This window comes from Helicobacter sp. MIT 99-5507, assembly GCF_003364295.1.
In the GTDB taxonomy this organism is placed as follows: domain Bacteria; phylum Campylobacterota; class Campylobacteria; order Campylobacterales; family Helicobacteraceae; genus NHYM01.
This window is the reverse complement of the sequence record NZ_NXLO01000003.1, coordinates 288357-346027: the sequence shown is the minus strand read 5'-3', so window position 1 is coordinate 346027 and position 57671 is coordinate 288357. Positions and strand designations below refer to the sequence as shown.

At 29.4% G+C, this 57671-nt stretch carries 63 protein-coding genes (2 of these 63 cut by a window edge); 31 read left to right on the top strand and 32 right to left on the bottom strand.

The window, feature by feature from the left end:
- The 4 genes in view from CQA42_RS06575 to recA are tightly spaced (at most 3 nt apart) and all read right to left on the bottom strand, a layout consistent with a single transcriptional unit that may run on beyond the window.
- Nucleotides 1–180: the beginning of an AMIN domain-containing protein gene (locus tag CQA42_RS06575; protein ID WP_115583870.1), read on the bottom strand. 408 nt of this gene lie to the left of the window's left edge; 180 of the gene's 588 nt are visible here — the first part of the coding sequence; it begins with the start codon at nucleotides 178–180; the stop codon falls past the left edge of the window.
- A gap of 3 nt (nucleotides 181–183) precedes the next feature.
- On the bottom strand, nucleotides 184–432 hold the full coding sequence (locus tag CQA42_RS06570) for a hypothetical protein (RefSeq protein WP_115583869.1): 249 nt from the start codon (nucleotides 430–432) through the stop codon (nucleotides 184–186).
- A gap of 2 nt (nucleotides 433–434) precedes the next feature.
- On the bottom strand, nucleotides 435–1709 hold the full coding sequence (eno, locus tag CQA42_RS06565; RefSeq protein ID WP_115583868.1) for a phosphopyruvate hydratase: 1275 nt from the start codon (nucleotides 1707–1709) through the stop codon (nucleotides 435–437).
- On the bottom strand, nucleotides 1709–2755 hold the full coding sequence (gene recA / locus CQA42_RS06560) for a recombinase RecA (protein ID WP_115583867.1): 1047 nt from the start codon (nucleotides 2753–2755) through the stop codon (nucleotides 1709–1711). Before recA ends, eno begins: the two co-directional genes overlap by 1 nt.
- A gap of 95 nt (nucleotides 2756–2850) precedes the next feature.
- On the opposite strand from recA, the gene CQA42_RS06555 reads away from it, so the two are divergent.
- The gene (locus tag CQA42_RS06555; protein WP_115583866.1) at nucleotides 2851–3708 is read left to right on the top strand and encodes an MqnA/MqnD/SBP family protein; all 858 of its coding nucleotides are present in this window, start codon (nucleotides 2851–2853) and stop codon (nucleotides 3706–3708) included.
- On the opposite strand, the gene CQA42_RS06550 is transcribed toward CQA42_RS06555, so the two are convergent.
- The 3 genes from CQA42_RS06550 to coaBC all read right to left on the bottom strand — a co-directional run bounded on the left by CQA42_RS06550 (nucleotide 3705) and on the right by coaBC (nucleotide 6263).
- Nucleotides 3705–4208, bottom strand: a complete 504-nt coding sequence (locus CQA42_RS06550; protein ID WP_181881513.1) for a type II secretion system protein — start codon at nucleotides 4206–4208, stop codon at nucleotides 3705–3707. The two genes, CQA42_RS06555 and CQA42_RS06550, sit on opposite strands and share 4 nt — an antisense overlap.
- Before the next feature lie 107 nt (nucleotides 4209–4315).
- Nucleotides 4316–5050 carry a hypothetical protein gene (locus CQA42_RS06545; RefSeq protein ID WP_115583864.1) on the bottom strand — a complete coding sequence of 245 codons (735 nt, stop codon included), beginning with the start codon at nucleotides 5048–5050 and terminating at the stop codon, nucleotides 4316–4318.
- Nucleotides 5040–6263, bottom strand: a complete 1224-nt coding sequence (coaBC, locus tag CQA42_RS06540; RefSeq protein WP_258865587.1) for a bifunctional phosphopantothenoylcysteine decarboxylase/phosphopantothenate--cysteine ligase CoaBC — start codon at nucleotides 6261–6263, stop codon at nucleotides 5040–5042. The genes CQA42_RS06545 and coaBC overlap by 11 nt, the downstream gene beginning before the upstream one ends.
- Before the next feature lie 317 nt (nucleotides 6264–6580).
- Between coaBC and CQA42_RS06535 the strand changes: the two genes are divergently transcribed.
- Both CQA42_RS06535 and CQA42_RS06530 read left to right on the top strand, forming a co-directional pair.
- Nucleotides 6581–7996 (top strand): hypothetical protein, encoded by a 1416-nt coding sequence (locus tag CQA42_RS06535; RefSeq protein ID WP_115583863.1) that lies wholly within the window; start codon nucleotides 6581–6583, stop codon nucleotides 7994–7996.
- The gene (locus tag CQA42_RS06530; protein WP_258865586.1) at nucleotides 7996–8991 is read left to right on the top strand and encodes a glycosyltransferase family 2 protein; all 996 of its coding nucleotides are present in this window, start codon (nucleotides 7996–7998) and stop codon (nucleotides 8989–8991) included. Before CQA42_RS06535 ends, CQA42_RS06530 begins: the two co-directional genes overlap by 1 nt.
- A 70-nt stretch (nucleotides 8992–9061) precedes the next feature.
- On the opposite strand, the gene CQA42_RS06525 is transcribed toward CQA42_RS06530, so the two are convergent.
- Nucleotides 9062–9670 (bottom strand): hypothetical protein, encoded by a 609-nt coding sequence (locus tag CQA42_RS06525; protein ID WP_115583862.1) that lies wholly within the window; start codon nucleotides 9668–9670, stop codon nucleotides 9062–9064.
- A gap of 125 nt (nucleotides 9671–9795) precedes the next feature.
- On the opposite strand from CQA42_RS06525, the gene CQA42_RS06520 reads away from it, so the two are divergent.
- Nucleotides 9796–10500: a YebC/PmpR family DNA-binding transcriptional regulator gene (locus CQA42_RS06520; RefSeq protein WP_115583861.1), complete on the top strand. Its 705-nt coding sequence runs from the start codon at nucleotides 9796–9798 to the stop codon at nucleotides 10498–10500.
- Nucleotides 10501–10503: 3 nt separating this feature from the next.
- Here the strand turns inward: CQA42_RS06520 and ung are convergent, their stop codons facing one another.
- From ung to CQA42_RS06500, 4 genes are read right to left on the bottom strand one after another with little or no spacing between them, the layout of a single operon-like run.
- On the bottom strand, nucleotides 10504–11190 hold the full coding sequence (ung, locus tag CQA42_RS06515) for a uracil-DNA glycosylase (protein ID WP_115583860.1): 687 nt from the start codon (nucleotides 11188–11190) through the stop codon (nucleotides 10504–10506).
- A 12-nt stretch (nucleotides 11191–11202) separates the two neighbouring features.
- Entirely contained in the window at nucleotides 11203–11481 is a 279-nt protein-coding gene (gatC, locus tag CQA42_RS06510; protein ID WP_115583859.1) for an Asp-tRNA(Asn)/Glu-tRNA(Gln) amidotransferase subunit GatC, read from the bottom strand.
- Nucleotides 11482–11504: 23 nt separating this feature from the next.
- The gene (locus tag CQA42_RS06505) at nucleotides 11505–11834 is read right to left on the bottom strand and encodes a hypothetical protein (RefSeq protein WP_115583858.1); all 330 of its coding nucleotides are present in this window, start codon (nucleotides 11832–11834) and stop codon (nucleotides 11505–11507) included.
- Nucleotides 11835–11838: 4 nt separating this feature from the next.
- On the bottom strand, nucleotides 11839–12780 hold the full coding sequence (locus CQA42_RS06500; protein ID WP_115583857.1) for a D-2-hydroxyacid dehydrogenase: 942 nt from the start codon (nucleotides 12778–12780) through the stop codon (nucleotides 11839–11841).
- Between the two features lie 87 nt (nucleotides 12781–12867).
- On the opposite strand from CQA42_RS06500, the gene argB reads away from it, so the two are divergent.
- The 9 genes from argB (at nucleotide 12868) to CQA42_RS06455 (ending at nucleotide 19651) form a co-directional block, all read left to right on the top strand.
- Nucleotides 12868–13722, top strand: coding sequence for an acetylglutamate kinase (argB, locus tag CQA42_RS06495; RefSeq protein ID WP_115583856.1), 855 nt, complete (start codon nucleotides 12868–12870; stop codon nucleotides 13720–13722).
- A gap of 46 nt (nucleotides 13723–13768) precedes the next feature.
- The gene (locus CQA42_RS06490) at nucleotides 13769–14254 is read left to right on the top strand and encodes a hypothetical protein (protein ID WP_147289267.1); all 486 of its coding nucleotides are present in this window, start codon (nucleotides 13769–13771) and stop codon (nucleotides 14252–14254) included.
- Nucleotides 14255–14330: 76 nt separating this feature from the next.
- A complete protein-coding gene (gene rplM, locus CQA42_RS06485) occupies nucleotides 14331–14765 on the top strand; it encodes a 50S ribosomal protein L13 (protein WP_115583854.1) in 435 nt (144 codons plus the stop codon).
- Between the two features lie 6 nt (nucleotides 14766–14771).
- Nucleotides 14772–15161: a 30S ribosomal protein S9 gene (gene rpsI / locus CQA42_RS06480; RefSeq protein WP_115583853.1), complete on the top strand. Its 390-nt coding sequence runs from the start codon at nucleotides 14772–14774 to the stop codon at nucleotides 15159–15161.
- 46 nt (nucleotides 15162–15207) lie between these two features.
- Nucleotides 15208–15768, top strand: coding sequence for a metal-dependent hydrolase (locus CQA42_RS06475; RefSeq protein ID WP_115583852.1), 561 nt, complete (start codon nucleotides 15208–15210; stop codon nucleotides 15766–15768).
- 11 nt (nucleotides 15769–15779) lie between these two features.
- Nucleotides 15780–16580: a S1-like domain-containing RNA-binding protein gene (locus tag CQA42_RS06470; RefSeq protein ID WP_115583851.1), complete on the top strand. Its 801-nt coding sequence runs from the start codon at nucleotides 15780–15782 to the stop codon at nucleotides 16578–16580.
- A 25-nt stretch (nucleotides 16581–16605) separates the two neighbouring features.
- Complete coding sequence (locus tag CQA42_RS06465; RefSeq protein ID WP_115583850.1) at nucleotides 16606–17322, top strand: polyprenol monophosphomannose synthase; 717 nt, start codon at nucleotides 16606–16608, stop codon at nucleotides 17320–17322.
- On the top strand, nucleotides 17319–17699 hold the full coding sequence (locus tag CQA42_RS06460) for a GtrA family protein (RefSeq protein WP_115583849.1): 381 nt from the start codon (nucleotides 17319–17321) through the stop codon (nucleotides 17697–17699). The genes CQA42_RS06465 and CQA42_RS06460 overlap by 4 nt, the downstream gene beginning before the upstream one ends.
- Nucleotides 17699–19651, top strand: coding sequence for a glycosyltransferase family 39 protein (locus CQA42_RS06455; protein ID WP_115583848.1), 1953 nt, complete (start codon nucleotides 17699–17701; stop codon nucleotides 19649–19651). Before CQA42_RS06460 ends, CQA42_RS06455 begins: the two co-directional genes overlap by 1 nt.
- A gap of 28 nt (nucleotides 19652–19679) precedes the next feature.
- Here CQA42_RS06455 and CQA42_RS06450 read toward each other — a convergent pair whose 3' ends face one another.
- From CQA42_RS06450 to CQA42_RS06440, 3 genes are all read right to left on the bottom strand, one after another.
- Complete coding sequence (locus CQA42_RS06450) at nucleotides 19680–20324, bottom strand: hypothetical protein (RefSeq protein ID WP_147289266.1); 645 nt, start codon at nucleotides 20322–20324, stop codon at nucleotides 19680–19682.
- A complete protein-coding gene (locus CQA42_RS06445; protein ID WP_147289265.1) occupies nucleotides 20266–21345 on the bottom strand; it encodes a hypothetical protein in 1080 nt (359 codons plus the stop codon). Before CQA42_RS06445 ends, CQA42_RS06450 begins: the two co-directional genes overlap by 59 nt.
- A gap of 149 nt (nucleotides 21346–21494) precedes the next feature.
- Nucleotides 21495–22091: a peroxiredoxin gene (locus tag CQA42_RS06440; protein ID WP_115583845.1), complete on the bottom strand. Its 597-nt coding sequence runs from the start codon at nucleotides 22089–22091 to the stop codon at nucleotides 21495–21497.
- Between the two features lie 184 nt (nucleotides 22092–22275).
- On the opposite strand from CQA42_RS06440, the gene metK reads away from it, so the two are divergent.
- From metK to thrC, 12 genes are all read left to right on the top strand, one after another.
- Entirely contained in the window at nucleotides 22276–23436 is a 1161-nt protein-coding gene (metK, locus tag CQA42_RS06435; RefSeq protein WP_115583844.1) for a methionine adenosyltransferase, read from the top strand.
- An 87-nt stretch (nucleotides 23437–23523) separates the two neighbouring features.
- Complete coding sequence (locus CQA42_RS06430; RefSeq protein ID WP_115583843.1) at nucleotides 23524–23799, top strand: DUF362 domain-containing protein; 276 nt, start codon at nucleotides 23524–23526, stop codon at nucleotides 23797–23799.
- Nucleotides 23800–23950: 151 nt separating this feature from the next.
- The gene (ndk, locus tag CQA42_RS06425) at nucleotides 23951–24364 is read left to right on the top strand and encodes a nucleoside-diphosphate kinase (protein WP_115583842.1); all 414 of its coding nucleotides are present in this window, start codon (nucleotides 23951–23953) and stop codon (nucleotides 24362–24364) included.
- A gap of 13 nt (nucleotides 24365–24377) precedes the next feature.
- Nucleotides 24378–24734, top strand: a complete 357-nt coding sequence (locus CQA42_RS06420) for a hypothetical protein (RefSeq protein WP_147289264.1) — start codon at nucleotides 24378–24380, stop codon at nucleotides 24732–24734.
- A gap of 9 nt (nucleotides 24735–24743) precedes the next feature.
- The gene (gene rpmF, locus CQA42_RS06415; protein WP_115583840.1) at nucleotides 24744–24896 is read left to right on the top strand and encodes a 50S ribosomal protein L32; all 153 of its coding nucleotides are present in this window, start codon (nucleotides 24744–24746) and stop codon (nucleotides 24894–24896) included.
- Between the two features lie 11 nt (nucleotides 24897–24907).
- Entirely contained in the window at nucleotides 24908–25882 is a 975-nt protein-coding gene (gene plsX / locus CQA42_RS06410; RefSeq protein ID WP_115583839.1) for a phosphate acyltransferase PlsX, read from the top strand.
- Between the two features lie 38 nt (nucleotides 25883–25920).
- Complete coding sequence (locus tag CQA42_RS06405) at nucleotides 25921–26916, top strand: beta-ketoacyl-ACP synthase III (protein ID WP_115583928.1); 996 nt, start codon at nucleotides 25921–25923, stop codon at nucleotides 26914–26916.
- Nucleotides 26917–27999 (top strand): hypothetical protein, encoded by a 1083-nt coding sequence (locus CQA42_RS06400; RefSeq protein WP_115583838.1) that lies wholly within the window; start codon nucleotides 26917–26919, stop codon nucleotides 27997–27999.
- A 106-nt stretch (nucleotides 28000–28105) separates the two neighbouring features.
- On the top strand, nucleotides 28106–29446 hold the full coding sequence (locus CQA42_RS06395) for a sodium-dependent transporter (RefSeq protein ID WP_115583837.1): 1341 nt from the start codon (nucleotides 28106–28108) through the stop codon (nucleotides 29444–29446).
- Nucleotides 29447–29476: 30 nt separating this feature from the next.
- Nucleotides 29477–33070 (top strand): DNA polymerase III subunit alpha, encoded by a 3594-nt coding sequence (gene dnaE, locus CQA42_RS06390; protein WP_115583836.1) that lies wholly within the window; start codon nucleotides 29477–29479, stop codon nucleotides 33068–33070.
- Nucleotides 33070–33825 (top strand): pseudouridine synthase, encoded by a 756-nt coding sequence (locus tag CQA42_RS06385; RefSeq protein ID WP_115583835.1) that lies wholly within the window; start codon nucleotides 33070–33072, stop codon nucleotides 33823–33825. The genes dnaE and CQA42_RS06385 overlap by 1 nt, the downstream gene beginning before the upstream one ends.
- 10 nt (nucleotides 33826–33835) lie before the next feature.
- The gene (gene thrC / locus CQA42_RS06380) at nucleotides 33836–35290 is read left to right on the top strand and encodes a threonine synthase (RefSeq protein WP_115583834.1); all 1455 of its coding nucleotides are present in this window, start codon (nucleotides 33836–33838) and stop codon (nucleotides 35288–35290) included.
- On the opposite strand, the gene CQA42_RS06375 is transcribed toward thrC, so the two are convergent.
- Nucleotides 35280–36461, bottom strand: a complete 1182-nt coding sequence (locus CQA42_RS06375) for a hypothetical protein (RefSeq protein WP_115583833.1) — start codon at nucleotides 36459–36461, stop codon at nucleotides 35280–35282. The genes thrC and CQA42_RS06375 overlap by 11 nt on opposite strands.
- A 76-nt stretch (nucleotides 36462–36537) precedes the next feature.
- Here CQA42_RS06375 and CQA42_RS06370 point away from each other — a divergent pair, with 76 nt between their 5' ends.
- Both CQA42_RS06370 and fabI read left to right on the top strand, forming a co-directional pair.
- The gene (locus CQA42_RS06370; RefSeq protein ID WP_258865585.1) at nucleotides 36538–37224 is read left to right on the top strand and encodes a triose-phosphate isomerase; all 687 of its coding nucleotides are present in this window, start codon (nucleotides 36538–36540) and stop codon (nucleotides 37222–37224) included.
- A gap of 2 nt (nucleotides 37225–37226) precedes the next feature.
- Nucleotides 37227–38051 carry an enoyl-ACP reductase FabI gene (gene fabI, locus CQA42_RS06365; protein ID WP_115583831.1) on the top strand — a complete coding sequence of 275 codons (825 nt, stop codon included), beginning with the start codon at nucleotides 37227–37229 and terminating at the stop codon, nucleotides 38049–38051.
- Between the two features lie 36 nt (nucleotides 38052–38087).
- Here the strand turns inward: fabI and CQA42_RS06360 are convergent, their stop codons facing one another.
- From CQA42_RS06360 to CQA42_RS06330, 7 genes are all read right to left on the bottom strand, one after another.
- Complete coding sequence (locus CQA42_RS06360) at nucleotides 38088–39032, bottom strand: thiamine pyrophosphate-dependent enzyme (protein WP_115583830.1); 945 nt, start codon at nucleotides 39030–39032, stop codon at nucleotides 38088–38090.
- 12 nt (nucleotides 39033–39044) lie between these two features.
- On the bottom strand, nucleotides 39045–40268 hold the full coding sequence (locus tag CQA42_RS06355) for a 2-oxoacid:ferredoxin oxidoreductase subunit alpha (RefSeq protein ID WP_115583829.1): 1224 nt from the start codon (nucleotides 40266–40268) through the stop codon (nucleotides 39045–39047).
- A 10-nt stretch (nucleotides 40269–40278) separates the two neighbouring features.
- Nucleotides 40279–40671: a 4Fe-4S dicluster-binding protein gene (locus CQA42_RS06350; protein WP_115583828.1), complete on the bottom strand. Its 393-nt coding sequence runs from the start codon at nucleotides 40669–40671 to the stop codon at nucleotides 40279–40281.
- 10 nt (nucleotides 40672–40681) lie between these two features.
- The gene (locus CQA42_RS06345; RefSeq protein ID WP_115583827.1) at nucleotides 40682–41242 is read right to left on the bottom strand and encodes a pyruvate flavodoxin oxidoreductase subunit gamma; all 561 of its coding nucleotides are present in this window, start codon (nucleotides 41240–41242) and stop codon (nucleotides 40682–40684) included.
- A 170-nt stretch (nucleotides 41243–41412) separates the two neighbouring features.
- Complete coding sequence (locus CQA42_RS06340; RefSeq protein ID WP_115583826.1) at nucleotides 41413–42057, bottom strand: HAD family hydrolase; 645 nt, start codon at nucleotides 42055–42057, stop codon at nucleotides 41413–41415.
- Between the two features lies 1 nt (nucleotide 42058).
- Nucleotides 42059–43387, bottom strand: coding sequence for an MATE family efflux transporter (locus tag CQA42_RS06335; RefSeq protein WP_115583825.1), 1329 nt, complete (start codon nucleotides 43385–43387; stop codon nucleotides 42059–42061).
- 83 nt (nucleotides 43388–43470) lie between these two features.
- Nucleotides 43471–45126, bottom strand: coding sequence for a type IV pilus twitching motility protein PilT (locus CQA42_RS06330; protein ID WP_258865584.1), 1656 nt, complete (start codon nucleotides 45124–45126; stop codon nucleotides 43471–43473).
- A gap of 150 nt (nucleotides 45127–45276) precedes the next feature.
- On the opposite strand from CQA42_RS06330, the gene CQA42_RS06325 reads away from it, so the two are divergent.
- Entirely contained in the window at nucleotides 45277–45690 is a 414-nt protein-coding gene (locus tag CQA42_RS06325; RefSeq protein WP_115583824.1) for a prepilin-type N-terminal cleavage/methylation domain-containing protein, read from the top strand.
- Here CQA42_RS06325 and CQA42_RS06320 read toward each other — a convergent pair whose 3' ends face one another.
- From CQA42_RS06320 to CQA42_RS06280, 9 genes are all read right to left on the bottom strand, one after another.
- The gene (locus CQA42_RS06320) at nucleotides 45691–46602 is read right to left on the bottom strand and encodes a hypothetical protein (RefSeq protein WP_115583823.1); all 912 of its coding nucleotides are present in this window, start codon (nucleotides 46600–46602) and stop codon (nucleotides 45691–45693) included. It abuts the gene before it with no gap.
- A gap of 90 nt (nucleotides 46603–46692) precedes the next feature.
- Nucleotides 46693–48519 carry an ammonia-forming cytochrome c nitrite reductase subunit c552 gene (locus tag CQA42_RS06315; RefSeq protein ID WP_115583822.1) on the bottom strand — a complete coding sequence of 609 codons (1827 nt, stop codon included), beginning with the start codon at nucleotides 48517–48519 and terminating at the stop codon, nucleotides 46693–46695.
- A 28-nt stretch (nucleotides 48520–48547) separates the two neighbouring features.
- A complete protein-coding gene (nrfH, locus tag CQA42_RS06310) occupies nucleotides 48548–49039 on the bottom strand; it encodes a cytochrome c nitrite reductase small subunit (protein WP_258865583.1) in 492 nt (163 codons plus the stop codon).
- A 150-nt stretch (nucleotides 49040–49189) separates the two neighbouring features.
- Complete coding sequence (locus CQA42_RS06305) at nucleotides 49190–50059, bottom strand: YihY family inner membrane protein (protein WP_115583820.1); 870 nt, start codon at nucleotides 50057–50059, stop codon at nucleotides 49190–49192.
- Between the two features lie 254 nt (nucleotides 50060–50313).
- A complete protein-coding gene (locus CQA42_RS06300) occupies nucleotides 50314–50742 on the bottom strand; it encodes a hypothetical protein (RefSeq protein WP_115583819.1) in 429 nt (142 codons plus the stop codon).
- A 52-nt stretch (nucleotides 50743–50794) separates the two neighbouring features.
- Nucleotides 50795–51409 carry a GDSL-type esterase/lipase family protein gene (locus CQA42_RS06295; protein ID WP_115583818.1) on the bottom strand — a complete coding sequence of 205 codons (615 nt, stop codon included), beginning with the start codon at nucleotides 51407–51409 and terminating at the stop codon, nucleotides 50795–50797.
- Nucleotides 51410–51459: 50 nt separating this feature from the next.
- Nucleotides 51460–52590, bottom strand: coding sequence for a cell division protein FtsZ (ftsZ, locus tag CQA42_RS06290; protein ID WP_181881512.1), 1131 nt, complete (start codon nucleotides 52588–52590; stop codon nucleotides 51460–51462).
- A 14-nt stretch (nucleotides 52591–52604) separates the two neighbouring features.
- Nucleotides 52605–53957 carry a cell division protein FtsA gene (gene ftsA / locus CQA42_RS06285; protein ID WP_115583816.1) on the bottom strand — a complete coding sequence of 451 codons (1353 nt, stop codon included), beginning with the start codon at nucleotides 53955–53957 and terminating at the stop codon, nucleotides 52605–52607.
- Nucleotides 53954–55405 (bottom strand): peptidylprolyl isomerase, encoded by a 1452-nt coding sequence (locus CQA42_RS06280; RefSeq protein WP_115583815.1) that lies wholly within the window; start codon nucleotides 55403–55405, stop codon nucleotides 53954–53956. Before CQA42_RS06280 ends, ftsA begins: the two co-directional genes overlap by 4 nt.
- Before the next feature lie 311 nt (nucleotides 55406–55716).
- Between CQA42_RS06280 and pyrH the strand changes: the two genes are divergently transcribed.
- The 3 genes in view from pyrH to CQA42_RS06265 are tightly spaced (at most 17 nt apart) and all read left to right on the top strand, a layout consistent with a single transcriptional unit that may run on beyond the window.
- Nucleotides 55717–56439, top strand: coding sequence for a UMP kinase (gene pyrH / locus CQA42_RS06275; protein ID WP_115583926.1), 723 nt, complete (start codon nucleotides 55717–55719; stop codon nucleotides 56437–56439).
- Nucleotides 56440–56453: 14 nt separating this feature from the next.
- Nucleotides 56454–56672 (top strand): DNA-directed RNA polymerase subunit omega, encoded by a 219-nt coding sequence (locus CQA42_RS06270; RefSeq protein WP_115583814.1) that lies wholly within the window; start codon nucleotides 56454–56456, stop codon nucleotides 56670–56672.
- Nucleotides 56673–56689: 17 nt separating this feature from the next.
- Nucleotides 56690–57671, top strand: the 5' end (the start) of a protein-coding gene (locus CQA42_RS06265; protein WP_115583813.1) for a bifunctional (p)ppGpp synthetase/guanosine-3',5'-bis(diphosphate) 3'-pyrophosphohydrolase. The gene runs 1166 nt beyond the window's last position; only the first 982 of its 2148 coding nucleotides appear in the window; its start codon is at nucleotides 56690–56692; the stop codon falls past the right edge of the window.

The window sequence follows — 57671 nt, the reverse complement described above, 5'->3', positions numbered from 1 at the left end:
TTCTATTTTTTTTATCAATCTTGCACTGCTAGGCAAAGTAATTTCAGCTTTATCAAATACACTTGTCTCCCCATAATATGGACGCACAGAATCTTTTGGCACTACAATAGGATCAAATGGATTATCCCTGCATTGCAATATACTTACAATTAATCCAAAAAATAAAATACTTTTTTTCAAAGATTACTCTCCAGCAATTTCAAAAATCTCTTTTTGCAAATAAGCATTTTGCTTTTGATAGAATTGCACGCTTTTTTGTAATTCTTTTTGCTCTTCTTTTAACTCTAGTAGAACAAATAAAGATTTGTTTCCAAAAAGTAGAATAAATATATAAATAAAAATCCCTATCACAACTATAGCAGCAATGATATATGGCTTGTATAATCTTATCTTGTCAATTATGCTTATTTTTTCATTAATTATTTTTGGCATTATTATTTAAACAATCTCCAGCCTAAATACTCGCTATAATCAAGCTCATTTTCTATTTCTAATAATCTATTATATTTTGCAATTCTCTCACTTCTTGCTGTGCTACCAGTTTTTATTTCACCCATATTTAGCCCTACTGCAAAATCAGCTATAAAAGTATCTTCGCTCTCACCGCTTCTATGACTCATAATGCATTTATATTTATTTCTTTGAGCAAGTCGCACAGCTTGCATAGTCTGTGTAACTGAACCAATTTGATTTGGCTTTATTAGCACTGCATTTGCGATATTTTTATCGATTCCCTCACGTAGAATCTTTTCATTTGTAACAAATAAATCATCGCCAACAAGCTGAATCTTACCTCCTAGCCTATCTGTTAGATACTTCCAACCTTCCCAATCATCCTCGCTTAATCCATCTTCAATTGATACGATAGGATATTTTGCACATAAACTTTCATAATAACTAACCAATTCTTTAGAATCCAATCTTCTATTTTCAGCACTCAAAAAATATTCTTTTTTGTTATCTACAAATTCACTACTTGCTACATCAAGGGCAATTGCAATTTGTTCGCCATCTTTGTATCCAGCTTTTTTTATAGCTTTTAATATCATTTCAATTGGCTCTTCATTGTTTTTTAGATTCGGAGCAAATCCGCCTTCATCACCTATGCTTGTTATATGTCCATTTTCTTTTAATATATTTTTTAGATGACCATATACTTCAGCACTTGCCTTTAGTGCGTCTCTAAAAGTATTAAATCCAAGCGGCATAATCATATATTCTTGAAAATCAACCGTATTATCTGCGTGGCTTCCGCCATTGATGATATTTAGCATAGGCACAGGAAGTATATTTGCATTTACCCCACCAATATATCTATATAGTGGAATCTCTAGTGCATATGCTGCTGCTTTTGTAATAGCCATAGATATGCCAAGCACTGCATTTGCACCAAGTTTTGAATAATTATCACTACCATCTAAATTTTTCATAATATTATCAATTTCACTTTGATTAAATGGTGATAATCCGATTAGCTTTTCTGCAATGGTTGTATTTACATTTTTACAAGCATTTAGGACGCCTTTGCCTAAGAATCGAGATTTATCCCCATCTCTTAACTCTAAAGCTTCTCTTTTTCCAGTAGATGCACCGCTTGGCACGATTGCATTGCAAGTTATGCCATTATTTAGTGCTATTGTAGCCCTAATTGTTGGATTTCCTCTACTATCTAATACTTCATCAGCAAAAATATCATCAATATAAATCATTAGCTATCCTTTTGTTCTTCAATATTTTCATCTATAAATTCCATAATCTCATCATTTGCACCGATTTGCTCTTTTATCTTATTTTCAATTTCTTTTGCAATATTTTCATTTTCACTTAAGAAAATTTTGGAATTTTCTTTTCCTTGTCCCATTTTTTTATCTTTATAGCTAAACCATGCACCGCTTTTATCAATGATATCTAGTTTTACGCCATAATCTATTAATTCTCCTAGTTTTGAGATACCCTCACCAAACATAATATCAAATTCTGCTTCTCTAAATGGAGGGGCAACTTTATTTTTAACAACCTTTGCTCTTACTGTATTTCCTATAGCTTGCTCATTTACTTTTAGTGTTTTTACGCGTCTAACATCGATTCTTACACTTGAATAAAATTTTAGAGCATTTCCACCTGTTGTTGTTTCTGGATTTCCATAGCCAATATTGCCTATTTTCATTCTTATTTGATTAATAAAAATAACGGTTGTATTCATTCTATGGATTACACCTGTAATCTTTCGCAATGCCTGACTCATAAGTCTTGCTTGAAGTCCTACATGAGCATCTCCCATATCGCCATCAATTTCTGCTTTTGGAGTAAGTGCTGCAACAGAATCTACTATAATCAAATCTATTCCACCACTTCTAGTTAGTGTTTCTAAAATTTCTAATGCTTGTTCTCCATAATCTGGCTGTGATACATAGAGATTTTCAACATCAACACCTAATTTTTTTGCATAATAAACATCAAGTGCATGTTCTGCATCGATAAATGCACAGATTCCACCTTGTTTTTGGCATTCTGCTGCAATTTGTAGGCTTAGTGTTGTTTTACCGCTAGATTCTGGTCCATATATTTCTATGATTCTACCTTTTGGAATCCCACCAACTCCAAGTGCTAAATCAAGTCCAAGAGAGCCTGTTGATATACATTCGATTTTTTCTTTTTGTTTATCACCAAGTCGTATTAAAGCCCCTTTACCAAAAGCCTTATCAACTTGCTTTAAAGCCAATTCAACGGCTTTTAGTTTGTCATTGTCAGCCATATATTTTTTACTCCTAAAATTAAAAATGATTGTAGATTCTATCTATTTTTTGGTTAAAATTAATTTGAATTTTAAGTAAAGAAGGTTTATTCCTCATGAGTAAAATTATTGTTGCACATTCTCCAGATGCGGATGATATTTTTATGTATTATGCAATTTATTTTGGTTGGGTTGGGTCAAAAAAAATTAGATTTCTTAATCTTGCCCTTGATATAGAAAGCCTAAATGAAGGTGCATTGGATTCTAAATATTTAATTTCTGCTATATCATTTGGTTTGTATCCATTTATCCGTGATAATTATGCTTTGTTAAATACGGCTATGTCCTTTGGCAATGGTTATGGACCAAAACTAATAAAAAAGAAAGGCAAAATTTTAAAAAATAATTTTAAAGTTGCATTAAGTGGCAGATGGACTACAAATGCAATGATTTTTAAGATGAAGTATAAAAATGCAAGGATTGTCTATAAAAATTTTTTAGAAATAGAACAAAGTGTTTTGAGTGGTGAAGTTGATGCAGGCGTATTAATACATGAATCAATACTAAATTTTGATAGCTCGCTTGAAGTTGAAGCACATTTATGGGATATTTGGGTAGATTTTATAAAAGATACTTTACCGCTTCCACTTGGTGGTATGGCAATATCTCGCTCAATTCCACTTCTTCGTGCAATTGAGATAGAAGAGATTCTAAGTAATGCTGTAAAAGTTGCTGTAAATAATAAAAAAATATTATCTAGCATGCTTGAAAATAGAGTAAGGGTAAATAAAGATGAGCTTGATACATATCTAAATATGTATGCAAATAAAGATTCTATTACATTAAGTCAAATTCAATTACAAGCATTAAATGCACTATTTAAAATAGGTTATGATAATAGAATATATAAAGATTTAATCAATATTAAAGACTATTTATTGCCTACTACTTATAAGAATTATAGATTCTCTTAAAATACGGTTTTGTTATTTGTTACAAGATCTATTTCCCGATTTGCACCATTGCTATAGCTTTCTGCAAGTAATCTACAAAATGTAACAGTTTTATTAATCATTTTTGGATTAAAATGTAGTTTTCCAGTCGATAAATCCAAAAAAATATAATTACCAGGACAAGTAACAATGTTATTATTTTGTGTATTTGATTCAATAAAAGATATAGCAACTAATCCATTTTGAGTAGGTTGCCATTTGCTTTTATCAAGTGATGGTGTATCCATCAGCCATTCACCCCAGTTATTGTAGCCTTGTGGTGGTGTATTTGTGATAGCGATATTTTCAGCAATAACTCTTGCTGGAACCTGTTTTAAAAGCGTAGCAATATCGCTTCTAGTCATTGCCACTTGAGAATCCATTCTTGTTTGAAGGAGCCAAGTTGTGGCAGTTCCAGCTAAAGCCCCAAGTATTATTATCACAAATACTAATTCAATCATTGAAAATCCATGTCTATTCATCATCTTTCCCATCTTGATTTTTATTTAATTATTATTTTTATTTAAGAATTAATATAGATATTGTATCTTATATTTGCTTTTTATTTTCTAAATAGAAAGTAAATATATTAAATTTCTATGTCTAAAATATTATCACCATATAAGTCAAATAATATTTCCATATCTTCATCATATAATATATGTATTTCATCAAAGTTTTCATGCCCTTCTAGTTTTTTGATATTGGATTCTAGGATTTTTTTTATATGATTAAATTGTGTTTTTATTATAAGTATTTGATTTGTATAAATGCTTCCATTGATGATTCCTAGATTGTTAAATACAGCACTAAATTCAATTTTATCTTTTTTTCTTTTTTTTATTTGTAGCAATATTTCTTTGTTTTTATCTTTTATTACCAAATTTATTATTTTTTTATTTAGTGCTATTAGCGAGTGTGTGAGGAATAAAAAATCATCTTTGGAATTTGCAAGACTTATTTTTTGCTCTAGATTCTCACTTAGATTCTGCATGAATTTTGAATCTTTAAAAAGTTCTTTTAGTTCATTTATCTCAAATTTGAGAGTAGAATCTTTTATTACTTCAAGTATCTTTGGTCTATTTACTAGATTTGATATGATTATTTCACCATTTTTATTTTCTTTTATAGTTGCTAGGTAATTCCTACCAACTTGCAATTCTTTTGCGCTTCTAGCCTCGATTATATTATTGCCAAGTTTTAGTTTGTATCCATTTTTTGTTTTATCCAGAATCTGCAATAATAAGGGCAAAGTGTTGTTGTAGTTGGTTTGTTGTTCAAAATTTTTTACAATTTTTGTAATATTTAGGATTCTATTTATCATATTTTTGCAATTTTTCTTTGATAGATGCTGCTATTTCAAAGCTTAGAGTTAGTTTATCTTGTTTGTCTAATTTCTTTTTATAATCTTTGCTTAAAATCGTGATTTCATTGTGAGTGTCGCCTATTTTATTATCATTATCAATGATATTTAAAATCACCATATCACAATCTTTTCCACCTTCTGTAGTAGAATCTAGCATTTTTTTGGCATTTATTTCACCATTTGTTTTGTGGCTTTCAGCCTTGAATCCAACTTTGAATTTACATTGTATCTGACTTAATAAATCTTGATTTTGCACTAATTCTAGATTCCAGATTTTGCCTATATCGCTTTTTTTGATTTTCTCATTTTTTGGATTTTCTACTTTATAATCACTAATTGCTGCTGCCATAATGACAATGCAATCTTTTGTATCTTGCAAGGCATTTTTATAATCATTGCTAGAATTTACTTTTGTTATTTCTATATCAAGTGGTAAGATAAATGGGAATCTTGAAGATATAAGATTTACTTTTGCCCCAAGATAATAAAATGCAAGCGCAAGAGCAGAGGCTTGTATCCCGCTTGAATTATTTGAGATATGTCTTATTGTATCGATTTGTTCAATACTTCCACCACCAGTAATAACTATCTTTTTATCTTCCCAAAAATTATCAGTTTTAAATTCTTTTTTTATATTAAAGATGATTTCATCTATATCAGCCATAGCGCCTTTTGCTACTACATTGCAAGCTAGCAAGCTCTCCCTTGGTGGAAGTATTTTGTATCCCATTTTTATTAAAGATTCTAGGTTTTGTTTGTTTTGCTTAGATTCCATCATATTTATATTTGCACTTGGAGCTATCAAAACCTTGCATTTGCAAGCAAGCAAAGTCGTAATGACTATGCTATCGCTTATTGCATAATTTAATTTTGCAATGCTATTTATACTAGCAGGAGCTAAGATCGCTATATCAGCCCATGATGCGTAGTTTATATGATTTGGTGAGTCTTGTGTGTCGTATTTTTGTGAATTTTTGTGTAAGACTTCTTTATTACTAAGAGATTCAAAAGTAAGCGGGGTTATAAAACTTATCGCCTCATCACTCATTACAACAGCAGTTTTTGCATTTAGTTTTTTTAATTTGCTTATTAAATCAAGGGTTTTGTATATTGCAATTGAGCCAGTAACTAAAATCAATATTTTTTTATTTTCTAAGATATTATCAACCATTTTTGCCCCTTAGTTTAACTTGATGGTAGAATCTTACCTTAAAAATAATCTATGATTTTTTAAAGTGTGATAAAACTAATATTTGATAAATTTATACAATTTTTTTAAAAAGGATTTGGCTTTGAAATTTTTTGGTCTAAATTGGGGGGGGGCAGCAACAAGAAAATCAATTACGCAATAATATATTATTAGTATTTTTTTATTTACTAATTTTATTCTATCTTATAAATATTGCAATTTATTCAAATTTTGGCGTAATTGATGATCATACTTTATTATCTACACTTTTTATTGGCAAGCAAATACCATTTTTTATATTGCCAGAAATTGGGAGATTCTATCCACTTGATGCACAAGAATTAAATATCATTTATAGTATTTTTGGAATCTCTGTAAATATTTTTTATATTTTTAGTAGTATTTTTGCATTTATTTTAGTTTGTTGTTTATTTGTAGCTTTAAATAATTTTTTGCAAAATAAAATTTATAGTTTATTTTGGATTGTAATACTTCTTTTTTCTCCTGCATTTGCCACAGCATTTTTGCGACTTTTTGTCCCAGAGAAATTAGAGAGCGTCTTTTTTGCAATTTTTATTTTTTCATTTATAAAATTTCAAAATACAAATAAATTTATATTTTTTATACTAGCTTTGATATCTGCAAATCTCGCACTTTATTATAAAGAAGTAGCATTTATAATGCTAGGTGGATTTTGCTTTTTTTATATATTATTTTCATATAAGCAAATTTTATACAAACAATCTAACAAGAATCCAATCATACTTAGTGCATTGCTTCTTATTAGCTGTGGTTTGTGGCTAATTTTTTATTATATTTTTGTGCTTGCTATCAAAACTAATAGTGGAAATTATGGCGATACTCCATATAATGTGATAATTGTATTTTTGAAAAATATCACAAACTATGCACTTAGCGAGCCATTTTTGTTTATTGGAATCTTTGCTTTGCTTGTTTTTAGATTCTATTTTATTGTTTTTAAGCATTGCAAAATCAATCCTATTTTGGATTCTGCTTTGATTGCGAGTTTTTTGCATTCTTTGGCATATTTTGCATTAAATATCTATAGCTTTCATTATCCACTTCCAGCATATATTTTTGGGATAATTCCTATTGCATTTTATTTAAGAGAGTATTTCAAATATTTATTTATAAAGTGCATTGTTGTTATTTGTGCTTTTATTTGGTTATTTAATAGCTTTCCTGCATTTATATATCAATTTAATCATTACAAAGCTGTGCCAAATAATTTTGCCAATACAATAGATTTTCTTGCTTCTTATATCAGTAAAAATCCACATACCAATATCTATCTAGATGGCGTAAATCGTGCAAGTAGCGGCGAGGTGTATCATAGTTTTATTAAAAATTTAGAGTTTAAAGGAATAGAGGATTTTGATATGAAATCTGATTTGCCAATTGATAATGCATTGCTTGGAAAAGAAGATTCTACTTCAAAATATAGTGTTTTTAAAAGTAATGATATTTTACAAAAACAAAGTGGTGATTTAGTCGTATGGACACCATATTCTACCATTGCTTTAGATTCTAGTGAGTATGAATTATTATTTTATAGTGATTATGGCTTTAATATACCATTTTTTGGAATAAAATCACTTTTAAAATCAATCATTATGAATCAATCAAAAGATATAATTCTAAGCAATAATATATCAATGCTACCAATCCACTTTAGCGTATATAGGGTAAAATAATGAAAAATATGATTACCCCCCCCCTATTTCAAAGTCCAAAACTTGCTATTGTTATTCCGCTTTTTAATGAAGAAGAGATTTTGCAAAAAAGTATTAATCTTTTTTGTGTAAAACTAGATAGATTAAAACAAAATAATATTGTAAGTAAAGATAGTTTTATTATTTTTATTGATGATGGAAGTGTAGATTCTAGTTTTGATATTTTGCAAACTTGTATAGATAAAAATAATATCATTGCATTAAAACTAAGCAAAAATGTAGGTCATCAAAATGCTTTACTAGCAGGATTGCAATATGCTAGAAATAAATGCGATTGTGCTATTTCTATTGATTGTGATTTAGAACAGGATATAGATAGGATTGATGAATTTTTACTTCATTTTAAAAGTGGCTGCGATATTGTATTTGGCGTGAGAAAAGATAGATTTAGTGATGGTTTCTTTAAAAAATGGAGTAGCATATTTTTCTATAAAATGATGGAGATTCTAGGTGTAAAAGTCATCAAAAATCATGCTGACTATAGGCTTTTAAGTAATAAGGCTTTAGGATTTTTAGATGAATTTAAAGAAGTGAATTTATTTTTAAGAGGCATTGTTTTAGAAATAGGATTAAAAAGTGCTATCGTATATTTTGATGTAAAAAAGCGTGAGTTTGGAAAAAGCAAATACAGCTTAGCTAAAATGCTTGGTTTGGCTTTGAATGGTATTACAAGTTTTAGTATAACACCTTTGCGTATTATCTTTGTCTTTGGATTTTTGATTGCATTTGTAAGTAGCATTTTTGGAATCTATGGCATTTATATTGCGATTTTTAGTGATTCTGCTGTGCCAGGTTGGGCATCTGTGGTAGTGCCTATATACTTTTTAGGCGGGATTCAAATACTTAGTATTGGAATTATTGGGGAATATCTAGGTAAAGTTTATAAAGAAAGCAAATCTCGTCCTAGATATTTGATAGATAAGGTTATTATCTCAAACAAAATAGATTCTAAATAAGAATCTATAAAGATTCTAGCTAGCAGCCATTTAACCTCTTATCTTTGAAGTTAAAATGATAAAAATTAGATTAAAAGTTGTAGCCAATTAATGCCATGATTTTTGTATAGTTTGTCTTGTATTGTTTATTTATTGCTGCACTTGTTGGTTCATTTATGATTTCATTTTTCATTGAGCCTTTTAAAAATCTCACTCCAATTGTGAAATTTGAAGTAAATGAATATCCAAGTCCGCCACCATAGATAAATCCTTGAGATATTGTTTTTGTTTTTGCTGTTTTTAATGCACCTATTTGCGCACCAGAAGGGATATTTTTCAAACTATCATTTAGCCAGCTTATATTGTATCCACCCATTGCTTGAATATAAAATCCACTAATATCAAGCCCAAAAATGAGTGGCACTTGTAATGCTACGCCATATCCAGTGCCTTTATTGTCTGCATCTTGCAAATTAGTGCCTTTTGAATCAAAAAATATCGGCGCACTGATTTCTACTCCTGTATATGGTCGTATTATGCCCTTTTTTGTGATTACTACTACAGATGTTCCAATCTCTACTGCTTGATAAGAAGCCTTATTTAGCTCAACATACGTATATCCTATCGTAGTTTGCTTTATAGTAGCACCAAATAGATTCGATGTTGCAAATACTGCAATTAGAATTAAAATCCTTTTCATTTTTTATTCCTTGTAATATTGTGCTAAAAATTATTCCATAATCGTCAAAAAAATATTATTTATTTAGAACGATTATGCTTTTGATATAATTTTTAATTAATTTTATAATAATTAAGGATTTTTAAATGGGACGCGCCTTTGAATATAGAAGAGCAAGCAAAGAAAAAAGATGGGATAAGATGTCAAAGCTTTTTCCAAAACTCGCAAAAGCTATCACTCTAGCAGCAAAAGATGGTGGGGGAGACCCAGATAGTAATGCAAAACTTCGTGCCGCAATACTAAATGCAAAAGCACAGAATCTTCCAAAAGATAATATAGAAGCTGCGATAAAAAGAGCAAGTGGCAAGGATGCAGAACTTAGTGAAATAATATATGAGGCAAAAGCACAATTTGGTGTGATGATGATAATTGAATGTGCTAGCGATAATGCGACAAGGACGATAGCAAATATCAAAAGCTATTGCAATAAACACAACGCACAAGTGATACCAAATGGCTCACTAGATTTTATGTTTGATAGAAAAGCAGTGTTTCAAATCAATGCAAATGGGTTAAATCTCGATGATGTAGAATTAGAGCTTATTGATTATGGGCTAGAATCTTTACAAAAAAGCGATGAAGGTGTATTTTTGTATGCAAATTATAAAGATTTTGGCGAACTAGGTGGGGCATTAAAAAATCTAAATATAGAAGTTTTGCAATCTAGTTTGCAATATATCCCTACAAGTCCTATTGATTTAGATGATAATCAAATGGTAGAGCTAGAAAAATTGCTTGATAAAATTGAAGATGATGATGATGTGCAAAATGTATATACAAATATCAACTAATAATTAGGATAGATTCCAATCTATCTCTTTAATTCCATTTTGTTTTAATATTTCATTGCATTTACTAAAATGTGAGCAACCTATAAATCCCCTTGCAAGTGGCGATGGGTGTGGGGCTTCTAGTATATGATGCTTTGAAGTATCAATCAAGTTTTTCTTACTTCTAGCATAATTTCCCCATAACATAAAAATGAGATTCTCTTTTTTTTGTGAGAGAGTTTCAATAATTTTATCTGTGAAAATCTCCCAGCCAAAATGAGAATGTGAGAGAGGTTTTTTATATTCAACACTAAGAATTGAATTTAGTAATAATACACCTTCTTTGCTCCAATTACTTAGATTCCCACATTTTGGTATTTTAACCCCCAAATCTCTATTTAATTCTTTAAAAATATTTTTTAAAGATGGCGGTGGATTTACCCCATAAGGCACACTAAAAGATAATCCATGTGCTTGAGGAATATTGTTTTCTATATTATGATATGGATCTTGTCCTAAAATCACAACTTTCACATCGTCAAATTTTACTAATGAAAATGCATAAAAAATGAATTTTGGTGGTGGTAAGATGGTAGCAACCTTAATTGCTTGATGATATTTTTCTCGAATCTTTAAAAAATATTCTTTTTGAAATTCATCTTTTAGGTTTTCTTTCCAAGAATCTTCTATTTTTACATCTATATTTTGCATTTATCTTTTGATTTATTCAACTATTTTTGGCACGATGAAAAATCTTTCACTCTCTTTTGGCGCTTCTTCTAACACCAAATCTGCAACATCAGATGAAATCACTTCATCTTCTCTAAGTGGAGTATCAAATTTTTGTATATTTAGATTCTCTTTTATATCTAGTTTGTTTAGATTCTCAACAAAATTTAAAATATCGCTTAGCTCGCTTTTAATATTTTCTTTTTTGTCATCATCTATTTTTATTGCACTAAGATTCTCTAATTTTTCTAGTAATTTATCATCAATTATCATTAATAAGCCTTTATTTATAATTTTTAGCTAAGTGTGATTGTATTTTCTGCATTTAATAATGCTTCTAGTGTATCTTTTGCATTTCCTACTTTTCCTACTTTTAGCTCTTCTAGCAAATCAAAAAATTCTAAGCAAGTTTGACAAGAAAATATCTCTACACCTTTAGATTCTAGTATTTCTAATGCTAAGATTCCATCTTGATTTTGTGTAGCAAGCAATACTCCACGATTTAATAGAAATATTTTACTTGGCAGAATCTTAGTTCGAGCTTTTAAGAAATTTATTATTAATTTATTTCCTAGTTCGCCACGCTCGCCGATAGAATCGTTTTTTATGAGTATTACTTTTGACATTTTATTAATCCTTATTTATAAAATCCATAATATTTTTTTCTACACCTTCAATTAATCTTTTTCTACTTTCTTTATATGCCCAAGCAATATGTGGAGATAATAGCAATTTATGCCAAATATTTTTATCTAAAAATGGATGATTTTTAATCATAGGTTCAAATTCAAGCACATCGCAACCATAATAAAAATCTTTATCTTTTAATGCACTAGCTACATCATTTTCATTTACAATCCCACCTCTGCCTACATTTATCAAAATAGAATCTTTTTTTAGCAAAGCTAATTCTTTTTTTGTGATTAGATTTTTTGTTGTTTGATTTAGTGGTGCGTGTATAGTGATAATATCGCTATTTTCTAATAAATCTTTTAGATTGCTAATTCTTTCAAAATTTGCATTGTTATTATTGCCACTTGTAGAATAATATTTCACATTTGCACCAAATGCACTTGCTAGCTTTGCCACTTTTTGTCCGATATTGCCAAATCCTATAATGCTCCAATTTTTATTTTCTAAATCATAGAGTTCAAAGTTATTATTTATATGTGTAAAAATAGCAGATTCTGCCCATTTGCCACTTTTTACAAAATCATCATAATAATTTTGTTTTGCAATAAGATTTAATACCATCATAAGCGTGTGTTGTGCTACGGATTGTGTGCTATAATTTGCTACATTTTTTACTTCTATATTTAGCTTTTTTGCACATTCTAAGTCAATATTATTCATTCCTGTGGCAGTTATGCAAATAAGCTTTAATTTTGGCAATTTTTCTAAAATATTTTTATCTAATACAACTTTATTTGTAAGCACTATATCCGCGTCTTTTACCCTTTCTAATACTTCATCTGCTTTTGTTACATCATATGATTTAAAATTACCTAATTTTGCTATAGAATCCAATCTGTCATTTCCTAGGGTTTGGGCATCAAGTAATACGATATTCATGAAGAATCCTTTTTGTTTATAATCTTGAGATATAATAACAAAAAAAGCGATTAAAATACTTTAAAAATTTTATTGTTAGGAATCTAGGTGTTAAGTAGGATAAAAATAGCAGATATATTAGTAGATTCTATTCCATTTATACAAGAATTTCGAGATAGCGTGATAGTTATCAAGTATGGCGGTGCAGCACAGCAGAATCTTGAATTAAAAGAAAAATTTGCATGTGATATTATACTTTTGTATATGCTTGGAATTAAGCCTATTATTGTGCATGGTGGAGGTCCAAAAATCACTCAAATGCTAGAGACTTTAAAAATTGATAATAAATTTATAGATGGCATAAGAGTAACATCAAAAGAAGCAATGAAAGTTGTCGAGATGGTTTTAAGCGGTGATATAAATAGAGAATTGACATTTTTTTTCAATCATCACGGAGTAAAAGCAGTAGGGATTAGTGGCAAAGATTCTATGCTTTTAGAAGCTAAGCCAAAAGATTTTGAAGTTTTTGGATATACAGGTGAGATACAAAAAGTAAATATAAATATTTTACAAAAATTATTAGATGATGGTTTTGTGCCAATTATTGCACCAATTGCTTCAGGTGATAATATAAAACACCCTGGATTTAATATAAATGCAGATAGTGTAGCTTGCGAAATTTCAAAAGCAATAAAAGCAAATAAAGTGATATTTTTGACAGATACGCAAGGAGTTTTGGATTCTAGTGGTAAATTAATATCTACAATTACACCAAATGATGCGAGAATCTATAAAAATGATGGCACTATTACAGGTGGTATGATACCAAAGATAGATGCTTCTTTATCTTGTGTAGAAAATGGTGTAAAAAAAGTCCATATCATAGATGGTAGAATCCCGCATTCTATACTATTAGAATTATTTACTACAAATGGTATAGGAACACAAATAATTTTAGAATAAAATGGGAAATAAGATAATATATTAAAGAGGAATATTGGGTAAAAATATGTTTAATTCCGCAACTTCAGCCTTTTTTGATTTTTATAAATATAGTTTTATAGATAGAATCTTAATCAAGATTCAGACGCGCGCACTTGGAGTAAAATTTGAGCGACTATTTATAATCATTCCAGTATTAATATATATGAACAACACAGATAGACAAAAATTAACATCTAATGCAAAAGAATATTTATTTGATACAATAAAGCCAAAGAATCTCGCAACTTTGGTATATGATAGGATTATCCTGCAATTGCTTGCGTATAAAAATGATGAAAATTTATATAATCAAGATAAAAAGAAAGCATTTGATATCTTAAGGCAAAATATTCAGCTTTATTTGGTCGTTGATACAATATTGGATGATGATTTTATGGAACAAAAAGAAGAAATCAAAAATATCATAAAAGAAGAGTATGACAAAGCATATTCAATAAGCGATCATTGTTCAAACTTACTTAGATTCCAAGAACAACATTTTATAAATTAATATTAACTTAAATTAATGTAATTTTCAGTTTTATATTTTATAATACCACATTTTAAACTAATATAAAGGCATTATTATGAATCTAACTTCTGCAATGAAAAAAAATGAAATACAGAGGAATTGGATTGTGCTAGATGCAAAAGATGAGATTTTTGGTAGATTGATAACAAAGGCAGCTATTTACCTAAGAGGAAAACATAAGCCAAGTTATACTCCAAATGTTGATTGTGGAGATTTTGTAGTAATTATCAATGCTAAAGAAGCAAAGTTTAGCGGTCTTAAACTAAATAATAAAGAATATTTTACACATTCAGGATATTTTGGTAGCACAAAATCAAAAACACTCGCAGAAATGCTAGAAAAGCACCCAGAAAAATTATTTAGATTAGCCGTTAGAGGTATGCTTCCAAAGACAAAATTAGGTAGAGAAATGATTGGCAAGCTAAAGGTTTATAGTGGAAGTGAGCATCCACACACTGCACAAATAAGCAAACAAAGTAAAAAGGACTAATAAAATATGACAAAAGTTTATGCAACTGGTAAAAGAAAAAGTGCAATAGCAAAGGTATGGATTAAGGCTGGCGGAGGTTCTTTAAGCATTAATGGTAAAAGCTTAGATGAATGGCTTGGCGGACATGAAGCAATTAAGATGAAAGTTATCCAACCACTAGTATTAACTTCACAAGAAAAAGCATTAGATATTGTAGCTATTACTTTTGGTGGTGGTTATAGTGCTCAAGCAGAAGCTCTAAGACATGGAATCTCAAAAGCTCTTAATTTATACGATACTTCTTTTAGGGCTATTTTAAAACCTAAAGGTCTTCTAACTAGAGATTCTAGGGTTGTTGAACGTAAGAAATACGGAAAAAGAAAAGCAAGAAGAAGTCCTCAATTTTCTAAGAGATAATCTATCTCTTCTTTTTAGAGGTTATAAAAGTATAAAAGATAAAATAATGTTAGCAAAGTCACATATGGCACTTGGATTGCTTGGTGGGCTTGGTGCAATAGCTCTAGTGCATAATCAAGTAAATAGTATTATTTTATTACCCTTAGTTGTTTTTGGCTCTCTTTTACCTGATATTGATGAGCCAAGAAGTTTTATTGGTAGGAAATTTCCTATCATTTCTCATATAGTTAGTTTTAGTTTTACTCATCGTGGTTTTACACATTTTTTTATCTTTCCATTTATAATAATATTACTTGGCTTGGTATTGCTTCCATATTATAAAACTTATGCCTTTGTTTGTTTTGCCATTAGCCTTGGAATCTTTCTTCATCAAATAGGTGATATGCTTACAATTAGTGGAATCCCTTATTATTTTTTTCCATTTTCTAAAGCAAAAGCTGTATTGTTGCCTAGTGCTCTTAGATTTAAAACAGGCAGTGCTACAGAAAAAATGATTTTTAGTATAGTTTTAGTGCCACTAGTAGCACTATTTGGAGCTCATTATTTAGATATATTAGATAATTTTGATGTATATAAAATAATCAATATCATAGGAGAATTATCATAAGAGTAGGGCAAATGCAATATCTAAAAGTAGCACGATTTAGCAAATTTGGTGCTTATTTGATAGATGAAATGAAAAATGAAGTTTTACTTCCAAATCGATATATCACCGATGAGGTGATTATAAATAGTCTTGTTTGGGTTTTTGTATATAGTGATAGCGAGGATAGATTGGTAGCTATTACTACGATGCCAAAGGGTTTTGTTGGTGATATTTTATCATTAGAAATTATTGATATAGTGGAAAATGGAGCATATCTAGATCTTGGGATCCCAAAGGATTTATTTATGCCAAGCAAGAATCCATCACATCTAAAAATCGGGCAAAAAGTAGTGATAAAACTAACTTTAGATAAACAAAATAGGCTTATTGCAAGGCAGAATCTAGCTTCTTATCTTGAGAAATTAAACATACATTCAAAAATAAAAAATGTCGATATTCTCCCATTTCTAAAAACTGATATTGGTTTTAATTGTGTAGTAAATAATAAATATTTTGGAGTGATTCACAATAATGATATAAACACAAAAATCAATATTGGTGATAATATCAAAGGTATCATAAAAAAAATTAGACAAGATGGCAAAGTTGATTTGGGTTTGGTATCAAATATAAATCTCACAAAAAATATTATTTTAGATAAATTATGCAGTGGTGTGTTAAAATTAAATTTTGATTCTAGTAGCAAAGAGATTTTTGAATATTTAGGCATTAGTAAAAAGCTTTTTAAAAGTGCTTCAAATAGCCTTATTAAAGAAAATAAAGTAAAATTTATAAAAGATTCTAATGGTAAATTAGTATTACATAAAATTTAAGGAAAAAATATGAATATAGCATTGAATAGGGGGGGGGCAGGAACAAAATAGCTTAATTTTAATTCCTACATACAACGAAGCTTGCAATATTAAAGACTTAATAATTTCTATATTTAATCTCCACCCAAAAATAAATATTCTTATCATCGATGGTAATTCAAATGATGATACTTGCATTATTGTAAATTCACTAAAAGAAAAATATCCAAATCTGCATTTATTCATTCAAGAATCTAAAAATGGTCTTGGCAAAGCATATATTTGTGGTTTTAAAATAGGTATGAAATATCAATATGATTATTTTATTTCAATGGATGCAGATTTTTCTCACAATCCAAAATACATATCTAGCTTTTTATCTTATTTGGAAGTTTTTGATGTAGTAATTGGTTCTAGAAATGTCAAAGGTGGAAGTATTGTTGGCTGGAATCTATTTAGAAAGATTCTATCTTTTGGTGGTAGCTTGTATGCAAGAATTATACTTGGTTGTAAGATTATGGATTTTACAGGAGGTTTTAATGCCTATACTCTAAAAGCAATCAAGGCTATCAATGTAGATAAAATAGATTCTAATGGATATTGCTTTCAAATAGAGATGAAATATAGAGCAAAAAAAGCAAATCTAAAAATAGTTGAATTCCCAATTTGTTTTTGTGATAGGACACAAGGCAAGTCAAAAATGAGTAAAGCCATCGTTTATGAGGCAATTTTAAAAACTTTGCTTTTAAGGTTTAGCAAATGAATAAATTCATCAAATTTGCTTTTGTTGGCACTCTTGGCACGATTACAAATCTAGTGATATTTTTTGTTTTATCAAAATTAGCTTTTCATTATATGCTAAATTCTTGTGTATGTTTTATCATAGCTGTTAGCCAAAACTATATTTTAAATAACTTCTTTACATTTAAAGAAAAAACCTTAAGTCTCAAGCAATATCTCCTTTATATCAATGCAAATATATTTGGCTTGTGTGTAAATCTGCTTGTATTATTTATTTTTAGAAATTTCATTTTAGGGCAGTTTTATTACAAAGATATTTTATCGCAAGCATTAGGCATCGCCTTTGGCATGGTAGTGAATTTTTTATTATCAAAATATTTTGTATTTAAGGAGAATTGATGAGAATCTATCTTGCATTATGTATTTTTATTGCATTTTTTGTAATGGTAGTAAAATTTGTATATAGTGGAAATTATGCTTCTTTGAAATATTCATTTGCACATGTTGATGTGAGTATTTCTGCAAAAGATTGCAAATCTTATCATCTGCTTTTAGATTCTGGAAATATAAATCTAACATATCTAGAAAAAGGCGAAGGAATTGCATTTTATCCATATAGTATCACCAAAAATACAATATGTGCCATGAGTAGAAATGTAATTACATCTGGTGTAACAAATCTAAGATTATTGGTGGATTCTAAGATTGCATTGGATGATATTGAGTTTATTAGTATAAATATTGGAAGTAGGAATTTTTATCTAAATAAGGATTCTATAGAATCTAGCCAAAATAACGGGGCATTTATCATAGATTTATCAAATTTCAAACTTAATCAATCTAGTGCTTTTATAAACAATATTGAAAATATATGGATAGGTCTTGTAAAATTATTTATTGCTCCACCATATTTATTTCTTTGGATTACTATTATTTTATTATTTAAAATAGATTCTGTGGTTTTGAAGAATCTAGCACAAAAGCACCATATTTTTATATTAGCATTTATTATGTTATGTGGATTTTGCTTGAGACTTAATCAATGCTGCACACAATCGCTCTGGGGAGATGAATTGTATTCTGTTGGAGTTGTTGCATATCCAAGCGATAGTTTTCTAAGCGTATTTAAAGATCCTGGAAATCCACCATTTTATAATTTCTTATTAAAAATATGGCTAGGAATCTTTGGATATACAATAGAGTCTGCTAGGCTATTATCGGTTGTGATAGGCGCATTTGCACCACTTGGAATCTTCTTATTTCTAAAAAATCATACCAAGCAAGATTCTGCTATAGCATTATTTGGTGCATTATTTATGGCAATCTCACAAGTTGCAATTGGTGCGGCACACGAAGTAAGAGGCTATGTTTTGGAGCTTACTTTAATTCCTTTTATTTGTTATTATTTATTTAATCTTTATAATAAATTTAGTTTTCATGATATGATAATTTATGTCTTATTGTCTATTATGTTAGTAAATACACATTATTTTGGTTCTATTTTTATATTTTCTAGTTTTATTATTAGTATTTTTATTTTAAAAAATATCAAAAAAATATTATTACTTTTTATGCTTGATTGTATAATCGCGCTTTCTCTTTTGCCATATTTTTATATCACTGCATTTAATCATTCACTTTTGGATTCTAGCTTTAATACTTGGATACAAATGCCAACTTTAAATGATATATTTATCATTCCATTTCAGATTCTAGGTAGCGGAATAAGCGTATTTTTGTTTATTGTTTTTGTGCTATATTCAATAAATTATAGAGAGAAAATCATATATTTCTTGCTTGGAATTTGTATTTTAATGATTATTATTCCATTTGTTGCAAGCTTTTTGCGTCCAATATATTTTACAAAATATATTATATTTGTTATTTATCCTCTTATTATTAGCTTTATTTGCTTTATGATATTTAGGATTGAGAGTAAATATCGCTTTGTATTTATTTTGTTTAGTTTTGCTGTATTTAGCACTGCATTATTTGATAAAAATGTATCTCCAATTGGTCTTGGTGATAATTCAAGGGCAAAATTTGAATTTATTACACAAGATTCTAATAACTACACTAATGCATATATCGTGGATATAAATACTATTATGGCTCCTAAAGAGCGACAATATGAAGTATATAATCTAAAGCCAAATGCCAAATTTATCAAAGATATTAAAAATATAGAATCTGGAATCTTGTATTTTGATAATTATTATACAGATTCTATTCAAACTATAAATGAACTGCAAAATAGAGGTGCTATCGTGCAAAAGATTCCATTTGGTAGAAAAAGTAGTGATAAGTTGCTAGAAAAAGTAGATTTTATTTATAAGGTAATTTTAGAGTGAGATTCTACAAATAGAATCTCTGATATTTTTACCACCATATTTTTATATTAAAAAATCCACTATTACTCATCATTCTATCACCAAAAAATCCTAGATAATTAAGATTTAAAGCTATGATGTCATTTATTTGCCATGAAGTCCCTATATTTGCATAAATGCTATATATATTTTCATGAATTGCGACATCTTTACCTCCAGATACTCTTAGAATAGTTTTAGGATAGGGAGTGATTAAAATCTTACTTCCAAGAGTGGCATTTATCTCCCAAGAACCAAGTGTTAAATCATAATTGCCATTAATATCGATATATGCGATATTAAATAAACTTTTGTCATATATTCCATCTATGGATTCTACTTTGGAATTTATCATGGCAATATAATCAAATCCTCCTTCAATGCCTAGTTTATTATCCCATTTTTTACCAAATGTGATATTTGTGCTTGGGGATATGCTGCTTGTATTTGAAGTATCAATTATGTTTTTTGTAATTTTATTGTAATGATAAAATGCCTCAAGTCTTAGTCTTAAATACATAGAATCTATAAAGCTATATTGATAATGCAATCCTAAGAATCCTGCATAATATGTATTTTTGAAGTTAAATGCAGTATTACTTTTCCACCCCCCCCCCAATAAATCCAAAGTGCAATCCAAACAAATTATCATCATTTAAATCTGCATTATATCCACTGATAAATCCATATCCAAGTCCGCTGTATTTACCACCATCAAATATATTTTGATATGAAATAAATGGAGAAAACAAGAAATAGTTTTCATCATTTGCATTGGTAGTAGAATCAGATTCTATGTTTGTTTCATTTGTTTGGATTCTTCTAGCTCTAAATCTTGAATGTTTTTGTGTGTTTTCTATCGTTTTTTTATTTTGCAAGATTTGATTTAGTTGATTTTTTATAGTATTTATTGAGAGTAAATTTGCTTTATATATTGCATTAGCAGAGGCATAAGATGTATCAAGTGATACAGAGAGATTATTTCCATTAATATTTAATTTATATAATTTATCATTATAAGTTGATATTTTTGTGATAACTTGATCTTTGGTTTTATCATATGAGTTGTTGCAAGCGTCAATCTTGTTGCTATTGTCGCATTTTAGTATGAGTTTTGTCATATCATAGCTTTTATCAATCTCAAAAGAATCTCCAAAATTTAACACTATCTTTGCATTATTATCAAGAGATAATTCACCACTACTTCCAATATTAATTAAAATATGTGAGTTTCTTTCATTATGAGGTTTGCTAGATAAATTTCCAGTGATGCTATTAAAGGCATTTGAATTTTCATCTATTGTCATATTAAAATAATAAATCTTTACATTTGCTCCACTTAGGGCGAAATTAGCATTACTAGAAGTATTATTTAATATGCCATAGTTATAGATATTTGTAGTGCCAGTACTGCCACTTGCTGTCCAAAATGTATTCATATTTCCATAATTTATAAAATTAGAAAGACTATTGTTTTGTTGTAAGATGAAGCTAGTGTTATTATTGGTAAATGTAGCATAGTTTATAATTGAATTATATGTTGTATTAATTTTGATTTCATCATTTAGCGTCCCTTTAATTGTGCAATTACCACCACTAGGACAAAATTCAGAAATTTCAAAGCCAAATATATTATTTGAAAGAAACAATAAAACAAACACCAGAATCCTAATCATAAACCCTCCCCCCCCCCTTTTTTTATAAAATGTTTATAAAATGTCAATGAAATGTTTATATTATCTTATGATTACTAGCTTAAAGTTTGTTTATTTGGAGGTTAGATTTGCCATAATTATGGCAAATCCATAAGAATTTATTTAAAAGATTATAATTTGCTAGCGTTTTGTGCAAGATATTCTGCTACACCTTTAGCATCAGCTCTCATTCCTTTGTCACCTTTATTCCAACCAGCTGGACATACTTCACCATGCTCTTCAAAGAAAAGTAGTGCATCAACCATTCTTAGTGTTTCATCTACATTTCTTCCAAGTGGTAAGTCATTTATTGTTGCATGGCGGATAATTTTATTTCTATCAATTAAAAAAGTGCCTCTTAATGCAACAGCACCACCAAATAAAACATCATAATCTCTTGAAATTGATTTAGTGATATCTGATACTATCGGGAAATTAACAGGACCTATACCGCCATTTTTTACTTCTGTATTTCTCCATGCAAAATGCACTTCTTTAGAATCTATAGAAACACCAATTAGATTGATACCTCTATCTTGAAATTCTTTTACTCTGTTATCAAATGCAATAATTTCTGAAGGACAAACAAAAGTAAAATCTTTTGGCCAAAAGAATAATACCGCACCATTTTTGCCTATATTGTTATATAGTTCAAATTTATCATCAAACATACCATCTGCTTTCACAGCTTCCGCAATAAAATTTGGAGCTTGTTTAGTCACTAGCATTTATTTCTCCTATTTTTGAAAATTTTTAGTTAAGCATTTTAAACTTTAAAAAATATTATTAAAGTTATTTTTAAAGCACAGCAATTATACATTCCAAAATATTAAAAATATTTAAAACATTTTCTTAAAAAATTAATATTTTAATGATAGAATTTTACAAAAATTTAAAATACAAGGTGAATTTATGAAAAATGAGTTTTTATTTACTTCAGAATCCGTAACAGAAGGACATCCAGACAAGATGGCAGACCAAATAAGCGATGCTATACTAGACTATATTATACAAAGAGATAAAAATGCAAGAGTAGCTTGTGAGACGCTACTTTCTAATGGTTTTGGTGTGATTGCAGGTGAGCTAAAAACTACTACTTATGTTCCTATGCAAGATATAGCAAGAGAAGTTATAAAAGACATTGGATATACAGATTCTTTATATGGTTTTGATTATAGAAGTGCTGGAATCCTAAATGGAGTTGGCGAGCAAAGTCCTGATATAAATCAAGGTGTAGATAGAGAAGATGGCGAGATTGGTGCAGGAGACCAAGGGCTAATGTTTGGATATGCTTGTGATGAAACTGACACGCTTATGCCACTTCCAATATATTTATCACATAGACTAACAGAAGGATTAGCAAAAGCTAGAAAAGATGGAATATTGCCATTTTTAAGACCAGATGGAAAATCTCAAGTTACTATCAAATACAAAGATGGAAAGCCTGCATATATCGATACTATTGTTATTTCAACACAACATGCTCCAGATGTAAAATATAATCATCTAAAAGATTCTGTAATAGAAGAAATCGTGCAAAAAGTAATACCACAAGAATACATGCAAGATAACATAAAATATCACATCAACCCAACAGGAAAGTTTGTTATTGGCGGACCACAGGGTGATGCTGGACTAACTGGTAGAAAAATCATTGTTGATACTTATGGCGGTAGCTGTCCTCATGGTGGTGGCGCATTTAGTGGTAAAGATCCTAGCAAAGTAGATAGAAGCGGAGCATATATAGCTAGATATATAGCTAAAAACCTTGTTGCAGCAGGAGTAAGTCCTAAGGTAACTGTTCAAATTTCTTATGCTATTGGAGTTGTTGAACCTGTGTCTATTTATATAAATACTCATGGTTATTCTAAAATAGATTCAGCTGATATAGAAAAATGCGTAAGAGCAGTATTTAAACTAACACCAAAAGGAATTATAGAATCTCTAGATTTGCTAAGACCGATATATAGAAAAACTGCAGCATATGGACATTTTGGTAGAGAACTAAGCGAATTTACTTGGGAAGCTACAAATAAAGTAGATGAAATTAGAGATTATTTAAAAATTAAATAATTTTATAAAGCTTAAGTATGTAAATTGTTATACTTTTGATGGCATTTAGCCAAACAAAACATAAACTTATTGCGGAGGAGATTTAAAATGGCTGTAAAGATTACAGATTTGTGTATTTCTTGTGGGTCTTGTATAGATGAATGCCCTGTTAGTGCGATTGTAGATGATGATAATAATCCAACAGATGAGGGAATCTATTATGTTTATGCAGATAAATGTGTGGAATGTGTAGGGCATAATGAAATGCCAGCTTGTGCTAGTGCTTGTCCTACTGAAGGTTGTATCGTATGGAGTGCTAGAGGTGCAACAAGTAGAGATGATATATCAGATGCAAATAGGAATGATTCTGTATCTGTTATGTAATATTTTAGAATCTTGAATATTTCAAGATTCTATACTTTCTTAAATATCCAAGATTTTTGTAATCAAATATAAAATAATCTTTAAGTTTTAAAGTGCATATAAAATTATTGTGCTAGAATCCTAAGTTTAATATTTTAGGCAGGAGTTATATATGGAAAGAACGCTTTCAATAATAAAGCCAGATGCAGTAAAAAAGAATATTATTGGTAAGATTATTGATAGATTTGAAAGTAATGGTTTGAGGATTGCAGCTATGAAAAAAATACTGCTTGATAGAAACACAGCAGGTGAATTTTATGCAATCCACAAAGAAAGACCATTTTATAATGATTTGGTAAATTTTATGACAAGCGGTCCTGTTGTCGTAATGGTATTGGAAGGCGATAATGCTGTTAAGAAAAATAGAGAGTTGATGGGTGATACAGACCCAAAAAAAGCACAAGCAGGAACTATACGAGCTGATTTTGCAGAAAATATAGATGCAAATGCTGTGCATGGTAGTGATAGCTTAGAAAATGCAAAAAATGAAATTGCATTCTTTTTTACACAAACTGAAATTAGGTAATTTTGAAATAATCTTGAAAATAGAAGCTAGAAAAATCACATCAAGTCCTAGAAAATTTTCACTAGATTTATTGAGTGATAATTATAAAATCAATGTAACAGGGAATCTATCAAAACTTAGCAATGGTTTGATAAAAATAGATTCTACTATCACTGGTGAAATGGATTTTGTTTGTGATTTAAGCGGAGAAGATTTTAAAAAAAGTATAAATGATAATATTATACTTTTTGCCAAAGATGGCATTTGGGATAGTCATAAAAATAGAGATTATTTTGATGTAGTTGAATTTTTTGATGGATATATAGATTTAGAATTTATTTTTAAAAGTGAGCTGGAATCTATGCAGCTTGATTATCATATAAAAGAATAAGGAGAAGAAATGGCAGTTGTTCCAAAAAGAAGAGTTAGTAAAACTAGAGGTTTAAAAAGAAGAACTCATTATAAAGTAAAGCTTGCTACACCAATAAAAGATAAAAATGGAAATTGGAAGTTGCCGCACACAATTAGCAAAGAGACTGGAAATTATAAGTAAGTTTAAGAGCAATGCTTAAAATAGTTATAGATGCTATGGGTGGCGATAATGGCGTCGAACCAATCATAATGGGAGTTAAGCAGGCATTAAAATCAAAGAATTTTCAAGCTATTGTGGTAGGTGATGAAAGGCTAATTAAGCCCCATTTAGATTCTAGCAATAATATAGAAATTTTTCATTGTCCTGATTATATCAAGATGGAAGATAGTGCCACAGATTCATTAAAGAGAAAAGAGTCATCTATTTACCAAGCAATTGAAATTGTTAGAAATAATCAAGCAGATGTTGTTATATCCGCAGGACATAGCGGTGCTAGCATGAGTCTTGCGACACTTAGATTTGGTAGGATAAATGGAGTAAGTCGTCCAGCTATTTGCACTACTATGCCTAGAATCGATGGTAAAGCAAGTATTATTTTAGATGCTGGTGCAAATGTGGATTGTAAAGTTGATAATTTAGTAGAGTTTGCAAGAATGGGCTATGAATATGCAAAGTCAGTGCTTGGATATTCTAATCCAAGGGTTGGATTACTTTCTAATGGAGAAGAAGATAATAAGGGCAATGAGCTAACAAAAGAAGTATTTAAACGACTAAAAGAGTTTCCATATTTTAAAGGTAATGTTGAAGGAAATGATATTTTTAATGCAAGTGTAGATGTTGTAGTTTGTGATGGCTTTTCAGGAAATCTTGTGCTAAAAGCAAGTGAAGGTGTTGCAGAAGCTATAAATAAGATTTTAAAAGAAGAGATAAAAAAATCTTTTCTTGCAAAAATTGGGGTTATATTTATGTTTGGAGCATTTAAATCATTAAAAAAACGAACTCATTATGCTGAATATGGTGGCGCTCCATTACTTGGTGTAAGTAAAAATATCATCATTTGTCATGGTAAAAGCAATGCAAGAGCAATTGAATGTGCCATCTATCAAGGTATAAATGCTGTAGAATCTAAAGTAATCGATAAAATAGCAAGTAATTTTATAAAATAGCTCTAAGGAGGCTTAAAGTGGAGAAAAAATATGCATCAATGAAATCTATAGCTTCCTATGTGCCAAAAAATTGCATCACCAATAAGGACTTTGAAAGAATAATTGATACATCTGATGAATGGATTACAAAAAGAACAGGTATCAAAACTCGCTATTTTGCAGATAATAATGAAGATTCAAGCGAGCTTGGAGTGAAAGCAGCAAATCTTGCAATAAGTCGTGCAGGTATAAAAGTAGATGATATTGATTTAGTGATTTGTGCCACTTTGTCTCCAGATTATTTAAGTATGCCTTCAAATGCTTGTCTTATTTCAAATAGACTTGGAATAGAAAATAAACCAGCATTTGATATAGCTGCAGCTTGTAGTGGATTTGTATATCTTTTATCTCTTGCAAAATCATTCATAGAATCTAATGCTTATAATAATATTCTTATTGTAGGTGCAGAAAAATTTAGCTCAATTTTAGACTTTAGCGATAGAAGCACTTGTATTTTATTTGGTGATGGTGCTGGAGCAGCAGTAATTGGTGCTACAAATAATGAAAATGAGAGAATCATTGATGTTAATATTAGTGCAAATGGTAAATATAATGATTTTTTAATGACTCCACGTTCTTTGGGTTCAAATTTGAATTTTTCTAGTGAATTTGATGTATCAAACATACAAGCAACACAAAGTTATGTAAAAATGAAAGGCAATGAGACATTTAAAATAGCAGTTAAAACTTTAGCAAATGATGTTGAAGAGATTCTAGCTAGAAATAATATTAATATTAATGATATAAAATATTTCATACCACATCAAGCAAATCTTAGAATCATCAATGCAGTTGGTGATATAATAGGGATTGATAATTCTAAAGTTGTAGTAACTGTGAATAAATATGGCAATACTTCATCTGCTAGTATTCCTATGGCAATGGATGATATTTATAAAGATGGTAGGCTTAAAAAAGGAGATCTATTATTATTGGATGCTTTTGGTGGAGGACTCACTTGGGGTTCAAGTTTGTTATATTTTAATGGCGAGTAATTGAAACTTTTAGTTATTTTTTTTACCATTTTATTGTTTGTTTATGCAGATGATTCTATAAGTTTGCAGAATCCACCATTAGACAAAGATACTTCAAGTCTTAAATTACAAGATGACTTTTTTAATACAAATCAAAACAAAGAAAATAATGCTAAAGATGATTCTAATCTCTCTTTACTAAAGCAAGTATTTCCAAATACTTATATTGAAGATATTATTACTGGATTTATTGGTGGAATAGAAGAGACGCTCTTAAAAATTGATATAAGAAGAATTGCACTTGACTTTTCAAATACTACGATAAATGTAAGTGATGAATATAGAGATTTTGGTATAAATCAATTTAGTGGAGATAACTCAACCATTGCTAATTTGATAGCAGATTTGGCACTAGAGCATAATTTTGTCAATAGCAGGATAACAAGTAAATTATATGCGGAATATGGATTAATCATTCTTAATCCAAAATATCAAGATACAACTAGAAATGAAACAGCGGATAATTTAATTTTTAATACCGGTTATACACGCAAAGTTTTATTTTTTGATGATGGATTTTTAGGTCCATTTATTGATGGTAAATATCAAACAGAATTTACAAAAAAAAATGATGGCTCAAGAAATCAATATTTGCGTTATAAAGCAGGGTTGAAATTTTTAGATGGCAAGTATATTGATGAGTTTTATTTTGCAGGTGTAGGTGAAGTTGATCTAACATACAAACCAAGCAGCATAAAAGGAGCAATAGAAACTGGACTAAGAGCTAATACTCCAATTAATGATGATTTAAAGCTTGTATATCAATGTTTTATGAGGCAATATGTAGGATATTCTAGGTTTAGAGGGAATGATTTGCTTTATAATTTTAATCTTAGTGTTAGACTTGATGTAAGTATCAATAATGGTTTGGCTTTTTCTCCATTTATTTCTGCAAGATTTGCAAGAATACGCGGTGCAAATAATATTGGTAGCAATGTTACTACTGGAATCTCACTTTTATTTTCAAGTAGTATAAATGCAATATCTAAGATTCAAGGCGCACAAGATGCAAAACTAAGTGAGTATTTTAAATCAATACAATAATCCAATATTGCATAATTTCTTAAAAATTTAAATATTTAATCAATGATAAATATTTTTTTATATATCATATTGCCTTAGTTCAATTAATATTTAAAGAAGTGAAAAGATGAATAATTTTACTAAACTAGGATTTATTTTGGCCACTTTAGGTAGCTCTATTGGACTTGGGCATATTTGGAGATTCCCATATATAGCAGGAGTATCTGGTGGTAGTGCATTTGTAATTATGTATATAATGCTAACATTAATTATTGGAATCCCTATTGTCGTGGCAAAAATGATTATTGGTAATAAAACACAAAAAAATGTAATTTCAGCATTTAACGAGCTAGATTCCACCACCAAAAAACATTGGAGTAAAGCAGGTATAATGGTTTTAGGCGGTCCTATTATCCTTACATTCTACGCTGCGGTGCTTGGCTGGGTGTTTTACTATTTAGTAATAGTTAGTTTTAGCCTTCCTAGCGATGCAACTACATCTAAAAATATTTTTGATAGTTTTGTGGGTGAGAATATTTTTATCTCTTTAGCTTCATTTTTTGTATGTATATTTTTAACAGGATTTATTGTTTCCAAAGGTGTTAAAAATGGATTAGAAAAATATAATCTCATTTTAATGCCACTATTATTTTTGATTTTTATAGGATTGTTTTTCTATGCTCTCACTCTGCCATCATTTGGTAAGGCTGCTGATTTTTTGTTTAAATTTGATATTCATAAAATCACCCCTAGTGTTGTAATACTCGCATTAAGTCAAGTATTTTTCTCCTTATCACTTGGAGTTGGCACAATAATCACTTATAGCTCATCTGCCAAAAAAGGTGAGAATCTACTCACATCTGCTACTTGGATAGCGATTTCTGGGATAATTATTTCAATTATTGCTGGGTTAATTATCTTTACATTTTTATTTGAATACCAACAAGAGGCAGATGCAGGTCCTGGAATGCTCTTTGTATCACTTCCTATCGTTTTTGGAAATATGGCTTATGGCTGGATTATTTCATTCTTATTTTTTGCAGCTGTGCTTTTTGCTGGAATCACTTCAGCTATATCCATTTTAGAGCCTCCTGTAGCTTATTTAGAGCATACCTATAAAATGAGTAGAGTAAAAATTACTTATATTCTTTGTTTTGTGATAGCTTTGATTGGAATCGTAGTTATACTATCTTTAAGCAAGGATTATGGGAAATATTTAACATTTTATGGAAAACAGCTTTTTGAATGGGTGGATTTTATAACAGCAGCTATAATTATGCCACTTGGGGCGTTATTGGCATTGATATTCTTAACATTTGTAGTTGATAAAAAAATAGTTTATCGATTTGCTCGTGGATTTATGAGTAGGCAACTGTTTAATATATGGTATGCTATCGTAAAATATATCGCGCCACTAGTTGTAATATTAGTGCTTGTTGCAAAATTTTTTGATACATTTGGCAAATAATTTTTATCAAAATTTTTATAGGATGGATTTTTGAATAAATTTACACATTTACATTTACACACTGAATACTCCTTGCTTGATGGTGCAAACCAGATTAAAAAATTAGCAAAAAGATTAAAAGAACTAAATATGAAATCTGTTGCCCTAACAGACCATGGTTGTATGTTTGGTGCGCTTGATTTTTATATCAATATGCTAAAAGAAGGCATAAAGCCAATTATTGGTATTGAGACATATATACATAATGATGAGAATTTAGGCTCTAAAAATCCACTTAGATTCCATTTGTGTCTATATGCAAAGAATCTAGTAGGCTATAAGAATCTTATGTATCTTAGCTCTCAAGCTTATATAAATGGATTCTATAAGAATCCAAGATTAAATAAAAAAATATTAAAAGAACACTCTAGCGGTCTTATTTGCTCGTCTGCTTGCCTTCAAGGTGAAGTAAATTATCACTTAAACACAATCAGTCAAAGAAATAATGCTAGAGGATTTGAGCATGCAAAAAAAGTTGCATTAGAATATCAAGATATTTTTGGTGATGATTTTTATCTAGAAATTATGCGTCATGGAATCTTAGAACAAAGATTTATAGATGAGCAAATAATAGATCTATCTCTTCAAACAGGTATAAAAATAATTGCTACAAATGATACTCACTATACATCTAAAAAAGATTCATTTTCACAAGAAGTGTTGATGTGTGTCTCTACAGGAAAAATATTGAGTGATAACAACAGATTAAAACATTCTGTAAATGAATTTTATGTCAAATCATGTGAAGAAATGGAGAGATTATTTGTTGATATTCCAGATGCGCTTACAAATACACAAGAATTAGTCGATAAATGTGATTTGATTATAGATTTAAAAAGTATTGAGATAAAAGATCCAAATGGAAATATCATTACCAAAAATATGCCACCAACCGCACCTACTTTTAAATTTACAAAAGAATATGCAAAAAATGAAGGGCTAGATTTTGTAGATGATGATTCTTATTTTGAATACAAATGCAAGGAAGGTCTTGAAAATAGATTAAAAAATGTAAAAGAAGAAAATCATCAAATATATAGAGACAGACTTGATTATGAAATGCAAGTCATAAAAGGAATGAAATTTTCAGGCTATATGCTTATTGTTTGGGATTTTGTGCGAGAAGCAAAAAGACAAAATATACCAGTTGGACCAGGTAGAGGAAGTGCAGCAGGTAGTTTGGTAGCTTTTTGTTTAGAGATTACAGATATTGATCCAATAAAGCATGTATTGCTATTTGAGCGATTTTTAAATCCAGAGCGAATTAGTATGCCAGATATTGATATGGATTTTTGTCAAGATAAAAGAGGCGATATTATAAATTATGTTGTTAAGAAATATGGTGAGAATAATGTTGCACATGTTGTAACTTTTAACTCTATGTCTGCAAAATCTGTAATAAGAGATGTTGCAAGGGTTTTTGGAGTTGAATATAAAAAGGCTGATGAATTTGCAAGACTAATTCCAAATAAATTAAAAATCCAGCTAAAAACAGGTGAAAAAACAGATAAAGATAAAATGGGAGCTTTTGAGTTAGAGCCAAAAATTTCTGAAATTATTGCTAGAGACAAGACATTAAATGATGTGTGGGAGACCGCACTTGTATTAGAAAATCAAAAAAGAAATCTAGGAACTCATGCTGCTGCTATTGTGATTAATAGTGAAAATGAATTATGGGAGAAGATTCCACTATGCAAGATTGGTGATAAGATCGCTACTCAATATTCTATGGATTATTTAGAGAAAGTTGATTTGATAAAATTTGACTTTTTGGGATTAAAAACTCTAAGTGTGATTCATAAGACATTTGAGCTTATTAATAATAAAATAGATTTTAATACTATTGATTTAAATGACCAAAAAGTCTATGAAACGATACAAAATGGCAATACGATAGGAATCTTTCAAATAGAATCTAGCGGAATGCAAGCCTTAAATAAAAAGCTAAGGACAAATAGTTTTGATGATTTAGTTGCTGTTCTTGCTCTATTTCGCCCTGGACCTATGGAATCTGGAATGGTAAATGATTTTATTGATAGAAAACATGGTATTAAAAAAACACAATATATATTTCCTGAATTAGAAGAGATTCTAAAAAGTACATATGGTGTTATTGTTTATCAAGAGCAAGTTATGCAAATAGTGCAAACTATCGGTGGTTTTTCTCTTGGTGAAGCAGATTTGATTCGTAGGGCGATGGGTAAAAAAGATAATAAGATTATGGCTGAAAATAAAGCTAAATTTTTAAGTGGTGCAAAAAATAATGGATTTGATGTAACAAAGAGTGATGAATTATGGGAGCTTATAGTGAAGTTTGCAGGGTATGGATTTAATAAATCTCACACTGCTGCATATGCGATGATTTCATTTCAGACAGCTTATTTAAAGACTTATTATAAACATGAGTTTATGGCAGCATTATTATCAAGTGAAAAAAATAATGTTGATAAGATAAACCAATATATACAAGAATGCAGAAATATAGGCATTGATGTATTGCCACCACATATTAATAGCTCTATGGAAGATTTTAGTGTTGATATTATAAATGGAGAGAAAAAAATCATATTTGGATTTAGCGCTATTAAGGGAATTGGTGAAAAACCAATACAGCTGATTTTACAAGCACGAAAAGATAAAAAATTTGATACTTTAGAGGATTTTTTAAGCAAGGTAGATTCTAAAATCATCAATAGAAAAGTCATAGAATCTTTAGCAAAATCAGGCACATTGCGTGGTTTGGGATATAGTCTAAAGAGTATTGTAAATAATCTTGATTTAATTGCTGATGTAGTTAAAAATAATTCTAAGAATCTAGAAATAATAAATTCAAATGATTCGTTATTTAAAGATTTTGATGATACAAGCAATAATTTGGCATTAAATATCATACATGAAGATGAATATAGCAAGATGGAATTGCTAGATTTTGAATATGAGATGCTTGGAATCTTTATGAGCGGGAATCCGCTTGATGATTTTAGTAGCGAGATTGATGGCATAAAGGGTGTTGTCTTAAGCTATGATATAGACCGCCTAAAAGAAGGTTCAAGATTGCTAATTGTTGGGATTATTAAAGATATTAAATCTAAGATTAGCAAAAAAGGGAATCGTTTTGCAGAGATTCTTATAGTAGATAAGGTTGGTAATATTTGGCTTCAAGTCTTTGAAAAGCATTTAGAGCAAATAGAAAATGCTCCAAAAAATGAGCCTATATGCTTAAAGTGTAAGGCAAGCCTTAGAGATAGCTTGATATCACTACAAATCGAAAAAATTATATCTTTAGATGAAGCCAAAAGCGAGAAAGTAAATATTGAGTTTGTAGAAGTAAATGATGATAGTAAAGATTCTGCGATAGTTATTGAAAATGATATTATAGAAGATATATTAGATTATATTTTAGATGTATCTTGCAATCTTACATATGAGAATCTAAAAGATATACAAAATCTTGCAATAGAAAATAATGGCAAAGAGAGGCTTGTATTTAGAGTGCAAGATGAAAATACTTCATATCTATTGTATTCAAATTATAAGATTAATGATAATTTTAAAGAAAAGATAAAAAACTTTAAGATTGCATAATGAGATTAAATAAATGGATTTCACATAATACAGACTTTTCTAGGCGAAAAGCTGATGAACTTATAAAAGATGGTAAGGTAAAGCTAAATCATAAAGTTGCAACTTTTGGAGATATTATCACAAAAGAGAAAGTTTTTATTAATGGCAGAGAGATTAGGCCAAAAGATAGCACAAAATATAGCGTGATTGTTTATCACAAACCAAAAAATGAACTTGTAAGCAAAAGTGATGATAGAGATAGAAGAGTAATTTATGATACATTAGATTCTAAATTTAGAAATTATATTCCAGTAGGTAGGCTAGATTTTGCATCAAGTGGATTGCTACTTCTTACAGATTCTAAGGATATTGCAACAAAGCTAATGACAAGCAATCTAGTTAGAATCTACAATCTAAAAATAAATGGCAAGATTAATCAAAAAGTCATAGATGCGATGAATGATGGTTTGAGCTTGAGTGATGCAAGTGCTGGAGCGCATAAATATAGCAAGATTAAGTCAATGGATTTTGCACCATTTAGTTTTTTTGAAATCACAAGAGAGACTAAATCTTGGAGTAAAATAAAGGTCGGAATAATAGAGGGGAAAAATAGAGAGCTAAGAAGATTTTTTGCTTATTTTGGACTTGATGTAATTGATTTAAAACGCGTGAGTTATGGTTTTGTAGAGCTAAATGCTCTTCCTATAGGAAAGAGTAGGTATTTAAGTCGCAAAGATTATAATAAACTTAGAGCTTTTTTAAAAGAATCTAAATAAAGGATTGTAGATGTTAATAGAAACAAGAGGAAATGACAAAAAAAGATGTGTTAATATTGGCTTGCATGAGGCAATATTAAATCCTATTGCTAGCTTTAATGGACTATGGAGTTTAAAAAATATTCCACAGATAAATATTAATGATATAAAAGATTTATCATATAATGATTTGACAAAATATATTTTTGAGATTTTAGGGGCAGATTCTAGTCTCCTTGATGATGCGCTTCTTTCTTATAAAACATTTGATAATCCACATACTCCACTAGATTTTGCTAAGCTAGATGATAATTTATTTCTTCAAAAATTATATACCGGTCCAACAAGGGCATTTAAAGATATGGCAATGCAGCCATTTGGCAGAATGCTATGTAATTTAGTAAAAAAAGAAGATAAAAAATATCTAATACTTACAGCTACAAGCGGAGATACAGGACCTGCAACACTAGAGGCAGTAAAAAATGCACAAAATATTTATGCAATTTGTATGTATCCAAAAGATGGCACAAGCGATGTCCAAAGATTGCAAATGACTACAAATGATGCAAAAAATATCAAAGTATTAGCACTAGATGGTGATTTTGATGATGCACAAAGTATATTAAAAAATCTACTTAATGATACGAGTTTTAGAGAGTTTTTGGATAAAAATAATTTTTGCATTTCTGCTACAAATTCAATAAATTTTGGAAGAATCATATTCCAAATTATTTATCATATATATTCATATATTTATCTTTTAAAAAATCATATTATAAACAATACAGAATCTATTAATATCATCGTTCCAAGTGGAAATTTTGGTAATGCTTTGGGTGCATTTTATGCAAAAATAATGGGTATAAAAATAAATAAAATTATCATTGCTACAAATGCTAATTCTGTCCTTTTTGATTTTATAAAAACAGGTAAATATGATATAAGAAATCGCAAATTACTAAAGACAAATTCTCCTGCTATGGATATTTTAAAAAGCTCAAATATGGAACGTGTATTGTTTCATCTGTATGGTCATGAAAGAACAAAAGAATTAATGGAGAATCTAGATAAAAATAAATCATATGAAATAAGCAATAATGAATTAGCAAAGCTTAATTTGTATTTTGATACATATAAAAGTGATGACAATGCTACTCTTGCCATCATAAAAGAATATGCACAAAAAAATATTATCATAGATCCACATACTGCTACTGCACTAAATGCTTATAAAAATGATGGAATAAAAACTATTATTGTATCAACAGCACAATGGAGCAAATTTGCACCAACTATAGCAAAAGCATTAGGTTTAGATTCTGCTTGTAGTGATAAAGATGCTCTAGATTATATATCTAATAAATTTTCTTTACCAATACATAAAAATATAGAATCTTTATTCAATAAAGATGAGTGCAATAAAACAATAGTAGATAGTAGTAATGTAGGCAGTATTATAAAAGAATGGCTAAAATCTATAAATTAATAATATCATATAGTTTATACTTACTTGTGCCTACTAAATTTTTTATTTCATCATCTATTGTATAAGCTAGTTTGATGCTATTTATAATGAAATATTGTTGAATATTAGTATCTGTTAGATTTGATATGACTATATTTTTTTTATCGATATTTATTTTTATTTCCGTATTTGCATTTATTTTTATATTTGAATTTATAGTTTGAATAAATGGCTGTATAGGATTCTCTATATAAAATATGCTTTTTATATTATCTATATTGATATTTTTATTTGTAAGATTCTTAATAACAAGATTATCTTTATTTATGATTGCTTTTATTTCATTATTTGAATACAAGATTTCATTTGGTTGCAAATTGATACCATTTATAGAATCTATTATTACTTCAGAATCTGCATAAATCTGGCTATTTGTAGAGCATTTAATATGCATATTTTTTACTAGATAATTAATCTCTAATATTTGATTATTTATTTCTATATTTATTTTTTCTATTATATTTGGATTGCTTAGATTTGATTTGTTGTAGTAATTTTTTAGCATATTTGCATTAAGAGCTGTTTTTTGTAGCATGAAATGCTCTATATTATATATTCCATCTGGATATAATATGCTAAATATATTTAGATAAGAATCTTTTATATTTGTTTTTGCAAGTTGATGTAATTTTTCTAATATTTGCTTGCTATATTCTTTGTATAATATATCATTTGCAGAAATGATATTTGTTTTATCTAGCAAATCTAATTTTATTTTTATATTATCTATTTTATTTTCATATATTTTTTCATATTCTATGATTTTATCAAGGAAAAACTCCATATCATTGTATATTTTATTTGTAATAATATTTAATTTATTACTTAAAATGCTTTCACAGAATCTAGAAGTTTGCAATTCAAACTTTTCTCCAAAATATATAGAATCTTGTTTGATTGGATAAAATGTGAATTTATCATTTAGGATTCCAACCTTTATGATTTCATCGCTTTTTTTATCATCTTTGTGAGAAATAAGTGCTATTTTGTTGTTTTGCATGTAGATAAAAAATAAAATTTTATTAGAATCTTGTATTCCAAATTTTGGTATTTTTGATGGCGTAATATTGTTTAATAACATACTTAATTTTAATTTTACTTTGTTGTTTATTTCTTTTAATATACCTTCCATTGCAAAACCTTTTTTATATTTAACTTTGCTAAGAATAGATAAAATTCTACAATAATTTTACATAAGGTAGTCGATATTGAAAGTTATAGCTGGAAATTTTAAATCCAATTTGACTAGAAATGCAAGTTTGCAGTATTTAAATGCTTTAGATTCTAAATTAGATTCTAGAATCTGTGATAATAAACAAATATATATATTTCCATCAAATACTTCATTAGTGCAAAATAATTACAAATATATCACGCTAGGGGCGCAAAATTGCAATGATAGCAATAGCGGAGCATTTACAGGTGAGACATCATTATTACATTTAGAAGAGTTTGATATTGATACTATATTGATAGGTCATAGTGAGAGGCGGAATCTATTCTTTGAAAATGATGATATATGTGCAAGAAAATTTAATTATTTTAAGAATAAAAATTTTAGGATTTTTTATTGTATTGGCGAGAGTTTGGATGTGCGAAAAAATAATAAATATCTCCAGTTCTTGGAATCTCAATTAAAAGCCATAGATACAAATTATAAGAATCTAATAATAGCATATGAACCTATTTGGGCTATTGGCACAGGGCTAAATGCGACTTTAGAGCAAATTGGCGAGTGTGTGAGATATTTGCGTGATATTAGCAATGCACCTATTATTTATGGAGGCAGTGTTAATGAAAATAATTCAAGCGATATTTTAAAAATTAGTGATGGTGTTTTGGTAGGTAGTGCTAGTTTAGATGTAGATAAATTTTATCAAATAATTAAGGAGTAAAAATGTTTTTAAAAGATAAAAAAGGTTTAGTTGTTGGTGTAGCAAATAATAAATCAATAGCATATGGAATCTCAAAAGCTTGTTTTAACCAAGGTGCAAATCTCGCTTTTACTTATGTAAATGATAGTATCAAAAAAAGGGTAGAGCCTATCGCTAGTGAATTTAATAGCAAATATATTTATGAGCTTGATGTTGCACAAAAAGAGCATTTTAGCAATTTACGAGAATCTATAAAAAAAGATTTTGGATCACTTGATTTTCTGGTCCATAGTGTAGCATTTGCGCCAAGGGAGGCTTTGGATGGAGATTTTTTAGATACTACAAAAGATGCTTTTAAAATCGCAATGGAAATTTCTGTATATTCTTTAATCGAGCTTGTTAGGGAATTGTTGCCAGTATTGAATAAAGGAGCATCAATTGTTACACTTAGCTATCTAGGCGGACAAAAATATATCACACATTACAATGTTATGGGTGTTGCAAAAGCTGCATTAGAATCTAGCGTCAAATATCTAGCATATGAATTGGGAAATAAAGATATTAGAATAAATGCAATTTCAGCTGGTCCTATTAGAACTCTTGCTGCAAGCGGTATAGGTGATTTTAGATTGATATTAAAATGGAATGAAGTAAATTCACCTTTAAAGAAAAATGTAAGTATTGATGAGGTTGGAAATTCTGCTATGTATTTATTATCTCCACTTTCAAGCGGTGTAACAGGTGAAGTGCATTATGTCGATGCGGGATACAATATCATGGGAATGTGTGCTACAGAGGTAGAAGATGGAAAGATAAAAATCTCATGGGATAATAATAATAAAGAATAAAAACTTTATTAGAATCTTTTTAGATTCTAATAAAAATTATACTTTTGCTTCCTCTCTTCTTTGGAGGTATTCCCATCTATTATTTACATCTTTTTGTAATTGCTCGATTATGTGTTCATTTTCTGGTTTAAATAGGTGTTTAAATCTCGCTTGAGCACCTAGATAATCTCTAACAGGAATGATATTTTTTGGTCTATATGTGATATTTAACTCTTTTCCATCAATAATTTCAAATAGTGGAAATACTAAAGAATCTACAGCCAAATCACTAACTTCCACCGTTTTATTAGAGCTAAATCTCCATTCTGTTGTGCAGGCACTCATTGCATTGATAAAAGTTGGTCCTTCTGTATCAAGTGCTCTTTTTATTTTTTTATTCATATCTTTCCATTTATTTGGAGCCACTTGAGCTACATATGGTGCTCCATGTGCAGCCATAATAAGCAATATATCTTTTTTCTTTTCTTTTTTACCATAGCTTACACTTCCTGCAGGTGAAGTTGAAGTTGAAGAACCAAGCGGAGTAGAACCGCTTCTTTGTCCGCCTGTATTTGCATATACTTCATTATCAAGGCAAATATAAGTTATATCATGTCCTCGCTCAAAGCATCCACTAATCCATTGGAATCCTATATCATAAGTAGAGCCATCACCGCCAAATGCTACAAATTTTGGTTTCTTTCCATTATATTTACCTTTTTTTACCAATGCTTTATACATGGCTTCAGCACCAGATATAGCAGTAGAGCTATTTTCAAATCCAATATGAATCCAAGGCACATTCCAAGAAGTATATGGATATACGGCAGTTGATACTTCAAGACAACCAGTTGATGTTCCAATAAGCAAAGGACCCTCAACCGCATTTAGCACTTCACGGACAATCATACCATGTGCGCAACCTGGACATAATAAATGCGAACCTTCAAATCTCTCTGCCACATTTGAAAATTGTTTTAAATTTTTAATTTCTCTTGTCATTGCTATCTCCTATCAAAAAAATCCTAAACTTTTTCCACGAATTCCTAAAAATTGCTGTGTTGGGTGTGTTAGTTTTTTAGCTTTTGCATTTTCATTTAATTGCATATAAACATATTCTAAATGTTTTTGGGTTAAATCCCTTCCACCTAAACCATATATATAATTTGAGATGATAGGATGTGTAGTTCCTTGTGCTTGATAGATTGCTGCAGCTACTTCATTAAATAGCATACCCATAGCACCAGCTGGAAGGCTTCTATCCAAGGTTGCTATTGCTTTTGCATTTTTTAGTGCATCTCCAAGCTCAATATATGGAAATGGACGCAATGTTCTTATTGATACGACACCAGTTTTAAATCCCTTTTCTCTCATTTTTCTACTTGCTAATTTTGCAGATTCTACTGATGTTCCAAGTGCTACTATTATTAAATCTGCATCATCGCTATCATATTTTTCAACAATATTATATTTTCTACCAGTTAGTTTTGCAAACTCATCAAATACTTCTTTAATAACAACTTTTGAATTCATAATAGCATTGTGTAATTGTGCTTTATGTTCAAAATGCCAATCTTCTTCTGTTTGTGAGCCATAAGTGACAGGTTTATCAAAATCAAGCATAGCATTATATTTTTTATAATCTCCTATGAATTTATAGGCTTCATCATCACTCAAAGGATTTACATTTTGTGCAGTATGTGAGCATATAAAACCATCTTGATTTATTATAATAGGCACTCTTACTCTTAAATCTTCAGCAATTTTAAAGCCCATAAGATTAAAATCATAAGCTTCTTGAGGATTATAAGTGCATAGATTTATCCATCCTGTATCTCTACTTAGATACATATCAGAGTGGTCTCCATTTACATTTAATGGTGCAGCCAAAGCTCTATTTACTAGATTTAATAATATTGGAAGTCTCATTCCAGATGCCTGATATAATACTTCAATCATCAATGCAAAACCTTGAGAACTTGTAGCAGTAGCCACTCTTCCTCCGGCAGCAGCAGCACCTACACAGCCGCTCATAGCAGCATGCTCAGATTCTACCATTACAAATTCTCCATCTATATACCCATTAGATACAAAACTTCCATAGTTTTGAACAATTGGAGTAGATGGTGTAATAGGATATGCTGCTACAACATCTACTTGTGCTTGACGCAAAGCTTGACTAGCAGCCATATTTCCATCCCAAACTTCTGTTTTTTGCAATTCCATTTTTAAAGCCATTCTCTCCCCCTTATTTTTTCTTTTCTTCTTTTTGTGGCCATTGTTTGATTAATTCATCATTATCTTCATAATCGCTATACATAAGTAGTGATTTAGGATTTGTAGGACATACACTTGAACAAATTCCACAACCTTTACAATGAATATAATCTACACCCTGCATTGTTTCATTTCTAACAAGTATTGAACTATCAGGGCAATACAACCAGCAAGTAAAGCAATTTATGCAGTGATCGTTATTGAATACAGGTTTGCTTACTCTCCAGTGTGCTACACTTGCCTTGTAAGAGTTATTTTCTGTGTAGTTTCTAGATTCTTGTTGTTTAGAAAGATTTTCACTTCCAGAATCTTCAAATGGAAATAATACAGATCCTATTTCAAATTCATTCCAACCTTTTTTCATAAATATCTCCTTATTTTACTTCGTTGTAAGCTCTTGTGATAGCTACCATATTTTTATCTATAACTGCTTGAGGAAGCTTTTTACCTAAAACTTTTTTAAAAGATTGCAAAAAGAAATCTAAATCTAGCAATCCAGATACTTTTATAAAAGCTCCAAGCATAGGCGCATTTGGTATCGGACTGCCTATCTCCTCTTGTGATATCTTTATGCAATCAACAATAAATACTTGTTTATCTTTCAGCTCTGGTTTTTTTGCTAACAATTCTTCTTTGCTTAAATGTGTTGTTATGATATATTTTGTATCTTTTTTTTCAAATTCACAAATATCTGTGATAAATGTAAGCCCTGGATCAATAACCAATACATAATCTGGACTCATAAATTTTTCATGATTTATTATTGCTTCATCATCAATTCTATTGTATGCAGTCATTGCCGCACCTCTTTTTGCAGAACCATAAAATGCAAATGCTTGGACTTGTTTTCCAGTCCCAGATACCACATCAGCTAGTCCTTTTGCTCCGGTTACTGCTCCTTGACCTGCACGGCTGTGCCATCTAATTTCCAGCATAATCCACTCCTAAAGATTAATGTTATCAAACTATTTTAATAAAAAATATAATTAGATTTTTTATTAAATGGTTAATTATATAACATTAAGCTATAGTTTTTGGTTGCTTGTCTGCAAAAGATTTTAAATTATGTTTATTTTTGGAAGAATAAGAATTAAATATATTTATTTTATAGATTCTGCACAAATTTTACTGCCTCAAGTGTATTTTGAAATATATATGGGCTTATTTTTTCTAATTCTTGTTTTTCTCCATATCCACTTAAAGTTCCTATGCCTACAACCCCTGCATTTTTTGCTGCATTTAAGTCAAGTATAGTATCACCAATCATATAGATTCTATCATTGCTAATTTTTAAATTTATAGAATCTAGAGCTTTTAGTATCGGCTCTTTATGCGGTTTGGTGTGATTTACATCTTCTCTGCCAATAATTGTTTGAAAATATTTGTCTATACCAAAATTTGCTAGTAATTCCCTGCTAGATTTGCTTGACTTTGTCGTAACGATTCCCAAAATCGCAAAAGTGCTTGCTAGTTTTATAGAATCTAGCGCAGAAGGTAGCAGGCTTGTGTGCTTGTTGCATATTTTTATATAGTGGTTTTTGTATTCTTGGCAATATTTTTCTATATTCTCTTCTTTTGCTCCAAAGAATCTAAACATATCATTTAGTGTGTATCCAATAAATCTTGCTACTTCATCTTTTTTCAATAATGGCATATTATTATCATTAAATACCTGTAAAAAGCTTTGATAGATAGCATTTGTAGAATCTATTAGTGTTCCATCCATATCAAATAAGATTATCTTTTGCATTTTATTCCCTAGATTTGAAGTATTTTAGTTCTTTTTTTAAAATATAGATTCCAATGATAAAAGCACAAAATAGCGATACTGGATAGCTAGCCCAAATGCCATTTACTCTAAAGAAATATGCAAAAATAGGCAAAAGTATCATCATAAATACTAAATTATGTGCAGCTGAAACAATCATAGAGCTTATATTCCTGCCTGTTGCTTGTAAGAATGCAGCGATTATTACATTTGAGCCAAGAAATAAATATCCAAGAAAATATATTTTTACAGCAAATATTAAATCATCTAGTATTGTTGTATCACTTTTTAGAAAGATTTTTGCAATATATGGAATCCCAAAAAATAAGATTATATATATCATTACACCCATAATTATTGCAAATATCATACCGATTTTTAGTGTTTTTAGTGTGCGATCTATTTTTCCTGCACCAAAATTATAACTTGCTATTGGTTGTAATCCATGTGAGATTGACAATATACTTCCAAAGCAAACTGCACCAATATACATAATGATACTAAGGATTGCTACGCCTTTTTCTCCTTCTAAGTTTATCAAAAATATATTCATCAGTACGATTGTAAATCCAAAAGCAAATTCTGTCATAGATGGAGATATGCCACTTTTTATCGCAAGATTTAATGCCCTAAAACTAAATATTTTTATAAAATATAAATCACCTTTTTTATATATAAAGTGCCATAAAATTATTAATAATCCAAAAAAATGCCCAAGTATAGTCGAAAATGCTGCTCCAAACATACCCCATTTAAAAATAAAAATAAATATATAATTTAATATTATATTGATAATTGATCCAGATATAAATGAAATCATCGCTAAATTTGGTGCTTTGTCATTTCTTGCAAATGTGCATAATGTGGATTGTAGTAGTATTATTGTGCTACCTATGATAATTACATTTAAATATGGCATAACATAATCTAGAAGTTCATCATTGCTTCCAAGTGCGTAAGCTAGCTTTTTTCTAAAAAGAAACATAATGATTGACAATAAGATTCCAAGAAAAGCTAAACAATAAATAATTGAACTAAATATTATCCTTGCTTTGTGAGGTTTGTTTTTACCAAGCGACATACTAACAAGTGCTGCTCCACCAATACCAAATAACAGCTCAATCCCAATAAATAATGAAAATATAGGCGTTACTAGCCCAATAGCTCCAAGTCCTATTTCTCCAATACCATTGCCAACGAAGATTCCATCTACAATTACATAAGTTGATAATACAAACATGCTTATAAATGATGGCATAAAATAAGATAAAAATAATTTTAAAATAGGCGTATTTATAAGATCTTTTGTCATAAGTATTTCTTTTGTTTTTAGTGCATGGGTATCATAAACTACGAAGTAAAAATTCTAGAATCTTAAAGATTTAGATTCTAGTTTTATTGTTTGATTGAGATTGTATCATCTTTACTTTGTCCTGCAAAATTTACATTTTGAAGTCTAAGTTTTAAATCTGATGGAGATGTAGCTTTTTCCATAGCAACCTCTTCATCTACAATGCCATTTATTACAAGGTCAAATAAATGTTGGTCAAAAGTCTGAGTTTGATATATTTCTTTTCCTTCAGCTAGAGCTTCTAAGATCTCGCCATCTCTTCCTTCACTTATGATTAATTCTATCCTTGGTGTTTTAAATAATAATTCAACAGCCGCAACCCTGCCTCCACTTGTTGCTTTTAGAAGTCTTTGTGATACAATAGCAGCAAGAACACTTGCTAACATAGCTCGAATCCTTGCTTGATCGCTAGTTGGAAATACAGAGATGATTCTATTTATTGTTTCTTTTGCATCAAGTGTATGCAATGTAGATAATACCAAGTGTCCAGTTTCTGCTGCATGGAGCGCCATTTCTATTGTCTCAATATCTCTCATCTCACCAACTAGAATAATATCTGGATCTTCACGAAGAGCAGCTTTCAGTGCTTTTGCAAAGCTATTTGTATCCATTCCAACACTTCTTTGATTTAACATACTTTTTATATCTTTATGGACAAATTCTATCGGGTCTTCTATTGTTATTATGTGTTTTGCTTTTTTTTGATTGATTTCATTTATTATAGCTGCTAGTGTTGTTGATTTACCAGAGCCTGTTATACCTGTAACTAGCACCAATCCTCTTTCCATGTCTACAATCTTTCTTATTGCATCAGGCAATCCTAGCTCTTCTGTTGTTTTATGTGTGGTTGGTATCGTCCTAAAGGCAAAAGATACACCTTCCATTTGAAAGAAAATATTAACCCTAAATCTTATATTTTGATCATAAATATATGTCATATCAATTTCTTTATTGACTACTAGCTCACCAAATCTTCCTCTTGTTAATTCCTTTGCAAATGTTAGTGCATCATTTTTGCTAATAATTTCTTCACTAAAAATTACAATATCACCATTTATTCTCGCTCTAATAGGGCTACCAGCTTTTATATGCAGATCGCTTCCACCAACTTTGACTAGTTTTTTTAGATAGCCTCTAATGTGCTTTGTCATATGAAAATCTAATTTATCAATATCAACCGTCATTTGAGATATATCATAATCTGCCATACTGCTTGGTAATGGGGTTCTTGTTAAATTATCTTTATTTTGTATATTGTTAATTGGTTTTTTAGATTCTACTTGATTACTAGATGGCATTGTGTTTTGTTGTATTTCTTGTTTTATTTGGCTATTTATTTGTGGTGTCATTGGCACTTCAATTTGATTTGGTGCTTTTTGTCTTATACTATCTATTTGTATGGAATCTATTTTTTTTATTATTGTTTGACTTGGATTAGGTATCGTATTTTCTTGTATTGTTTTTTTGATTATTGGTTTAGCTTGGCTATTTTGCATTGATTGGTTGGTTTGTAGAGGTTGGTTATTTTGTATCGGAGTTTGTTTGATTTGTCCTTCTTTTTTTATTATATCTACTATGTTTTCTTGCTCTTGCGGTGTATTATTTAGTCTTATTGGTTTTGCATTTGCTAATACATCAATAGTATTTATTTTTGGTGTTGATGTAGTTATTTGATTATTTAATCGTATATTAGATTCCATTCCATTCCTCTTTTATTTTAAGTTGCTAGTTAAATTTTATTAAAATTTAATTAAAATGTAAATTTAATTAAAATGGTTATAATATTAAGGAATATTTAATTACAATATAAACAAATATTAAATAAATGAGTAAAATTTTAAGGATTAGCTATGAAAAGAGTTGGCTTTAGTATGATAGAACTTGTGTTTGTTATTGTTATAGTTGGTGTATTGACTGCTATTGCTTTACCTAGATTTTCAGTTAGTAGAGATGATGCGTGTTTTGCAAAACTTAGAGCAAATCTATCTGAAACTGAAACAATTTTATCAAGAGAATACACAAAAAAATTTTTACAAGGAGCTACAATAAATGCTGCTGATACACTAACATATCTAAAAACTTTAGAAAACAATAATAGTGATAATTGCTCATTTAAAGTAAATAGTGCTAGTAGCGTGACTGCTAATATTAGATCTGTTAGTGTTGCTTTAACTGTTACAACTGATCCTAATACAAAATCACCAGTCCTTACTTGTAATGTGAATGATGAATCATGTAGGAAATTAACAGGTAAAGCAAAATAACTATTTTGTTTGTAAATTTATATTATAAGTCTCATTTATGGAATTTATAATTTCTATAATTTCGAGACTTTTCTTTGTAGCTGCTTCTTTGTTTAGTAAATTAAAAAATGATATATCAGGATTCTTTCTTCTTACATTTAATGTAACTTCATTTGCTTTTTTATCTATTATTTTATCGGCACTATTTATCAATTCATCTAAATATTTTAACGCCAGCTTGTTATTATTTAATTGTTTTTTATCTATTTTATTGGTTAGTGTTTTTAATATATTGATGATTAATTTATTATTTTTATAATTACCATCTTTTGCATTTAGTCGCATTGCTAGATTGTCTATACTATATTCATAAAAGCTCGGAGTTGTGTTATCAAACCATTCTTTTAATATATAAAAGATGCTTTTATTACTATTTTTTTTCTCTCTTAATAATAAATCTAGATTTGCATTCATATCAAAACTATCAAAATTGAAATACACAGATCGTTTTAACATTACAAATCCAAGTTTGGAATCTACTTTGTGTAGATTTAGAGTGTATTGAAATTTATTAGGGAGTAGTGACAAAAAAGGATTGTAATTATTATGACTTATTTTACCTATATTAATTAATACGCTAATATTGTTATATGATATATTTTTTATTGAGAGAGTGATATCTGTTAGATCTATTTCTAAATTATTATAGATTCTGGCATTATTTATTTTACATGTATGTTTTATAAAGCCTCTACACTCAACATCTGATGCTATCATATCAAGAGAATATTCTTTTAGTTCATTTTGTATGGATTGCATATATGCTTCTATTGCATTTTTTTCAAGCCTTTTTGTATATTCATTTGCAATAAATACAAATACCCCACTAGCAGAGATAATAAAAAATATAATAAATACAAGTCTTTTTCTCATCTGAGCCTAAATTGTTGATTTAATAAATAAGGTAATGATAACGAAGTTATTTTTAAAGTGGGTTGATATGGGAAGATTCCCATATCAAAATTATTTTACAGGATTATCAATTTTTGTATGCACATAAGGTTTGACATTTTTATCTAACTCTAATAACTCTTTTGGAGGATTACCATTTACATTTAGATGTTCATAATATCTATCTCCTGCTTTATGACCATTCATATCGACTTTATATTTAATCTCTCCTGGATTAAATTTTTGAATATCTTCAAAAGTTGCATTACTTGGTTTGTATTCGATATTGTATTTACCAGCAATTACAGCTAGTGCACTTTGACCTTGTCTTGCCATTTCAACTGCTTGTAATAGCATTCTACTAGCTTCTCTTGGATTGTGGAATCCTGTAGAGTTTTCAGCACCAACAAAATCACCTCTCATTTGTCCTTTTCTATGAAGTTCTAATGGTTCTTTTAGGATATTGTTGATTTCTTCATCATTTTTGCCTTGTTTGCCTAATTCATCTCTTATTTTCTTAATATCCCAAATCAAGCTAACAGTAGCATATTCTGCACTTCTTAAGTCAAATGCAACAGATTTTTGAATATCTGCAACTTGATTTTTTAAATATTCTTCACTTTGATTATGGCAAGTTTTACAAGAACTATTTATATCAAATAAAGGCGAAGTAATATTGTGTTGTGTAACCTTTTTAGCACCTTTTCTGATATAAGGCATATGACAATCTGCACAGCTTACATTATTAGCAGCATGAACGCTACCACTATAAAGCTCTGTTTCTGGGTGTTGAATCTTAATCATAGGAGCTTTTGTATCTTTATGAGTCCAATCAGCTTTAAATGCTTTACCACCTTCTAAGTTCCTCACTTTGTCATAATGCTCATCAAACATTTCTATTCTAAATGGTTTACCTTTTTCCCAAGCACTCCAAGGGAATACAAGCTCTATTCCATCTACTTGTATTTCTGTAGGTTTGTTTCCATCTCTCCAAGAATCAAATTCATCATAAGTTTTTTGTGTGCCATCAAACCATTTTTTGCTTGAATCGCTTGCAATAGATTCTCCCATAACAGTTACTTTATTTCCTGTTGGTTTGAAGTAATATTCAACATGGCATTGAGCACAAACTAATGTTCTCATTTCATTTCTATCAGCTTTTATTCCTTGCACTGGATCTTTTTCATACCCACGCATTGCAAGAGAATTTATCAATCCTTGTCTTGTGATTCTTAAAGTCATATCTTGTGGATTATGGCAATCAGCACATGTTACGCCCATTCTAGTTCCACCATGAATACCACTATGATCTTTTACTCCTTCTACTTCTGGGACATTTTTAATCATAGTCCAATATTTTGTAGAGTTGAATGAAACCCACTTCTCTTCCATACTATCACCTTTTGAAGCATTTTTGTAAAGCCATGGTGACCAACCACTATGGCAGTTCATACAAGCAGTAGGCTGTCCTCCAAACGCTTTGAAACCATGAGCATTTAAGAAATCTTTATTGTTTCTTGCTGTTTTCATTTGGTCTTCTTGAATCCAAAAGTGTCCTCTTTCTTCATTTGCATCTATACTAAAAGGGTATCCTGCCCAAAGAATTGTTAATTGTGGATATCTAATCAGCTTACTATATGCTAAATTCCCACCAAAATTTGTTGAATGTGGCTGCTCTTTTTCAACTTTTAAATACATATCAAGATATTCTGGATAGTTTTTTCCCCAATAATCAAATGTAGGATTGTCGTCACTTAGCTCTACAAAGCTTTTTGGTGCAAGAGACATTGTTTCATTTTTCTTAGTGCTAATATTTATTAGTAATGCTACAATCGCAACACCTATAATAATTGCTATTGTAAGCACTATTGGCATTACTAATGATTTTTGTTTAGACATAATTTTCCTCCCGTATTAAGTTAAAAGATTAAAAGTTTCTTAGATGTCCAACATTTTTGTGACACGATACGCAACTTAATGAATTATCATAATTATGAATTTTCTTTGTAGTAGGATTCACTACATTGCTTGCTATCTCTGAATGACAACGAATGCAATTATTTTGTACATCAATTTTACTTTTTTGTGTTGCACTAAGCACCGTTGGTAAATCTTTGAATGTAAATGCATACGCATGACCTATACCACTTTGTGCTTTTGTCATCCATTTTGATATGAATTCATTCGGTATATGACAATCATTGCATGTAGCGTGTTCTCTATGGCTTCCATTTCTCCAATCTTCATATACTTCATTCATAACATGGCAATTATTACATGCTTCACTTTTGTTACTAAAGTATGAGAATCCTTCTGCATAATAAAATGTATATGCCCCTATCACGATAACGAAAGTAACTGCTATTATAGTCGCTATAGTAATAATGGAAAATTTCTTTTTATTTTGATTGTTCTCCAAAATCTCCCCCATGTATTAAATTATAAGAATAAAATACTTTATAATGATACTTTTAATATGATTTAGATTCTTGACTATAATCAAATTTGTGAAAAATAATGTAGAAATTATCAAGAAAATGTTTATATTTGATTAATGATGATATTTCTTTTATATCATCATGCTGTCATCTTTTTTACCACCAAAATTTGTAATCAATCCTTGAGTTAATCTCATTCCATATAATATTACAATCCAAGAACAATAAATCCAAAGTATAAAAAACATCAATATAGAAAAAGAACCATATATCGTTGTGTAGGCTTTATTAAAAAATACATAATATACAAATATCCATTTTAATAAACTCCATACAACCATAGTGATAAATGATGATAACATTAGTGAAAAAAGTGGCAATGGTTTATTTGCTAGAATCTTAAATAATATAAAAAATATTACCCATATTGATATATATGGCAATAAATTAAATAGATTTAATAAATTCATATCTTTTATTAATGTCTGCACTTCTAAACTAAAATAAAGAGAAGATCCCATTCCAAGTGGAAATAATGTTATTAATGCCCAATATACAATAATTGCATCAAAAAAAGTCCTTTTTTTGGATTCAAATAATTTTGATGATATATTTTCTAGATTCCTAAAAAATAGTATTGATGCGATAAATACATATACAAAAGCACTCATTCCAAGTGTTTTTGAGTTTTCCATAAATTGATCTAGGTGTGATGCTATTACATCTGTATTTGTTGGAGATATATTTGATAGAATCATATCTTTTATGTATTTTACTTCATTTTGAAAATTTGGTATTGAAAGCAGTATCGATAGTATAATAATAATCAAAGGCACTATAGCAGATAGTGAGTATAATGATAATGAAGCAGCATAAGTTTCTACATTATTAAAAAAGCTTAATAATTCAATTATTCTTTCTTTTATACCTATATAAGCTTTTTTAATTGTTTTAGATATTTGTTTTATTCGTCCTAATGCATTTTTAATGCTATTTGTCATCTCTTATCCTTTGATAATTTGAAATAGTATTATATATAGATTCTAGTGTTTGGCTAGAATCATGGGTTATTTTTGAAATATTTTTTAGGATTTTATCGATTACAGCTGTATTAAGTGCAATAATTCTATTTAATTTAATGGGGCTAAATAAGGGTCTCAACCAGCATTATAAGTAATAAGTTTAGAAACTGTAGTAGGTATTATTCTATCTTTTACCACCTATAAAAGCTAAATGTGCTAGTTAAACTTAAGTTTTATTTAGCAATGTCACCTTTTAGATAGACTACACTTTTTTTGTTTGGGACTATAACACATTGAAAAGTGCTCTTGTTATCGTGATTTTCTTTATAGGCATAGCCTGTGAGATTGACTACTTTTGTGCCACCTTCTTTTAATGCTCTTTTTTGAAATCTTAGCAATGCTTTAAATAATGCCTCATTGCATGCTTCTTGATTACTCCTATTATCTATTTTTGCTGCCTGTTTGGTTTTTGCTCCTTTGACAATAATATCATTGTCATATACGGAATCTGTGCTAAATTCAAAACTTATATTTTGATCAAGTTTCTTAAATAGCTCGCTTTGCATAGCATCTTCTATACTAAAATACTCCATTGGATATTCTTCAGCTAATATGCTACTTGTTAAAAGAGCTATAAGCCCTAAACCTATAATTTGTTTCATTATATTTTCCTTTTTGAAGTAAATTTTTAAACTCAAATAGAGTTAAGAAAGTTTATTTGTTGTTTTTTATCAATGTTGCGATATTTGTTGCAATCATACTATGCCCAGCTTCATTTGGGTGTATTTGATCAACTTTTAGAGTGCGATCCTTTAAAATTTCTACCATACTTTTAGATTCTACGAGTATATTATATTTTTTTGAAATATTATTGTATATTGGTGATACATTTCCTAGTATGCTACCACTAACACTACTTGGGATTCCAAGTAATACAATGCAATTTGTATATTTTTTTGAATTTTCTACAATTTTATCAATATTAGATTCTGTTATATTTCTATCTATATTTCTTAAAAAATCATTACCACCAATTGATATAAATATTGCAGCAATATTATCTATGCTACTTAGTGTTTTATCTATTCGCATTAATAATCCAGCACTTGTCTCGCCATTTATTCCCATTTTGATTGGATTTTTATTTAATAGCTTTGCACTTTTTATAGCAAAACTATCATTACTATTTACTCCAAAACCATTTGCGATACTATCACCTATGGTTATTATATTTTCACCTTTTAATTGGCATATATGATTATTTGTATTGCCTTTATTTATGTAGATTACAGCCATAATAATTATGGCAAAAATAACTAAATATTTCATCTATGTTACTTTTAGCAAATAACTTTTATAATAAAATATTTAGCATTCAATTAATCTCTTTGATTTCTTAGAAAAGAAGGAGTTTCTAAATCCCCTTCAAATAGACTTTCATTTGATCCACTTACTCTTCGCAATCTAATACTTTGTGGTGTTGCATTTTTAATATTTACAGAATTATTGTTTTCATTTGGTTCTTTTACTACTACTTCTTTTTCAAATCCTGTTACAACTAGAGTGGCTTTTATTTGGTCATCTTGTATTTCATTATTAAATGAGTAAGCAAATTTAAAGATTCCATTTGGATCTAACTTATGCTGTATTAATTCATTTGCATTAGGTATAGCATATATTGGATAATTTTCATTTATTTCATAATATAAAATAGCGCCTTTACAGCCTTTTATATCGATATTATCTAGCAATGGAGATTCTAAAGCTTCTTTAACCGCTTCTATTGCAGAATCTTCACCTGTCTTATTGCCTACACCAATTAATGCCAATCCTTTATGCTGCATAACTCTTTCCAAGTCAGCATAATCTGCATTTATACCACCACCACTACTATTTAAAATAATCGATGATACTCCATTTAATGCTTGTGCTAGTATATTATCAACAAGTTTGAATGCATCTCTCATTCCTAATTTTTTATCTACTGTAGCAAGTAGCTTTTCATTTGGAACTACAATAATTGCATCTACAAATTCTTTTAATTCTCTTATGCCTTTTTCTGCTACCTCTTCTTTTCTTTCCCCCTCAAACTTAAATGGTTTTGTAACCACTGCTATTGTAAGTGCCCCGATATCTTTCGCAGCTTTTGCTACTACGGGTGATGCACCAGTTCCTGTTCCGCCACCAAGACCTGTAGCAATAAATACAATATTTGAATCTTTGATTATATCTTTGATTTGTTCATAGCTTTCTTCAGCACTTTTTTGCCCAATTGAAGGATCCATTCCAGCACCAAATCCTCTAGTAATCTTTTCTCCAATAAGCAGTTTTACATGAGATTCTGTTTTATCTAAATGCTGTTTATCTGTATTGATGGCTACTAGGTTTATAGTATTATAAACACCATGGATACTTAAGTGATTTATCGCGTTACTTCCACCGCCACCTACACCAATAGCAGTAATTTTTACTTCATTTAGTTGAGATAGTTCTTCTATATTTATATCCATCAAATACCCCTCTTTTAAAATAAATTTTTTAACCATTCTACAATTTTTTCTGTAGCTGTATTTTTCTTTAGTTTTATATCAATTTTTTCTTTTTCTACTTTAGTTTCTTCATCTTTTATGATTTTTAAATCGCTTAAATCATTACTATCCTTTGGATCGTATGATTTTGAACTATCTGTAGTTTTACTTTGATTGCTATATCTTAGTTTTTTATTTGCATCTAGTTCATAATTAGTATATTTACCAGAACCATATAATATCAATCCTATAGCGGTTGAATATGATGGATCTAGTATATCAAATGAGCCATTTATGTCTTTAGGGCTTGCGATTCTAACAGGTAATCCTTTGAATATATTCAAAGCTATTTCTGCTAGACCTTTCATGCTAGCCATTCCGCCAGTGATAACTATACCAGCACCAAGATTATTTCTTAGACCACTATGTTCTATAATCTCTTCAATGAGCATTAATGTTTCAGATACACGAGATGTAACAACACCATGCAAAGTCTCTAATTGAATACTTTTGTTTTCTGATGGAATCTCCAATACCGAATAAATATCTTCTGGTGTCAAATCATATAATGTTATATGTTTTCTTTTTAATTCTTCTGCTGTTGTTAGTGTGATATTTAGAACTGTTCCTATATCTTTTGTAATATGTGCTGAGCCAACACCTAAGGAATAATTATATCTCATAGCATTTCCATAATGTATCATAATATCACAACTGCTTGCTCCCATATCAATACAGGCTACACCTAATTCTTTTTCTTCATTTGTTAAAACTGCAATTGATGATGCATAAGCATTTAATACGACATCGCTTACTTCTATGCCAGCATTTCTTACAGCTTTTTTTAGATTCTCAAGCCCATTTTTTTGTGCGGCAATAATATGTGTAGATACATCCAATCTAGCACCATTCATGCCAAATGGATTATCAACATATTCGCCACCATCAACCTTAAATGAATAAGGAAGTGTATGCAACATTTCATAATTATTTGGTATATCTGCATTATATAAGGCTGTATTCATTGCCCTATTTATTTCTTGAATTCCTATTTCTTTATTTGAATTATTTGTTATTGCATTGCTATTTATACTTTTTGTATATGAACCAGATATTGAGATAATTGCTTGTGAGATATTAACTCCGGCAATCCTTTTTGCATCATTTACAGACTCTCTAATTGACTTACTTGCTTGTTCTATATTTGTTATTGTGCCTTTTCTTATACCTTGAGCTGGTTGAATCCCCATTCCAATGATATGTGGAACTCCATCTTTTATCTCTGCAATAAGAGAGCATATTTTTGAAGATCCTATATCAATACCAAGAATTACTTTTTCCAAAATCACGAATCCTTTTTAAGATTGTTTATTATTTTATATTCTTTAGATAAAAAATCAAGTATTGCGCGTTCCATTAGATTGTATTTAATATTTTTAAATACTTCCAATTCCTTATTATCAATTTTTTTATTGACAATTCTTTGTTCTGTAATCTTATATAAAATCGCTTTATTTGGTAATAATAAATACCCATTTCTAGAATCTGAAGTAAATATTTTATTTAATAATTGTTGCACTTCAAATTCATTTAGATTCTTTATTTGTCTTGTTTTGTCGATAGATATAAAACCTATATCTTGACCTTTAAATACATTTAGTTTAGATTCTGCTTCTTTTTTGATTGCATCTTGTTTTGCTGTTTTTTCATAATCTAATTTTAATATGTTTTTTACTTCATCAAAACTTTTTGTTTGCTGTGGAAGTTTTTTTAGAATCTTAATTGTTACAAACTTATCACCATTAAACATAGGTTTTATAATATCACCTTCTTTTGCAGTATTTAATGCATTTAGTATTTCATTATTTATATCTACTTCGCTAATGGTTATCTTATCGCCATTTATTTTATTTGCTTTAAAATCATTATATGTTTTTAAAGCATCTTTTTGTGCTTCCCTTTTTTGATAATCTTTTTTTACCTCATCTTTAATATTATTAAAGTCTAATATTTCACCATCTTTTGTATAATTTGATTTATTTACATCATAATAAGCAACTAACTCACTTTCTACTATTTCTTTATTTTCTATTTTAGTTTCTATTATTTCTACTTCAAATTCTCTATCCTTTTTATAATTATCTTTATTTTCATTGTAATATTTTTGTAAATCATCATTTGTAATATTTAATCTTACATTATTAATGATTTCAATAGAGATTCTATCTTCTAATCGATTTGGCAATGTGAATAATTCTTGTTCTAGTGGAGTTAGCATACTAGGAAGTGAATCGATTATTTTTTTTATAAATAAATCTTTTTTTATTAGATTCTCAAAGTCCGCAGCCCTCATTCTGCTTTGGCGTAAAAATTCTTCATATCTTTCTCTTGAGAATTTTCCATTTTCTTTAAAAATATCAAAGCTTTGCAATTCTATTGCTATGTCTTCATTGCTTATTCTAATACCAGAATCTATAGCAAAATTTTCTAACAATGCCCTATCTATAAGTATCTGTAATGCTTCATTTTCAAGCCCCATCTTTTTTGCTTGCTCTTCATCTAGATTTTGATTTAAGACTTTTTGATATTGTTCATTGTATCTATTATATATATCTTGATATTGTCTTTGAAAATCATTAATACTGATATCTATATTTCCAACCTTTGCTACATTAGAGGCTGATGAAGAGAAATTATAAGCACCCCAACCAACCATAGTAGCAGCGATGAATGCAATACTGCTTATCCATACGGTTACAATAAGGTATTTTTTGTGCTTTTGCATCCAAGTAATCATAAATTTTACCTAAGTTCCTAAACTAAAATTTGACTATAAAGCATAATCTTTTGCAATAATTAAAAATATGCCATTCTAGCACAAAAGAGTCTAATTTGCTAGATTTATTATCAAAATATAAGCAAAGATACAAAAGATTTTAATCATTGCATAGTAGAATCTGTATATTTTTTATTTCGATTTGGACATAATAACTAGATATTTTCTTAAAATACTTTAAGAAAATATTTTATACAATCTAAAAATTCTTTCATACATAACTTAATTTGTGATTTATGAGATTTTGAAGGTAGAAAATGCAACAACAATATATTAATGCACAAAACAAAAAGAGTAGAGTTTTAGTCAAATTCTCTGGAGAAGCATTAGCTGGTGGCAATGGTTTTGGTGTAGATATCAAAATATTGCAATATATTGCACAAGAAATAAAATTATTGGCTCAAAATGATATTGAGATTTGCATAGTAATTGGCGGTGGAAATATCATTAGAGGCGTGAGTGCTAGTGAAGGTGGTATCATAAGAAGGACTAGCGGGGATTATATGGGAATGCTTGCAACTGTGATTAATGCTGTTGCAATGCAAGAAGCATTAGAGCATTGCGGTGTTGATGTTAGAGTGCAAAGTGCAATTGAGATTCAAGAAATATGTGAGACTTATATCCATAGAAGGGCTATTAGGCATATTCAAAAAGGTAGAGTAGTGATATTTGCAGCTGGAACTGGAAATCCATTTTTTACAACCGATACAGCAGCGACACTAAGGGCTATTGAAATTGAAGCTGATGTAATAGTAAAGGCTACAAAAGTAGATGGAATCTACAATAAAGATCCAAATAAATTTGATGATGCAGTGAGATTTGATTCTCTATCTTATGATCAGGCATTAAAAGATGATATTAAAGTTATGGATGACACCTCAATAGCATTAGCAAAAGATAATAGATTGCCAATTATTGTTTGCAATATGTTTAAACCGGGTAACTTACTCGACATCATTAAGTATAATAGAGGCATTTATTCAATTGTAAAATAAAAGGAGCATGGATTATGGATAGAATCGAAGATGTATTAGAAAAAGCATTAGAAAAAGTTGATAATGATAGATATAAATTATCTTGCTTTGTATTTAGCAGAGTAAAGGAATTGGGCAATGGTGCAACTCCACTTGTTAATATGGATGTAACTAGATATAAATTAACAGATATAGCATTAAAAGAGATTGCAGAAGGTAAGATCTTTCTAGATAGAATAGATAATGTAGAGTAGATGTTGTTTTTAAGGTTATGAATCTATTTTCATCATTTTATGATATTGATACTATTGAAAAGGCTACGGATAGATTAGAAAATATTTTATTTTATTCTATGTCCCCAAAAATTAGAAGTGCATTAAATTTTTGTGTAGTCGCCCATAATGGACAAGTTAGAAAAAGTGGAATCCCATATGCAATACATCCAATATTAGTTTCTTGCATTGTCGCATACTATGGTGGTGAAGAATCCATGATATGTGCAGCATTGTTGCATGATGTCGTAGAAGATACTGATTATAATATTGATTGGGTGAGAGATGAATTTGGCGATGATGTAGCTTCTCTTGTAGATAGTCTTACAAAAATAGTTGATATTAGGAAAGAAGAATTTCCATCTGATACAAATGAAAAGCTAGCATCTTCTGCTTTGTCATTTAGAAAAATGTTAGTGGCATCTATTAAAGATGTGAGAGCATTGGTGATAAAAATAAGCGATAGATTGCATAATATGCTTACACTTGATGTCTTGCCTGAACACAAGCAAAGAAGAATAGCAGAAGAAACTCTTGTAGTATATGCACCTATTGCACATAGGCTTGGTATATCATCGATTAAAAATGAATTAGAAGATAGAAGTTTTTATTATATTTTTAGAGATGAATACAATAAGATAGGTGCATATTTAGACGAACATAGGCAGAATCTTATTTTAAAATTAAATAATTTTACGACAAAAATATCTTCATTACTTATGCAGGGGGGATTTTTAGATTCTGATTTTAGAATAGAAAGTCGGATTAAAAGACCATATTCTATATTTTTAAAGATACAAAAAAAAGGCGTTAGTATTGATGAAATATTAGACTTGCTTGCTATTAGAATCATCGTGAATGATGATATTGATTGCTATAAAGCATTGGGTTTGGTTCATCTTTATTTTAAACCTCTTATATCAAGATTTAAAGATTATATAGCATTACCAAAAGAAAATGGCTATCAAACGATACATACCA

Coding starts and splice junctions, on each gene's coding strand:
- CQA42_RS06570 (WP_115583869.1), bottom strand. CDS start 432: ATGCCAAAAATAATTAATGAAAAAATAAGCATAATTGACAAGATAAGA.
- eno (WP_115583868.1), bottom strand. CDS start 1,709: ATGATTTATATTGATGATATTTTTGCTGATGAAGTATTAGATAGTAGA.
- recA (WP_115583867.1), bottom strand. CDS start 2,755: ATGGCTGACAATGACAAACTAAAAGCCGTTGAATTGGCTTTAAAGCAA.
- CQA42_RS06555 (WP_115583866.1), top strand. CDS start 2,851: ATGAGTAAAATTATTGTTGCACATTCTCCAGATGCGGATGATATTTTT.
- CQA42_RS06550 (WP_181881513.1), bottom strand. CDS start 4,208: ATGAATAGACATGGATTTTCAATGATTGAATTAGTATTTGTGATAATA.
- CQA42_RS06545 (WP_115583864.1), bottom strand. CDS start 5,050: ATGATAAATAGAATCCTAAATATTACAAAAATTGTAAAAAATTTTGAA.
- coaBC (WP_258865587.1), bottom strand. CDS start 6,263: ATGGTTGATAATATCTTAGAAAATAAAAAAATATTGATTTTAGTTACT.
- CQA42_RS06530 (WP_258865586.1), top strand. CDS start 7,996: ATGAAAAATATGATTACCCCCCCCCTATTTCAAAGTCCAAAACTTGCT.
- CQA42_RS06525 (WP_115583862.1), bottom strand. CDS start 9,670: ATGAAAAGGATTTTAATTCTAATTGCAGTATTTGCAACATCGAATCTA.
- CQA42_RS06520 (WP_115583861.1), top strand. CDS start 9,796: ATGGGACGCGCCTTTGAATATAGAAGAGCAAGCAAAGAAAAAAGATGG.
- ung (WP_115583860.1), bottom strand. CDS start 11,190: ATGCAAAATATAGATGTAAAAATAGAAGATTCTTGGAAAGAAAACCTA.
- gatC (WP_115583859.1), bottom strand. CDS start 11,481: ATGATAATTGATGATAAATTACTAGAAAAATTAGAGAATCTTAGTGCA.
- CQA42_RS06505 (WP_115583858.1), bottom strand. CDS start 11,834: ATGTCAAAAGTAATACTCATAAAAAACGATTCTATCGGCGAGCGTGGC.
- CQA42_RS06500 (WP_115583857.1), bottom strand. CDS start 12,780: ATGAATATCGTATTACTTGATGCCCAAACCCTAGGAAATGACAGATTG.
- CQA42_RS06490 (WP_147289267.1), top strand. CDS start 13,769: ATGTTTAATTCCGCAACTTCAGCCTTTTTTGATTTTTATAAATATAGT.
- rplM (WP_115583854.1), top strand. CDS start 14,331: ATGAATCTAACTTCTGCAATGAAAAAAAATGAAATACAGAGGAATTGG.
- rpsI (WP_115583853.1), top strand. CDS start 14,772: ATGACAAAAGTTTATGCAACTGGTAAAAGAAAAAGTGCAATAGCAAAG.
- CQA42_RS06475 (WP_115583852.1), top strand. CDS start 15,208: ATGTTAGCAAAGTCACATATGGCACTTGGATTGCTTGGTGGGCTTGGT.
- CQA42_RS06470 (WP_115583851.1), top strand. CDS start 15,780: ATGCAATATCTAAAAGTAGCACGATTTAGCAAATTTGGTGCTTATTTG.
- CQA42_RS06460 (WP_115583849.1), top strand. CDS start 17,319: ATGAATAAATTCATCAAATTTGCTTTTGTTGGCACTCTTGGCACGATT.
- CQA42_RS06455 (WP_115583848.1), top strand. CDS start 17,699: ATGAGAATCTATCTTGCATTATGTATTTTTATTGCATTTTTTGTAATG.
- CQA42_RS06450 (WP_147289266.1), bottom strand. CDS start 20,324: ATGATGATAATTTGTTTGGATTGCACTTTGGATTTATTGGGGGGGGGG.
- CQA42_RS06445 (WP_147289265.1), bottom strand. CDS start 21,345: ATGATTAGGATTCTGGTGTTTGTTTTATTGTTTCTTTCAAATAATATA.
- CQA42_RS06440 (WP_115583845.1), bottom strand. CDS start 22,091: ATGCTAGTGACTAAACAAGCTCCAAATTTTATTGCGGAAGCTGTGAAA.
- metK (WP_115583844.1), top strand. CDS start 22,276: ATGAAAAATGAGTTTTTATTTACTTCAGAATCCGTAACAGAAGGACAT.
- CQA42_RS06430 (WP_115583843.1), top strand. CDS start 23,524: ATGGCTGTAAAGATTACAGATTTGTGTATTTCTTGTGGGTCTTGTATA.
- ndk (WP_115583842.1), top strand. CDS start 23,951: ATGGAAAGAACGCTTTCAATAATAAAGCCAGATGCAGTAAAAAAGAAT.
- rpmF (WP_115583840.1), top strand. CDS start 24,744: ATGGCAGTTGTTCCAAAAAGAAGAGTTAGTAAAACTAGAGGTTTAAAA.
- plsX (WP_115583839.1), top strand. CDS start 24,908: ATGCTTAAAATAGTTATAGATGCTATGGGTGGCGATAATGGCGTCGAA.
- CQA42_RS06405 (WP_115583928.1), top strand. CDS start 25,921: ATGAAATCTATAGCTTCCTATGTGCCAAAAAATTGCATCACCAATAAG.
- CQA42_RS06395 (WP_115583837.1), top strand. CDS start 28,106: ATGAATAATTTTACTAAACTAGGATTTATTTTGGCCACTTTAGGTAGC.
- CQA42_RS06385 (WP_115583835.1), top strand. CDS start 33,070: ATGAGATTAAATAAATGGATTTCACATAATACAGACTTTTCTAGGCGA.
- thrC (WP_115583834.1), top strand. CDS start 33,836: ATGTTAATAGAAACAAGAGGAAATGACAAAAAAAGATGTGTTAATATT.
- CQA42_RS06375 (WP_115583833.1), bottom strand. CDS start 36,461: ATGGAAGGTATATTAAAAGAAATAAACAACAAAGTAAAATTAAAATTA.
- fabI (WP_115583831.1), top strand. CDS start 37,227: ATGTTTTTAAAAGATAAAAAAGGTTTAGTTGTTGGTGTAGCAAATAAT.
- CQA42_RS06360 (WP_115583830.1), bottom strand. CDS start 39,032: ATGACAAGAGAAATTAAAAATTTAAAACAATTTTCAAATGTGGCAGAG.
- CQA42_RS06355 (WP_115583829.1), bottom strand. CDS start 40,268: ATGGCTTTAAAAATGGAATTGCAAAAAACAGAAGTTTGGGATGGAAAT.
- CQA42_RS06350 (WP_115583828.1), bottom strand. CDS start 40,671: ATGAAAAAAGGTTGGAATGAATTTGAAATAGGATCTGTATTATTTCCA.
- CQA42_RS06345 (WP_115583827.1), bottom strand. CDS start 41,242: ATGCTGGAAATTAGATGGCACAGCCGTGCAGGTCAAGGAGCAGTAACC.
- CQA42_RS06340 (WP_115583826.1), bottom strand. CDS start 42,057: ATGCAAAAGATAATCTTATTTGATATGGATGGAACACTAATAGATTCT.
- CQA42_RS06335 (WP_115583825.1), bottom strand. CDS start 43,387: ATGACAAAAGATCTTATAAATACGCCTATTTTAAAATTATTTTTATCT.
- CQA42_RS06330 (WP_258865584.1), bottom strand. CDS start 45,126: ATGGAATCTAATATACGATTAAATAATCAAATAACTACATCAACACCA.
- CQA42_RS06325 (WP_115583824.1), top strand. CDS start 45,277: ATGAAAAGAGTTGGCTTTAGTATGATAGAACTTGTGTTTGTTATTGTT.
- CQA42_RS06320 (WP_115583823.1), bottom strand. CDS start 46,602: ATGAGAAAAAGACTTGTATTTATTATATTTTTTATTATCTCTGCTAGT.
- CQA42_RS06315 (WP_115583822.1), bottom strand. CDS start 48,519: ATGTCTAAACAAAAATCATTAGTAATGCCAATAGTGCTTACAATAGCA.
- CQA42_RS06305 (WP_115583820.1), bottom strand. CDS start 50,059: ATGACAAATAGCATTAAAAATGCATTAGGACGAATAAAACAAATATCT.
- CQA42_RS06300 (WP_115583819.1), bottom strand. CDS start 50,742: ATGAAACAAATTATAGGTTTAGGGCTTATAGCTCTTTTAACAAGTAGC.
- CQA42_RS06295 (WP_115583818.1), bottom strand. CDS start 51,409: ATGAAATATTTAGTTATTTTTGCCATAATTATTATGGCTGTAATCTAC.
- ftsZ (WP_181881512.1), bottom strand. CDS start 52,590: ATGGATATAAATATAGAAGAACTATCTCAACTAAATGAAGTAAAAATT.
- CQA42_RS06280 (WP_115583815.1), bottom strand. CDS start 55,405: ATGATTACTTGGATGCAAAAGCACAAAAAATACCTTATTGTAACCGTA.
- CQA42_RS06270 (WP_115583814.1), top strand. CDS start 56,454: ATGGATAGAATCGAAGATGTATTAGAAAAAGCATTAGAAAAAGTTGAT.